This is a genomic window from Millisia brevis NBRC 105863 (genome assembly GCF_001552615.1).
Taxonomy (GTDB): domain Bacteria; phylum Actinomycetota; class Actinomycetes; order Mycobacteriales; family Mycobacteriaceae; genus Millisia; species Millisia brevis.
On the sequence record NZ_BCRN01000021.1, the window covers coordinates 1 to 57,534 of the forward strand.

Here is a 57,534-nt window from a genome sequence, read left to right on the forward strand (position 1 = left end):
ACAGGCACAATTCACGCGCCTGTAACGACCTCGACACCCGCGAAGTTGCGCTTCCCGCGGCGCAGAACGAGCCAGCGATCGTGCAGCAGGTCGCTCTCCGCGACGGTCCACTCGATATCGGCGATCTTGGAGTTGTTCACCGACACCCCGCCCTCGCCGATCGCACGCTTGGCCGCACCGCGGCTGTCGCTCAACCCGGTCTCCACCAGCAGGTCGATGATCGTGGCGCCGACCGGCAACTGGGCGATCGGTGTTTCCCGCAGGGCGGCGGACAACGTCGACTCGTCGAGTTCGCGCAGTTCCCCCCGGCCGAAGAGCGCCGAGCTGGCGGCCTCGACCGCTTCGGTGGCCTTCGTTCCGTGGACCAGGTCGGTCATCTCGCGCGCGAGCACTCGTTGGGCCTCGCGGGCGCCCGGACGTTCGGCGACCTCGACGGCCAGGGCGTCGATGCGCTCCCGGTCCAGGAAGGTGAACCACCGCAGGTAGCGCAGGACATCGGCGTCCGCGGTGTTCACGAAGTACTGGTACCAGGCGTAGGGCGAGGTCATCTCCGGGTCGAGCCACAGGCTCCCGCCCCCGGTCGACTTGCCGAACTTGGTGCCGTCCGCGGCGGTGACCAGCGGCACGGTCATTCCGTGGACCTTCGCGCCGTCGACGCGACGGTTGAGGTCGACGCCGCCGACGATGTTCCCCCACTGGTCGGAGCCCCCGACCTGCACGGTGCAGCCGTAGGTGCGGCGCAACTGGAGGAAGTCGTTCGCCTGCAGAAGCAGGTAGCTGAACTCGGTGAAGGAGATCCCGTCCCCCTCCAACCGTCGGCGGATGGTGTCGCGGGCGAGCATGACGTTGACCGAGAAGTGCTTGCCGATATCCCGGAGCAGGTCGATCGCGGACAGCTGCGAGGTCCAGTTCAGGTTGTTCTCCACGATCGCGCCGGTCGGCGAGTCGTCGAAGTCGACGAATCGGGAGAGCTGTCCGCGCAGGCGGTCGGCCCAGTCGGCCACGGTGTCGGCGGCGTTCATCGTGCGCTCACCGACTTCGCGGGGATCGCCGATCAACCCGGTCGCCCCACCGGCCAACACGATCGGTCGATGTCCCGCCTGCTGCCAGCGCCGCAGAACCAGCAGCGGAACCAGATGGCCGGCGTGCAGGCTCGGCGCGGTGGGATCGAACCCCGCATAGATCGTCAACGGACCGTCTTGTGCCGCGGTCCGCAACTCCTGCGGGTCCGTGGACTGGGCGATCAGGCCGCGCCAGGTCAGTTCGTCGACGATATTCGTGGTCACGATCGGGGTTCCTTCGGCCGGGAATCGGAAGTGGCGGTGGAGATGTGGGCTGCGACGGGATCCTCCGATTCCGGTGGCGCGGCCCGGGGACTGCGGCGATACGACGAGACGTGAGGTGATCCGTCCACCCAGAATCGCCAGGGTCGGTCGGGTGCACGGCGCACACCCACCCGTGGGCCACAGGATACCGGGGGTCGGTAGGCGGACGGTTCGATCCGAATGCGCGAGGCGGCGGCGAACAGATCGAGCCCGTAGTCATCGGTGCGCAGGTCGAGGGCGGTGCCCAGATTCCCCGGACCGCGGGCCAGATCACGATCGGACGAGCAGGTCGGCCGCCGACGACGGGCGATGTCGTTTCCGGAGAGCACCTCGCCCGCCCGCAGCAGCACTCCCCCGCCGACGCCGTCCGGACCGCAGGTGACGTTGCCGCACAGGTGAATTCCGTAGCTGCGGTAGATGTACAGGTGCCCGGACGGGCCGAACATCGCCGCATTGCGCGGGGTCGGACCCGGATAGCTGTGCGCCGCCGGGTCGGGCCAGGGCCCGTCGGGATCGCCGCCGTAGGCCTCGACCTCGACGATCCGCAGGGCGACGGTGTCCCCGGACTCGTCGATCGCGCGAAGGGTCGATCCGAGCAGGGCCCGCGCCGCCGTCGGCGGATCGAGACTCAACGTAGCCGCGAACTCGTCCGCCGCGTGGTCACTGACCGGAGACGTGCTCGACACTCATCAGCAGGATGACCCGCTGCGCGGCGTCCGGGGGCGGTACGTCGCTGTCGTTGCCGTACTTGTTCTGCAGATGGACGTAGAAGGCGCCGGTCGGGTCGGCTTCCTCGCCGACGAGTCGACCGCGCACCTCGACGTAGCGGAACGGGGTGTCGGGATCGAGCACCATGAAGCTCATCGCCGGGTTCTTCTGCAGGTTGCGGTACTTCGCGCGCGAGGTGATGTGCGTGAACTTGATGTACTCACCGTCGTAGTCGAACCACATCGGGTTGACCTGCGGAGTGTTGTCCGGGCGGACGGTGCCCAGGGCCCCGTACAACGGCAGGGACAACAAGCGCTGCGCGTGCTCGGAAATCTCGACAGCCATTTACCGGTTCCCTTCGGGATCGAGCGGGGCGGGGGCGACACCACGAGCGACCAGCGACTCGTGTTCGGCGTCATCGACGGTGCGTGCTTCGTCGAGCAGCAGCACCGGGATGCCTTCCTCGATCGGATAGGCCAGCCGCAGTCGCGGGTTGTACAGGGCTTCGTTCTCGACGAGCAGCAGTTCGCCGTGATCCTTGGGGCAAGCCAGCACACTGTGCAGAGCCGCATCCATCGGTTTCCGCCTCTCCTTCACGATCGGGCCGCCGCTCGTTCGGCGACCACGACTCTACGCGCCGGTACCCGCCGATCGGCGTCGACCGGGCCGCCGTTCGCACCGGTCGATCAGAAGTCGCCGAAGCGCTCCGCGATGATCGCCCGGGTCAGTCGCCGGTAGCTGCCCGACTCGGCGTCGAAGTACCAGGTGCGGGTGGTCGGAGCCGGAAGTCCGGCGGCCCGCAGCCGATCCGGGGTGGTGCGGTAGGACGTGCCGACCTGGATATCCGGGACGACGTGCACGATGTCCGGCCGCTCGGCGGGCAGCAGGTCGCCGAGCGCCTCGCCGATCCGCGCGCTCGACAGCGCTACCCGCGGAAGCATGGTCAACGCGCATACCGCCAGCTGGCGGCCGGGCTTGCCGACCGCGTAGACCGTCGCGAGGTCGACACCCTCGACCGTTCCCAGGGCGTCGACGATCGGTTGCGGAAAGACCGGGCCCCGGCCGGTGCGGATCACCGCGCGGCGGTCGCCCAACAGCCAGAAGTCGCCGTCGGCGTCGCGCCGGAAGATCGCCGTCGTCGCCGACCAGACGTCCCCGCGCCGGAAGACGCCGCGCATCACGTCGGGCCCCTGGCCGGCTTCGAATTCGGGTTCGCCGAGCAGGATGCCCGGCTCGTTGACCGTCGCATGCCGCAGCAGGCCGTCGTCCCCCTCCAGCATCGCGTCGGTGCACGCGTCGTAGGCGACCAATTCGACGCGACCACTACCCGGCAGCGGCCGGCCCTTCGACCCGATCTTGCTGCCGGAGGTGTTGGCCAGTGCGATCGTGCCCTCCGACGTCGCGTAGAACTCGAGCACCTTCGCGGGGGCGAAGGTGCTCAGGGTGCGCAACCACAGCCCGACCGGCATGCCGGAGCCGATGAACAGCCGGATCGGGTGGCGCCCCGGCTGCAGCGGGGAGTCGAGCAGCGTGCGGACCATCGTCCAGGTATAGGAGACGACCGTCACCCCGTAGCGCAGCACCTCGTCCGCGAACCGATCCGGATCGACCTCCCGAGACAGGGCGATGCGCGCGCCGCCGGCGACCGCGGAACCCACCCCGACCAGCAGGCCGGACGAGTGGCTCAGCGGCGCGAGGCAGTAGACGGTGTCGGACGGGCCGAGCCGGGCGGCGCCGGCGGTACCGATCGCCGACAGCGCCCACCGGCTGTTGGAGATGTGCTTGGCACGAATCCGCGAACCGGAGCCGGAGAACAGCACGAACGCGAGGTCGCGGGCCATACCGGGGTCCGGGCGGTACCAGTCGGGCAGCCGGATCGTGTCGGGATCGATGTGTTCGAGATCGACGACGGCCGGATGCGCGAACTCGGCGAGAATGCGCTGGTCACCGCCACCGAGGACGAGTACACGGTCGCCGACGCTGACCGCTTCCGCGAGGTTTTCCGGGTCGGTCACGATGATCGAGACCTCGGACAGTTCGACCTCGCGACCGATGTCGGGACCGGTGCGCAGCATCACCGCCACCGCGCCGATCCGGGAGAGCGCGACGACCGAGGCCAGGGCGCTCGGCCGCGTCTCCATCAACACCCCGACCCGCATGGCCGGGCGCACCCCGTTGGCGATCAGGCCGCGCACGACCTTGTCGATCCGTTCGTCGACGGCGCTGTAGGTGTGCACCCGACCGTCGAACAGGAAGCAGTCTCCCCAGGGGGTGCGTTCGGCCTGCTCCGCCAGGACCCGGCCGAAGGAGATCTGGGTATGCGGCTGGATCTGGCCGAGCCGCAGGATGCGCGGCAGGGTCCTGATCGCTTCCGACGACACCTCCCGGGTGCCGCGGATCGCGTCGGAGACCAGGTCGGTGACCGCGCGGCCGGCGTCGACACCGACCTCGGCGACCGCTCCGGTGGTGTGCACGATCCGCGCGACCAGGGAAGCGAAGGTCGGCTCGTCGGTGCTGTCGGGGTCCATCGGGATGACGCTCGGCGGCTGCGCCCCCTCCCCCTCGGTCCAGTGGATCCAGTCGATGGTGGTCGGCCAGGAGATCTGGGTGGCCTTCGACCCGACGACCAGCCCGAAGTGCCCGGTATCGATCTCGCATTCGTAGACCGCGGACCGGGGCGCCGCCCGCAGGATGCCGCGCACCGCCAGCGGCTGACCGATGTCGTCGATCGACCCGAGGAACGCCAGAATCGGCATCGTCAGTTCGGCGAGCGCCACCGGGCGGTCGCCGATGGTGAAACCGCCGGTCATCATGCGGTTGTGCACGACGAACTGCTTGAGCAGTTCGACGAGGGCGGGTCCGGAGTAGCCGACCCAGCCGTCGACGGAGAGGAATCGGCGCTGCGGCTCCCGCGGCAGCAGGGCGTCGCGGTCGTGCAGTTGCCGCAGGAAGTCGAGCCGCGACTTGACCGTCTTCATCGGGTCGAGCATCTGGAAGCCGGTGCGGGCCAACCAGCCGGGGATGCCGAGCCGGTTGAAGACGTGATCGGCCAGCAGCTCGCCGCCCTTGATCGCCAGGCCGGTCGGCACGCCGAAGGGCGGGGCCGCGAGGGTGTCGACCGGGCTGCCGTAGGTCACGATGCCCGCGATACCGGCGCTCGCCCGGTAGGCCGCAGCCTGGTAGCAGAACATGCCGCCCTGCGAGTAACCGCCGAGGTAGACGGATCGGCCGGTGGCCGCGACGACCTTGTCGATGATCGAGCTCAGCGCGATCAGATGATCGGCGAGGCTGCGGTCCCAGCCCCCCTCCTCGACGTCGGGTTCACCGAAGTCGACGACCCACACGTCGATACCGGCGGCGTGCAACATCGCCGCCGCGCCCTGGTCGCCGGCGATGTCGTAGACGTTCGCGGAGATCATCATCGGCGGCACGAGGATGATCGGCGGACCCTGGGGAATGTCGGCGGGGAAGTAGCGGCGCAGTCGATACATGCGCTCGCGGTCGACAACGTGGAATTCGGACGGCCGAATGTCGGTCTCGAGGCCGCCCATGCGGACAACTTCCAGGCCGTTCTGCGCTGCGGAGACCACTCGCTTCAACTGGCGTACCAGCGTTCTCGATCCCAGCGGCGCGCCCACGTGCAGTCCTTTCGACCAACCCGGGATCAGTTTCTCATACCGGTTCGGCGACGACGTCGGCTTGCGGAACGAAGGTCGCGACCACCGGTACGAACGGATCGGGCCGGGCACCGACGCGGTGTCGATGCCCGGCCCGTGGATCCGGTAAGCGCCGGTCAGCCCGCGATCGAGCCGGCGACCACGCCGGAGCCGACGAAGTCGCCGCGCAGTCGCGCCGACTCGGTTCGGACCAGCTCGAGCGTGCGCGCGACCTGCTCGGGAGCGGTTCCGCCGCGGGTCGACCGGGAGGCGATCGACCCGTCGACGGTCAGCACCTCGCGCACCTCGGGGGTGAGCTGCGGATCGATCGCGGCCAACTCGGCGTCGGTCAGCTCGTCGAGGCCGACCCCGCGGGCCTCGGCCGCCCGCACGCAGCCGCCGGCCGCCTCGTGGGCCACCCGGAAGGGCACCCCGCGACGCACCAACCACTCCGCGATATCGGTGGCCAGGGTGTACCCGGCCGGGGCGAGCGCACGCAGACGATCGGTGTCGAACGTCAGCGTCGCGACCAACCCGGTGAACGCCGGCAGCAGGACCTCCAGCTGGGCAACCGAGTCGAAGACCGGTTCCTTGTCCTCCTGCAGATCCCGGTTGTAGGCCAGGCCCTGCGCCTTCAGGGTCGCGAGCAGGCCGGTCAGGTTGCCGATCAGCCGCCCCGACTTGCCGCGAGCAAGCTCCGCGACGTCGGGGTTCTTCTTCTGCGGCATGATCGAACTGCCCGTCGACCAGGCGTCGGCCAGGGTGACGTAGCCGAACTCCGGCGTCGCCCAGTAGACGATCTCCTCACCGAACCGCGACAGGTCGACCGCGGTCATCGCCAGGACGAAGGCCGCCTCGGCCGCGAAGTCGCGGGCCGCGGTCGCGTCGATCGAGTTGTCCGCGGCCGAGTCGAAGCCGAGTTCGGCGGCGATGCGGTCCGGGTCGAGCCCGAGCGACGATCCGGCCAGCGCACCCGACCCGTAGGGCGAGATCGCCGCGCGCCGGTCGAAATCGACGAAGCGCTGCACATCGCGCAGCAGCGACTGGGTATGCGCGAGCAGGTGGTGCGCCAGCAGGATCGGCTGGGCCGCCTGCGAATGTGTCTTGCCCGGCATCACCGCGTCCGGGTGGGCGGCCGCCTGGTCGGCGAGCGCGTCCACCACATCGAGTACCCCGGCCGACACCCGGCGGACCGCGTCGCGCAGCCACATCCGGAAGAGCGTCGCGACCTGGTCGTTGCGCGAGCGGCCGGCGCGCAGCCGGCCACCGAGCTCCGTGCCGACCCGTTCGATCAGCCCGCGCTCGAGCGCCCCGTGGACGTCCTCGTCGGACTCCGCGGGCCCGAAGGCCCCGGACGCCACGTCGGCGGCCAGGCCGCGCAGGCCGCGCAGCATGCCGTCGAGGTCGGCGTCGGTGAGCAGCCCGGCGGCGTGCAGCACCCGGGCGTGCGCCATCGAGGCGCGCACGTCGTAGGGCGCGAGGACCCAGTCGAACTGGGTCGACTTGCTCAACGCGGCCATCGCGGCGGCGGGACCGTCCGCGAACCGGCCGCCCCAGAGGGCGCCGGTCACGGTCGAGCCGTTGCTCACGGTCATAGGCCGAGATCCCGCTTCGCCGAGATCTTCGACGACAGGCCGTGCAGCTGCACGAAGCCCTTGGCGGCGGACTGGTCGAAGCTGTCGCCGGCGTCGTAGGTCGCGAGGTTGAAGTCGTACAGCGACTCGGCGCTGCGCCGGCCGTTGACGATGATCGCCCCCGCGTGCAGCACCAGCCGGATCTCGCCGCTGACGTGCTCCTGGGTGTGGGCGACGAAGGCGTCGAGCGAGGCCTTCAGCGGGGAGTACCAGAGGCCGTCGTAGACCAGCTCGCCCCACTTCTGGTCGGTATGCCGCTTGAAGCGGCCCAGTTCGCGTTCGAGGGTGACGTGCTCGAGCTCCTCGTGGGCGCGGATGAGCACCATCGCGCCCGGCGCCTCGTAGACCTCGCGGCTCTTGATGCCGACGAGACGGTCCTCGACGACGTCGAGCCGGCCGACGCCCTGGGCGCCGGCGCGCCGGTTGAGCTCCTGGATCGCCTGCAGCACGCTGACCGGGCGACCGTCGATCGCGATCGGACGTCCCTTGTCGAAGGTCAGGATCAGCTCGTCCGGGGCGTTGAAGTTGGTGGTCGGGTCCTCGGTGTAGTCGTAGACGTCCTTGGTGGGAGCGTTCCACAGGTCCTCGAGGAAGCCGGTCTCGACGGCGCGACCCCAGACGTTCTGGTCGATCGAGAACGGGGACTTCTTGGTGACGTTGATCGGGATCGCGTTCTCCTCGGCGAAGGCGATCGCCTTCTCCCGGGTCCAGGCGTAGTCGCGCACGGGGGCGATGACGTCCAGGTCGGGCGCGAGGGTGGCGAAGCCGACCTCGAAGCGCACCTGGTCGTTGCCCTTGCCGGTGCAGCCGTGGGCGACGACGGTGCCGCCGTGGTCGCGGGCGGCCTCGACGAGGTGCTTGACGATCAGCGGCCGGCTCAGCGCGGAGACCAGCGGGTAGCGGTCCATGTAGAGGGCATTGCTGGTGATCGCCGGCAGGCAGTAGTCGTCGGCGAATTCGTCCCGGGCATCCACGACCACCGATTCGACGGCGCCGCAGTCGAGGGCGCGCTTGCGGACGACCTCCATGTCCTCGCCGCCCTGGCCGAGGTCGATCGCAACCGCGACCACCTCCTTGCCGGTCTCGCGACCGATCCAGCTGATGGCGACGGAGGTGTCCAACCCTCCCGAGTAGGCGAGAACGACACGATCGGCCATGGTCTGTTGCTCCTTAGTGGGAAATATCGATGGGTGGTAGGTCGAAACAGTGGTGGACAAGCGGTGGTGGACAAGCGGTGGTGGACAAGCGGCGGTGGACAAGCGGTGGTGGAAATGCGGTGAAACTAGGGCCGGACCAGTCGGGCGAGATCGTCGGCGAGTTCGCGGCCCCCCAAGGGATCGCGGGACACCACGAAGATCGTGTCGTCACCGGCGATCGTTCCGACGACCGACGGCAGCGCCGCCCGGTCGAGAGCGCTCGCCAAATAATGCGCCGCCCCCGGTGGGGTGCGCAGCACGGCCAGGTTTCCGCTGGCGTCGGTGGACACCAGCAGCTCGCCGAGCAGACGGCTGAGCCGGTCGGTACCGCCCGAGACGCCGCGCACCGGGCTGCCGTCCTCGGGGACCACGTAGGCGCCCGGTCCCCCGTCGGCCGCCCGCAGCTTGACCGCGCCGAGCTCCTCGAGATCACGCGAGAGCGTCGCCTGGGTGACCTCGATACCGTCGGCGGCGAGCAGTTCGGCCAATTCGGGCTGGCTGCGCACGGTATGCGTCGAGAGCGCCTCGATGATCCGCGCCTGCCGCCCGGCACGGGTGGTCGACGCGGTCCCCGGCGCGGCGGGTCCGGTGGAGCGTCGCGAACTCACGGTCGGTCCCGCTGCGATCCCCCGGCCTGCGCGAGCAGCCAGATCAGCAGGGCCTTCTGGGCGTGCAGCCGGTTCTCGGCCTCATCCCACACCAGGCTCTGCGGTCCGTCGATCACCTCGTCGGTGATCTCGTCGCCGCGGTGCGCGGGCAGACAGTGCAGGACGACGGCCTTCGGGTCGGCCAGCGAGAGCAGTTCCGAGTTGATCCGGAACGGTACGAACGGAGCGATGCGATCGAGTCCGTCGCCCTCCTGGCCCATCGAGGTCCAGGTATCGGTGACCAGCACGTCGACGCCGCGCACCCCGTCGACCGGGTCGTCGGTCAGCCGGATCGTCGCCCCGGTGGTCGCGGCGACCGCCTCGGCGGAGGTGACCACGTCGGCGGCCGGTTCGAACCCGGTCGGCGCGGCGACGGTGACGTCGATGCCCGCGAGCACCCCGCCGAGCAGCAACGAGTGCGCCATGTTGTTGGCGCCGTCGCCGACGTAGGTCATCCGCAGGCCGCGCAGGCTGCCGAAGTGTTCGCGGAGGGTCTGCAGGTCGGCGAGCACCTGACAGGGGTGGAACTCGTTGGACAGCGCGTTGACGATCGGGATCGACGCCCCGGCGGCCATCCGCTCGAGCCGGTCCTGGCCGTAGGTGCGCCAGACCACGGCGTCGACGTACCGGGACAGCACCCGGCCGGTGTCCTCGAGGGTCTCCTCGCGACCGAGCTGGGTGGTGCGGCCGTCGACGACGACCGCGTGGCCGCCGAGCTGGGCGATGCCGACCTCGAAGGAGAACCGGGTGCGGGTCGAGTTCTTCTCGAAGATCACCCCGACCGCGCGGGGGCCCTCGAGCGGCCGGTGGGCGAACGGCTCGGCCTTGACCGCGGACGCGAGTTCGAGGACCTCGGCCTGCTCGGCCGGGGACAGGTCGTCGTCGCGCAGGAAATGTCGCAGGGCCATCACTGGTCCTTTCCGTGGGGAGCGGGCTGCTCCGCGGGGGTGGTGGTCGCCCGCTGGGCGGCCGCAAGAATGTCGGGAAGCGCGTCGACGAAGCCCGTCGCCTGCTGCTCGGTGAGGATCAGCGGCGGCGCGATGCGCAGCCGGTTGGGCTTGGCGGCGTTGAGCAGGTAACCGGCGTCGCGGGCGGCGGCTTCGGCCTCGCGGGCCAGCGGTTCGGTCAGGCCGATCCCGATCAGCAGGCCGGCGCCGTCGACGTCGCCGATCAGCGGGTGGTCGAGGTTCTCGATGCCGGCGCGAATCTCCTTGCCCAAACGATCGGCGTGGCCGGCGAGGTCCTCGGCATCGAGGGTGCGCAGCACCGCCAGCGCCGCCGCGGCGCAGATCGGGTTGCCGCCGAAGGTGGTGCCGTGCTTGCCGGGCTGCAGCAGTTCGGCCGCCGGTCCGATGCCGATGCAGGCACCGATCGGCAGGCCGCCGCCGAGCCCCTTGGCCAGGGTGATCAGGTCGGGGGTGATGCCCGCCGCGCGGTGCGCGAAGAAGGTGCCGGTGCGCCCGACGCCGGTCTGGACCTCGTCGAGGATCAGCAGCGCCCCGGCGGCGGTGGTGATCTCGCGGGCGCGCTGCAGGTAGTCGACCGGCGGCACGATGACGCCGGCCTCGCCCATGATCGGTTCGAGGATCACCGCGGCGGTGGTCTCGTCGACCGCGGCGGCCAGGGCGTCGGCGTCCCCGTAGGGCACGTGGGTGACGTCGCCGGGCAGCGGTTCGAAGGGGACGCGCTTGTCCGGCTGGCCGGTCAGCGCCAGGGCGCCCATCGTGCGGCCGTGGAAGGCGCCCTCGGCGGCGACCATGCCGGTGCGGCCGGTGAGCCGGGCGACCTTGAAGGCCGCCTCGTTGGCCTCGGTGCCGGAGTTGCAGAGGAAGACGCGGGCGTTCAGGTCGGTGTCGAGTCGGCTGATCAGGGCTTCCGCGAGCTCGATCGCCGGGCCGGTGGCGGCGAGGTTCGAGGTATGTCCGAGGGTGCCGAGCTGGGTGGTGACCGCTTCGATGATCGCCGGATGGGCGTGTCCGAGGATGTTGACCGCGATACCGGCCAGCAGGTCGACGTAGGTGCGGCCGTCGGCGTCGGTGACCTCGGCGCCGGCGCCGGATACCAGGGCGACCGGGGGCACGCCGTAGTTCGGCATCAGGGCCGTGGCCCAACGGGTCTGCCACTCGTTCGTGGTGGTCATTGGTCCTCTCCTGTCGTCGATCCGGCTGCGGCCGGGGTGGGGTGGTGGGATGCGGTGCTGGTGGTGGCTGTGGTGGGCACGACGCGGGTGCCGGTCGGGCGCTCGTCGAAGAGGGCACCGAGCACGCTGTGCGGGACGCGCCCGTCGATCACCCGGGCGACCGGGACGCCGCCGCGCACCGCGCGCAGGCAGGCCTCCATCTTGGGGACCATGCCGGACTCGAGGGTCGGCAGCAGCGTCTCGAGGGCGTCGTCGGCGATCCGATCGACCAGGGAGTCGCGGTCGGGCCAGTCGGTGTAGAGGCCTTCGACGTCGGTCAACATGATCAGCTCGTCCGCGCCGAGGGCTTCGGCGAGCGCGGCGGCGGCGGTATCGGCGTTGATGTTGTGGGCCTGCCCGTCGCGGTCGGGGGCGATCGTCGAGACCACCGGGACCCGCCCGGCGGCGATCGCGTCGAGGACGACGGTCGGGTCGACGGCGGTGACGTCGCCGACCAGGCCGATATCGCAGGGCTGTCCGTCGACCAGGACGGTGCGCCGGGTCGCGGTGAACAGTCCGGCGTCCTCCCCCGACATGCCGACCGCGGGGACACCGTTGGCGTTGATCGCGCCGACCAGGACGCGGCCGACCTTGCCGAAGAGCACCATGCGCACCACGTCGACCGTCTCGGGTGTCGTCACCCGGTAGCCGCCGCGGAAGGTGCCCTCGAGGCCGAGCCGGCCGAGCATCTCGGAGATCTGCGGTCCGCCGCCGTGCACGACCACCGGGTTGACCCCGACGGTGCGCAGCAGCGCGATGTCCTGCGCGAAGGCCCGCTCGAGGGCGGCGTCGATCATCGCGTTGCCGCCGAACTTGATCACCACGGTGCTGCCGGAGCGCGCCCGCAGCGCCGGCAGGGCAGCGGCCAGTGCGGCCCCGACACCCGGCGTGGTACCGCTGTCGATGCTCACGACGAGTACGCCGAGTTCTCTTCGACGTAGCCGTGCGACAGATCGGTGGTGCGGATCTGTGCGCTCGCATCGCCGACGCCCAGGTCGATCTCCAGGGTCAGCCGCTCACCGGACAGGTCGACGTCGCGCGCTCCCGGCGTACCGGCGGTGTTGACGCAGACGTCGAACCCGTTGAACGACACCCGGATGCCGTCCGGGTCCATGGCGACCGGGGCGGCGCCGAGCGCGGCCACCACCCGGCCCCAGTTGGGGTCGGAACCGAAGAGCGCGGTCTTGACCAGCGAGTCGCGGGCGATGGTGCGCGCGGCGATCACCGCGTCGTCCTCGGAGGCGGCGCCGACCACCCGGACGATGACGTGCTTGGTCGCGCCCTCGGCGTCCGACATCAGCTGGTCGGCGAGGTCGTCGCAGACCAGCAGCACCGCTTCGGCGAACTCGGCCGGATCGGGGGTGACCGCGGAGGCGCCCGAGGACAGCAGCAGCACGGTGTCGTTGGTCGACATCGCCCCGTCGACGTCGAGCCGGTCGAAGGTGCGCCGGGTCGCGCCGCGCAGCGCGGTGTCGAGGGCGGCCGCGTCGACGACCGCGTCGGTGGTCACGACCACCAGCATGGTGGCGAGCGACGGCGCGAGCATGCCGGCGCCCTTGGCCATCCCGCCGACGCTCCAGCCGGCCGGGTGATGCACCGCGGCCTGCTTCGGGACGGTATCGGTGGTCATGATCGCGCGGGCGGCGTCCGCTCCGCCGGCGAGATCGCCGGCGAGTTGCCGCACGATCGCGGTGACGCCGGCGAGGACCTTGTCCATCGGCAGCCGGTCGCCGATCAGGCCGGTCGAACAGACCGCGACCTCACCGGCACCGGTCTCGGCGCCCGAGGTGCTCAGGTCGGCGGCGACCCGCTCGGCGGTGACGTGGGTGTCGCCGAAGCCCTCCGGGCCGGTGCACGCGTTGGCGCCGCCGGAGTTGAGCACGACCGCCCGCAGCTTTCCGGCCGTCAGCACCTGCTGCGACCAGAGCACCGGGGCGGCCTTGATCTTGTTGGCGGTGAAGACGCCGGCGGCGGCGGTGTTCGGGCCCTCGTTGACGACCAGCGCGAGATCGGGTGCGGCGCTCGCCTTGATGCCGGCGTCGATGCCGGCGGCGCGGAAGCCTGCCGGCGCGGTGACGCCCTCGGTGCGCAGCAGCCCGGCGTCGGTCCGCACCGCCGTCGCGGCCGTCGAATCGCTTGTCGCGGTCGAATCCGTACTGGTCACGGTGCCACCCCCGGCGCCTCGAGGCCGTCGGTTTCCGGGAAACCGATGGCCAGGTTCATCGATTGGACGGCACCGCCGGCGGTGCCCTTGGTGAGATTGTCGATCGCGCCGACCACGATCAGCCGGCCGGCGTCGACATCGACGTCGACCGCCAATTGCACGGCGTTGGAGCCCAGGACCGAGCCGGTCCGCGGCAGTTGCCCGTTCTCGAGCACGTCGATGAACGGTTCCTTGGCGTAGGCGGCCCGGTAGACCTCGCGGGCGGCTTCCGCGTCGACCGTGGTCGCGGCGGAACAGGTGGCCAGGATGCCACGCGGCAACGGGGCGAGGACCGGGGTGAACGACACCCGGATCGACCTCCCGGCCGCGGCGGAGAGGTTCTGCACAATCTCCGGGGTATGCCGGTGGGCGCCGGCGATGCCGTAGGCCCGCAGCGAACCCATGACCTCGGATCCGAGCAGGTCGGTCTTCGCGGCCTTGCCGGCGCCCGAGGTGCCGCTGACCGCGACCACGGTGACGTCGGGTTCGACGATGCCCGCGGCGACGGCCGGTGCGAGCGCCAGCGACGACACCGTCGGATAGCAGCCGGGCACCGCGACGCGGGTGGCACCGATCAGGGCCTCCCGGCCGCCGGGCAGTTCCGGCAGGCCGTAGGGCCAGCTGCCGTTGTGCGCGGACCCGTAGTACCGCTCCCACGCGCCGGCGTCGACCAGCCGGTGGTCGGCGCCGCAGTCGATGACCACGGTGGTCTCGGGCAGCTGCGCGGCGATCGGCCCGGAGTGGCCGTGCGGCAGGGCGAGGAAGACGACATCGTGCCCGGCGAGCACGTCGGCGGTGGTGTCCTCGATGCGGCGATCGGCCAGGGCTCGCAGATGCGGCTGATGCTCGCCCAGGAGGCTGCCCGCGCTGGAATGCGCCGTCAGCGCACCGATCTCGAGCCGGCCGTCCAGATATTGCCGGTGCCCCAGCAGCAGCCGGAGGATCTCACCACCGGCGTATCCGGTCGCGCCGGCCACCGCCACCCGGATCGGCCGCGCCGATCCGGCGGGCGCCGTCGAAGTCTCGTCCACCATGTATTGATTATGCATACCGATGCAAATACATACAGCATCGGGGGGGGTGGGTGTCCCCGGATGGGCGGCCCGACGGGTCCCCCCGCCGGGCCGGGGCGCGACTACCGCAGGACGGCGCCGACGGCCTCCCCCGCGGCGGCCACGGCGGCCGTGCGCGCGGCGGTGGCATCGTCCTCGGTCAGGGTGCGGTCGAAGCCGCGGAAGCGCAGGGCGTAGGCGAGCGACTTCTTGCCCTCGGCGATCCGGTCGCCGGTGTACACGTCGAACAGGCGCAGATCCTCGAGCAGGTCGCCCGCGCCGGCCCGCAGGGCGGCCTCCACGTCGGCGGCGGGTACGTCGCGATCGACGACGACGGCAACGTCCTGGTGGACCGCCGGGAAGGGCGAGACCTTGGGCGCCGGGCGGGACTCGACGATCGGGATCGCGTCGAGGTTGAGCTCGAGGGCGCAGGTGCGCGGCGGCAGGTCCGACCGCTCCAGGACGGCGGGGTGCAGTTCACCGGCGTAGCCGATCGGGGTGCCGTCGACCAGGATGCGGGCGCAGCGCCCGGGATGGAAGGGCAGGTACTCGGCGTGCTCGAAGGTGCCCTCGACGCCGGAGGCGGCCAGTACCGAGCGCACCGCCTCGAAGGCGTCCGCCGGTTCGACCGGGCGACCGGGACCCCAGTAGCCGGCCGGGTCGACCTGGCCGGTCAGGACGCTGGCGATATGTTGCGGCTGGTCGGGCAGGGAGTTCTCCAGCCGGGCGATCTCCTCCTCGGTGGGACGGCGATCGACCGGGATCGGATCGACGGCGCCGACCGATGGTCCCGGCTGGACCACGGAGGCGATCGCGAACAGGGCGAGGTCGCGGCGGCCGCGGGAGAGGTTGCGCCGGGTGATCTCGAGCAGACCCGGCAGCAGGGTGGTCGCCAGCTCCGCGCGGTCGGCCTCGAGCGGGTTGAGCACCGAGGTGGTGGTGCGACGCGGGTCGTCGGCGTCGAGGCCCCAGGTGTCGAAGACCCCGGCGGGCAGGAAGACCGTCGGCAACACCTCGACGAATCCCTCGGCGGCCAGCGTGCGGCCGACCGAGCGGCGGCGGCGCTGGAGGGCGGTCAGGCCGCGGCCGGCGGGGGCGGCGGGCAGCACCGGCGGGATCTGCTCGAGGCCCTCCAGGCGGACGACCTCCTCGACCAGGTCGGCCGGGCGCAGCAGGTCGGAGCGCCACGTCGGCGGGGTGACCACCAGGATGCCGTGGCCGTCGTCGCCGACCTTGACGTCGACCGCGCAGCCGATCTGCGCGAGCCGCTGGGCGGCCGCGCCGTTCGGGTAGTGCACACCGGCAACCCGGTCGGGCAGATCGATCGGCAGGTCGACGGGCAGCTGACGGATCGGTCCGCCGACATCGGTGATCCCGTCGACCAGAGTGCCGCCGGCGATCTCGACGAGCAGCTGGGCGGCGCGGGTGACCGCCACGGCGGACAGCCCGGAGTCGACGGTGCGCTCGTAGCGGCGCGCGGCCTCGCTGGGCAGCTTGTGGCGGCGGGCGGTGCGGAAGACCGCCAGCGGGTTCCAGATCGCGGCCTCGAGCAGGACGTTGGTCGTCTTGTCGGAAACCTCGGTCGACAGGCCACCCATCACGCCGGCGAGCGAGACGGCGCCGCTGTCGTCGGCGATCACCACGTCCTCGGGGTCGAGGGTGCGCTCGACGTCGTCGAGGGTCCGCAGGGTCTCCCCCACCGCGGCGCGACGCACGGTGAAGCCGCCGGAGACCGTGTCGTTGTCGAAGGCGTGCAGCGGATGACCGAGTTCGAGCATCACGTAATTGGTGACGTCGACCGCCGGCGAGATCGGGCGGATACCGGAGAAGAGCAGCCGCCGCTGGATCCACCAGGGGGTGGTCGCCTTCGGGTCGATGCCCTCGACCAGGCGCAGGCTGAAGCGCACGCAGCCGGATTCCTCGACGACGGTGACGGGGCGGACCTCGGCCTCGCCCACGGAGACCGCGACCTTCGCCGGGTCGGAGTATTCGAGGTCGAAGCCGCAGGCCAACTCGCGGGTCAGTCCGCGCACGCTCAGGCAGTAGCCGCGGTCGGGGGTGACGTTGACCTCGAAGATCGTCTCGGGCAGGCCGAGGACCTCGATCGCGTCGGCGCCCGGCTCCGCGGTGCCCGGTGCGAGCACCATGATCCCGGAGTGATCGGTGCCCAGCGCCAGTTCGGCGGCCGAGCAGATCATGCCGTCGGAGATCCGACCGTAGGTCTTGCGCGCGGCGATGCCGAAGCCGCCCGGCAGCTCCGCCCCCGGAAGCGCGACGACGACCAGGTCACCCTCGGCGAAGTTGCGGGCACCGCAGACGATCCCGCGCGGTTCGGCCTCGCCGACCTCCACCCGGCAGAAGCGGATCGGCTTCTTGAAGTCGGTCAGCTCCTCGATCGACTCGACCCGACCGATCACCAGCGGACCCTGCGGCGCGTCGATCCGGTGGACGTCCTCGATCTCCAGACCGACCCGGACGAAGCCCGCGTCGATCTCCTCGACCGACGCCTCCCAGCCGGGGGTCCCCCGATCGAGGACCTCGGTCAGCCAGGACTGCGGAACACGCACGAAGGATCACACCTTTCGTCGGGACGGAATGAGAAGGCAGCGGGGCGATCGGGCCCGGCGGTGCTACAGCGCGGGACCGAACGGTTCACCGAAGCGCACATCGCCCTCGACGATGTCGCGCATATCGGAGATGTCGTTGCGGAACTGGAGGGTGCGCTCGAGGCCCATACCGAAGGCGAAGCCGGAGTACTCCTGCGGGTCGATACCGCAGGCGATCAGCACGTTGGGGTCGACCATGCCGCAGCCGCCCCACTCGACCCAGCCGGCGCCGCCCTTCTTCTCCGGGAACCACACGTCGACCTCGGCGGAGGGCTCGGTGAAGGGGAAGTAGTTCGGGCGCATGCGGGTGCGGGTGTCCGGGCCGAAGAGGGCCCGGGCGAAGGCATCGAGGGTGCCGCGCAGGTTGGCCAGGGTCAGACCCCGGTCGACCGCGAGCCCCTCCACCTGGCTGAACACCGGCGTATGGGTGGCGTCGAGTTCGTCGGTGCGGAAGGTGCGGCCCGGGCAGACGACGTAGACCGGCAGATCCCGGGTCAGCAGGGTGCGGATCTGCACCGGCGAGGTGTGGGTGCGCAGGACCTGGCGCGACCCCTCGGGGGCGATGTGGAAGGTGTCCTGCATGGTGCGCGCCGGATGGTCGGGCAGGAAGTTCAGCGCGTCGAAGTTGAAGTGCTCGGTCTCGACCTCGGGGCCCTCGGCGACCTCCCAGCCCATCGCGACGAAAGCGTCGCAGACCTCTTCGGCGATCACGGTGATCGGGTGGCGGGCGCCGAGCGGGCGGCGGCCGGACGGCAGGGTGACGTCGATCGTCTCCGCGACGAGGATCGCGGCGTCGCGCTCCGCCCGCAGCACCTCCTCGCGTTCGACGAAGGCCTTCTCGACCAGGTCGCGGGTTTCCTTGACGCGTCGGCCGGCGTCGGCGCGCTCGTGCTTCGGCAGGGCGCCGAGGGCCTGACGGGCGCGCGAGAGCGGCGCCTTGGAACCGAGGTGGGTGGTGCGCACGGCGGTCAGCGCGTCGAGGTCGGCCGCCTGCGCCAGGGCCGCGAGCGCGGCGTCCGATGCGGCGGTCAACTCCTCGGGCGCGGTGGGATCCTCCAACGTCGCAGGGGCCGATTCGACGCGGTCCTCGCCCGCATCCTCATCCGCCAACGACGCTGTCTGGTTGTTCGCCACGGGCACTCCGCTGCTGCTCGACAATCGGGGGCGGCGCCGCGACCGGCGCCGTCTCGGACTGCGGGCAGGCGGAAACCCGCGCACCCGTTACGTCCGACCCACCCATGTTAGAGCGCAGGGCCAAGCGATTTTCGCTCAGGTAGGGTCGCCGCCCACGTCCCGTTTCATCGAGGCGCGGATCTGTTCGAGCTTCTCCTGCGCGGCCTTCTGACGCCGCTCCCAGGCTTCCTCGACGTCGCGCCCCGGTGTCGAGGCGGCGTCGAGTTCCGAGTGTCCGATCGCTCGGCCGATGCGCTGTTCGATTCGTTCGCGAACGGCGTCGAAGGTGGGCACGCCGGAGTCGGTGTAGCCGGGATCGGGAGGCAGCGGCGCCGCGTCGACCACGACCGGGTGCGCGGTCGCCGTCGGGGCGCCGGCCGGTTCGAGCGGGACGATCTCCGCGTCGACGGGTTCGTTATCGGCCGGATCGGTCGAGGTGGGCGCGGCGGTGTGGGACCCGGGGCCGGCGGATGCGCCCCCGCTACCCGATGTCGTGTCACCCGATGCGTTCACGCTCGACCTCCCTGCTCGCGGACCCCCTGCGCGCGGACCCCTCCGTGTCAGCGTACGACGCCGGCGCCGGAGTACAAGCAGACCGCCGCGGCGGCCGCGACGTTCAGACTTTCGGCCCGACCGCGGATCGGAATGCCGACCCGGTGGTCGGCCGCGGCGGCCACCTCCGCCGACAGACCGTGCGCCTCGTTGCCGAAGACCCAGGCGACCGGGGCCTCGGGCAAGCCGGACCGCGGCTGCGTCGGGTCGAGGGTCAGATCGCCGTCGATCGTCGTGGCCAGGATCGTCAGCCCGCGCTCCCGCAGGAGGGCGGCGGCCTCGTCGAAGCCGGCGGCGCGCGCGATCGGCAGGTGGAAGAGGCTTCCGGCGCTCGCCCGCACGCACTTGCCGTTGTGCGGGTCGACCGAGTCGCCGACCAGGATCACCGCGTCGGCGCCGGCGGCGTCCGCGGTGCGGATGATCGTGCCGGCGTTGCCGGGTTCGGCGATCTCGACCAGGACGGCGACCAGTCCGGCTTCGGGCCGGATCGCCCGGTCGAGCGGGACGTCGATCAGCCGGGCGACCGCGACGACACCGGGCGGCGTGGTGGTCTCCCCCAGCCGCTCGGCGGCCCGCTCGGTCACCCGATCGACGCGCACCCCGACGCTCGCCGCGGCGGCGACCAGGTCGTCGTAGCGCTCGACGGCGGAGTCGGTGATGAACAGTTCCTCGACCAGGCCGGCGGCGAGCGCCTCGGTCACCGCGTTGACCCCTTCGACCAGGAAGGTCCCGGACTTCCGGCGGGCGGCGCCGCGGTGCAGCTTGACCGCCGCGACCACGCGCGAGCTGCGCTCGGTCAACGAAACGACCCGCGAACTGCGCTCGTTCAGCGCGTTCGCGGGTCGTTCGATGTCCGTGCCGCCGGGGCCGACAGCGTCGGCACCGGAAGTCCGGCTGGTGGTCAGGCCGCCTCGCTCGGGGCGTTGACGTCGGCCGGCAGGGCGGCGCGGGCGATCTCGACCAGACCGGTGAAGGTCGCGGGATCGGAGACGGCGATGTCGGCGAGGACCTTGCGGTCGACCTCGACGCCCGCGGCCTTCAGGCCCTGGACGAAGCGGTTGTAGGTGATGTCGTTCGCCCGGGCGGCGGCGTTGATACGGGTGATCCACAGCTTGCGGAAGTCGCCCTTGCGCGCGCGGCGGTCACGGTAGGCGTAGTTGAGCGAGTGGAGCTGCTGCTCCTTCGCCTTGCGATAGAGCCGCGAACGCTGTCCGCGGTAGCCCTTCGAGGCCTCGAGGACCGAACGCCGCTTCTTCTGGGCGTTGACTGCTCTCTTGACGCGTGCCACTGGTCAATCCTGTCATCGATCGGGGGCCGATCTTCGTGCGCTCCGTCGTCGGAGGGCTCGGCCCGAAAGTAGGGGGTTGGTTTACTGCAGGCGCGCGATCAGCGCCCGAGCAGCCGCTTCACGCGGTTGACGTCGGCCGGGGCCACGTCGGCGACGCCGTCGAGCCGGCGGGTGCGACGGCTCGACTTGTGCTCGAGCAGGTGGCGACGGTTGGCCCTCTGCCGCAGCAGCTTTCCGCTCCCGGAGACCTTGAAGCGCTTGCTGGCTCCGCTGTGCGACTTCGACTTGGGCATAACGTCCTTCATTTCTGTCTCGCCGCCCGACGGGGTGCCGGGCGGTGGGTGGTAATCGGTCGTTCGTACTTCTCGATCGGGTGACCGCTTCGGGTCAGGCGCCGGTCGCGGCTCCCGGCTCGGCGGGGCCACGGTTGGCCGGCGGCACCGGAGCGGGGCGCGACTGTCCACGAGTAGCAGCCGACGCCTCCGCGGCGCGGGCGCGGGTCTTCGCGCCCTTGTGCGGAGCGAGGACCATCGTCATGTTCCGGCCGTCCTGCTTGGCGGAGGTCTCGACGAAGCCGAGATCGGCGACGTCGGCGCCCAGGCGCTGCAGCAGGCGGTAGCCCAGTTCGGGGCGCGACTGCTCGCGACCGCGGAACATGATGGTGACCTTGACCTTCGACCCGGCTTCGAGGAAGCGGATGACGTTTCGCTTCTTGGTCTCGTAGTCGTGATCGTCGATCTTCGGACGGAGCTTCTGCTCCTTGATGACGGTCAGCTGCTGGTTCTTGCGGGATTCGCGCGCCTTCTGCGCCGCCTCGTACTTGAACTTGCCGTAGTCCATGATCTTGCAGACCGGCGGACGGGCGTCGGGCGCAACTTCAACCAGATCGAGATCGGCTTCGGCAGCCAACCTCAACGCGTCTTCAACACGCACGATCCCAACCTGCTCCCCACCCGGTCCGACCAAACGGACCTCGGGAACGCGGATGCGATCATTGATGCGAGTTTCAGTGCTGATGGGGCCTCCTCGGTAGAGCGTTGATGGCGGGTGCGTGACCCGAGCAACGACGAGGAATCCGTAACGTGCGGCCGCCTGTGTGGCGTCGTACCGCACACACAAAGCAGGCCTCGCGTCCGTCGTCGTCGACGACAAACGTGCGAGGCCCAAACCGACCGATCGATGTACCCCGAGAGGGAACACCCCGACATGAACCGGGGCCCGGACGGACGAATCCGCGCCGGGCGATCGGACCGAGGTACAACGGCGAGGCCGCGTATCACGGTGGGAGTCGGACTCCACTTGTTGCCCTGATCTCACCCGATTCCGTGGTAACCCAACCACGCGAAGGCGAGACCATAGATGGTCGTTGAAGAATCATAGCACGATCGATCGAGGGCCTTCGCCCACCCGATCCCGAGGCGGCTGCCGGCGCGGTCGGCGACGCCGGGGGCGATGACCCCCGTCACACCGGCCCGATCCGCTGTCATCGGCACCCACAAAAGCGGACAATAGGTAGTGGGAGTTGCGGAAACCGCGTGGTCGGCACCGCCGCCGACTGCCCCCATACTCCCCGACTCGAGGAGGAGTCATGCGACAGGGCCCCGTGGTTGTAGGTGTCGACGGCTCGGACACCGGCACCGTGGCATTGGACCAGGCGATCGAAGCGGCGAAGCGCCATCACGCGCCTCTGACGATCGTCACGGGGTATATCGGACCCGCCGACGCGTTCGGAACGTCCGCCGTGGCATTGCCGGAGAGGTACTGGCTCGACCAGGAACAGCACGCCGCGCAGATCGTGCGCGACGCCGAGGCGAAGGCACGCGAGCGGCTGGGCGACGACTTCACGATCACCGGTGAGGTGACCGTCGAGCAGCCGATCCCCTATCTGTTGAAGAAGTCGGAGACCGCCGGACTGCTGGTGGTCGGCACCCGCGGTCTCGGACGCGTCAGCTCCGCGCTGCTCGGCTCGGTCAGCTCCGCGCTCGTCATGCACGCGCACAGCCCGGTACTGGTCGCCCGGGACGAGCTGGTCAACCCGAGCGGGCCCGTCGTGGTCGGCGTGGACGGTTCCGAGGCCTCGCGCGCCGCGGTCACGATCGCCGCCGAGGAAGCGGACCTGTTGGGGGTGCCCCTGCAGGCGGTGCACTCGTGGACCGACTTCGACCTGGGCGCCACCTACCGGGGTGGCGGCGCGCTGACCCCCGAGTGGGATGCCGCGGCCGAGAAGCAGGCCGCGACCGAGACCGAGACCGCTCTGCTCTCCGAGAGCCTGGCCGGCGTCCGTGAGGCCCATCCCGACCTGGTGATCGAGCGCACCGTCGTGCGCGATCGCCCGGTCCGGGCCCTGATGGAGGCGTCCGAAAAGGCGAGCCTGCTGGTGGTCGGCAGCCGCGGTCGCGGCGGATTCACCGGCATGCTGCTCGGTTCGACCAGCCGCGCCCTGCTCGCGTCGGTCTCGGTCCCGCTCCTGATCGTTCGACCGGCCTGATCACGACGCCCCGATCCGCTCGGGGCACCGATGCACCGGCCCGCCGGGTTCGACATACCGAGCCCGGCGGGCCGACCCGTCGCACCGGACGGGCATCGGCGCTGTCATGCTGACGGCATGGAAGACGTTCGGGAACTGGCCGATATCCCCGCCATCGAGGTGATCAGTCGGGCAGCGGTCATGCTGATGAGCTCCGCTGCCGAGAAGTTGGGCCTCGCCGGTGATCCGGCCGAACAGACCGTCGATCTCGACGAGGCCCGCCGGCTGATCACCGCGTTGGCCGGTCTGATCACCGCGTCGGTCGAATACCTCGGACCGCACGCCGGCCCCTTCCGCGAGGGCCTGCAGTCGCTGCAGCGCGCCTTCCGCGAGGCGAGCGCCTATCCGGACGAGCCCGGCAAGGGCCCCGGCGAGAAGCTGACCGGCCCCGTCTTCTGACGGCCGCCGCCGCGGGCCCTATCGGGGCCGGCGGACGACCGGAGTGTTGCCGGCGGTCCCGGGGGTCGCATCACCCGGGACCGTACCGGCTTCGGTGGCCACCACCGGATGACGCGGATCGTCACCGAGGCCGACGCGGGCCGGGTCGCGGGGTCCACCGCGCCGCTTGCCGAGGTCGACGCCGGCATCGGAGAGCATCTTCTGGGCCGTCGCCAAGCGCATGAGGAAGGCGACCGCCAGCACCAGCACGCCCGCGTCGTCGACCAATCCGATCGGTCCGAGCAACGCTTCGGGCAGCACATCGATCGGCGACACCAGGTAGATCATGGCGGCGCCGATCGCGACCAATCCGCGCGGCGGGATGCGGTACTTCCACATGACGTACCCGACCACCGCCAGGAAGATCAGCACCATCACACCGAGAATCACGGCGATCACACGCAACGCATCGAGCATGACTACGAGTGTGCCCTGCTCCGGGCCCGCGTGCGAGCACCCGGAGAATCGAACCGATCGTTACGCGCTCGGCCGATCGTGCGCCCTCAGCCGGTGGCGGCGGCCCGTCGCCGACGACGCGGTGCCTCGACGACCGGCGCGGCGGGCTCCAGGACCTCGGCCAGGAACTTGCCCGTATAGCTGGCGGCGACGGCGGCGATCTCCTCGGGCGTGCCCTCGGCGATGACGGTGCCGCCTCCGGAGCCACCCTCCGGCCCCATGTCGATCACCCAGTCCGACGTCTTGATCACGTCGAGGTTGTGCTCGATCACGATGACGGTGTTGCCCTTGTCGACCAGGCCGTTGATGACACCGAGCAGCTTGCGGATGTCCTCGAAGTGCAGGCCGGTGGTCGGCTCGTCGAGGATGTAGATCGTCCGGCCCGTCGACCGCTTCTGCAGTTCGGCGGCCAGCTTGACGCGCTGGGCCTCGCCACCGGACAGCGTCGGCGCCGGCTGGCCCAGGCGGACATAGCCCAGACCGACCTGCACGAGCGTCTCGAGGTAGCGGTGGATCGAGGTGACCGGCTTGAAGAACTCGGCGGCCTCCTCGATCGGCATATCGAGGACCTCGGCGATCGTCTTGCCCTTGTAGTGCACCTCGAGGGTCTCGCGGTTGTACCGCGCGCCGTGGCAGACCTCACAGGGCACGTAGACGTCCGGCAGGAAGTTCATCTCGATCTTGATCGTTCCGTCACCGGTGCACGCCTCGCAGCGGCCGCCCTTGACGTTGAACGAGAACCGTCCCGGCTGGTAGCCGCGCACCTTCGCCTCGGTGGTCGCCGCGAAGAGGGTGCGGATCTTGTCGAAGACGCCCGTATAGGTCGCCGGGTTCGACCTCGGGGTGCGTCCGATCGGCGACTGGTCGACCTGGACCAGCTTGTCGAGGTGGTCGAGCCCGGTCACCCGGGTATGCCGACCGGGAACGTGCCGGGCGCCGTTGAGCTTGTTGCCGAGCACCGACGCGAGGATGTCGTTGACCAGCGTCGACTTACCCGATCCGGAGACCCCGGTCACCGCGCACAGGACGCCGAGCGGGAAGGTGACGTCGATATCGCGCAGGTTGTTCTCCCGGGCGCCGACGACCTTCAGCGCGCGCTTGGGATCGACGGTGCGACGCATCGCCGGCGGCTCGATCGTGCGGCGACCGGCCAGATAGGCCCCGGTCAACGATTCGGTATTGGCCAGCAACTGCCGGTAGGTGCCGCTGTGCACCACCTTGCCGCCGCGCTCCCCGGCGAGCGGGCCGATGTCGACCACCCAGTCGGAGGCCTTGATCGTGTCCTCGTCGTGCTCGACGACGATCAGCGTATTGCCGAGGTCACGCAGCCGGGTCAACGTGTCGATCAGTCGGCGATTGTCGCGCTGGTGCAGGCCGATCGACGGCTCGTCGAGCACGTAGAGGACGCCGACGAGGCCGCTGCCGATCTGGGTGGCGAGTCGAATGCGCTGCGCCTCGCCGCCGGAGAGGGTGGCCGCGGCCCGCGAGAGGCTCAGATACTCGAGGCCGACGTCGAGCAGGAAGCCCAGGCGGGCCTGGATCTCCTTGAGCACCTGCCCGGCGATCGCCTCCTCGCGCTCGCCCAGGACCAGGCTGTCGAGGAATTCCGCGCATTGCGCGATCGACAGCTCGGCCACCGCGGCGATCGATCGGTCTCCCCCGTCGGAGCCGGCGATCGTGACCGCCAGGATCTCCGGGCGCAGCCGGGCCCCCTCGCAGGCCGGGCACGGTACGTCGCGCATATAGCCCTCGTACCGCTCCTTCATCTGGTCGGACTCGGTGTTCTCCATCCGCCGGTGCAGGAAGGGCATCACGCCCTCGAAGTCGGCGTAGTAGGACCGCGTCCGCCCGTAACGGTTGCGGTAGCGCACGTGCACCTGGTGGTCGGAGCCCTCGAGGACCGCTTTCTTGACCGCCTTGGGCAGCTTGCGCCACGGCGTGTCGACGTCGAAGCCCATCTCGCCCGCCAGGCCCGACAGCAGTCGGCCGAAGTACTCGGCGGTCTGCCCGACCGCCCAGGGGGCGATCGCGCCGTCGGCGAGCGAGAGGTCCGGGTCGGGGACGACCAGTTCCGGATCGACCTCCTTGCGGATGCCGAGGCCGGTGCACTCCGGGCAGGCGCCAAAGGGCGAGTTGAACGAGAAGGCACGCGGTTCGAGATCGTCGATGGCCAGTGGATGGCCGTTGGGGCAGGCCAGCTTCTCGGAGAAGCGCCGCTCCCGATCGGGCGCATCCTCCTCACGGTCGACGAAGTCGAGCACGACGATGCCGTCGGCGAGCCGCAGCGCGGTCTCGATCGAGTCGGTCAATCGTTGCTTGGCGCTCGCCTTGACCGTCAACCGGTCGACGATGACCTCGATATCGTGCTTGTCCTGCTTCTTGAGCTTCGGCGGATCGGTCAGCTGATGGTTGACCCCGTCGACCCGCACCCGGGAGTAGCCCTGGGTGTTGAGCTGCTCGAAGAGATCGACGAACTCCCCCTTGCGGGTGCGTACCACCGGCGCGAGGACCTGGAAGCGCAGGCCCTCCTCCATCTCGAGCACCTGGTCGACGATCTGCTGCGGGGTCTGCCGGGCGATGCGCTCCCCGCAGACCGGGCAATGCGGGGTGCCGGCGCGCGCGTAGAGCAGGCGCAGGTAGTCGTAGACCTCGGTGATCGTGCCGACGGTCGAGCGCGGGTTCCGATTGGTCGACTTCTGGTCGATCGACACCGCCGGGGAGAGGCCCTCGATGAAGTCGACGTCCGGCTTGTCCATCTGCCCGAGGAATTGGCGTGCATAGGCGGACAGCGACTCGACGTACCGGCGCTGCCCCTCGGCGAAGATCGTGTCGAAGGCCAGGGACGACTTCCCGGAGCCGGACAGGCCCGTGAAAACGATCATCGCGTCCCGCGGCAGATCGAGATCCACCGAGCGCAGGTTGTGCTCCCGCGCGCCACGCACGATCAAACGGTCGGCCACTGAAAAGCCCCTTCGTCGAGTTCCCTGCCGTGCCTACCGGTGGGTGATGCATCTTCCGGGTGGTGGATCGTCCGGGCGATGCGCAGCATCCGGCGGCATTGCGATGCTAGGCCCGACCACCGACAGGTTCGGCCGGGCGGGCCGCCCGATCCCGCCGTTACCGCGTGCGCGAGACCGTTCCCGTTCGCCGACCGGCCGACTAGCGTGAACGCCATGAGCGATCACGCGACCGGCCCCGCCGTCACCATCTCCGATACCTATACCGGGGACCTGTCCGGGAGCGGGATCCCCCAGCGCACCGCGGCGGGCGCCGCGGTGATCGTCAAGGCGTCGGTCGGCCCGATGGACAACAACGCGTACCTGATCACCGATTCCGGAACCGGCGAATCGCTGCTGATCGACGCCGCCAACGACGCCGAGACCCTGCTGGCGATCACCGCCGGGTCTGTCCCGGCCACGATCGTCACCACCCATTCTCATCCCGACCACTGGCAGGCGCTCGGCCGGGTGGCGGAGGCGACCGGCGCGGCGACCGCGGCCAATCCCCTGGACGCCGAGCCGTTGCCGGTCACGCCCGACCGGCTGCTCGAGGGCGGCGACACGGTGACCGTCGGCGACATCGCCCTCGAGGTGATCCACCTGCGCGGTCATACCCCCGGGTCGATCGCGCTGGTGCTCAGCGAGGGCGACGGCCCGACCCATATCTTCACCGGCGACTCGCTCTTCCCCGGCGGCGTCGGCAAGACCTGGAGCGCGGAGAACTTCACCCAACTGCTCGGTGACGTGACCACCCGCATCTTCGACCGCTTTCCGGACGAGACGATCATCCACCCCGGCCACGGCGCCGACACCACCCTGGGCGCCGAGCGCCCGCACCTCGGCGAGTGGCGCGAACGCGGCTGGTGACCCGCTCGCCGGTCAGAGTCGGCCGGGGGTCGCCCGTTCCGCGAGCAGGGCGCCGGTCACCGACCGCAGCACCGACACCGCGATGTCGATGTCCTCGGGCGACGGCCGCTGCGCCGGATCGAGGGAGTCCAGCGCGGCCTCGACCGTGCGGCCGCGGTCGAGGCGGGCGGACCGCAGTTGCTCACGCCCCTGTTCGGTCAGCTCGACCAGCCCGGCCCGCGCATCGTGCGGGTCGGCGCGCTTGGTCACCAGTCCGCGGGTGTGCAGGGTCGCCACCATCGTCGACACGCTCGGCTGCGTGCAGCTGTCGAGTTCGGCCAGCCGGCTGACCCCGGTCGGTCCGTGCTCGTCGAGCAGCGCGAGGACCCGCAGATGCGGCGGCGGCACGATCGCCGACCTGCGCAGCGTGTGCACCATCCGCGAGGCGTACAGGACCAGGTCCGCGGTGGCCGGTATGGCCTGGTCAACCGGCACATGAGTCATGTCCATAGGCTACCTATGCATGCGAATCGGCGCTCACCCGCCTCGTTGCGTAGACTTTTCTGGCCAATCGGACAAGGTTCCGATGCCCTCGTTCGAGGGCCGCGTTCTTGCAGGGAAGGACAGACCACCGTGCCGGACGGCTCGACCAATGGACCCACCGCAGTGGACGTCGCCGACGACGCCGCGCCCGCGGTCGTCGACGAGCAAGCCCATCTCGACCGGCTCTACGAGCACCTCGATCGGATGCGGGCCTATGCGCGCAGGCGGCTCGATACCGTGCTGCTGGAGACCGGCGGCACCCCTCAGGCGCGTACCGAACGGGAATCCTTCACCGCGATGTACAGCGACGATCTGACCCGCTACGACGCCGCCGAGAACGGGCTCTGCTTCGGGCGGATCGACATGTCGCCGGACGCCGAGGACGAGTCCGGGGACGGCTCGGACTCGGGCCACCGCCATATCGGGCGCATCGGCATCCTCGACGAGGACAACGACTACGACTCGTTGCTCTTCGACTGGCGTGCCCCGCTCGCCCGACCTTTCTACCTGGCGACGACCGCCAACCCGGATGGGGTGACCCGCCGCCGCCATATCCGCTCGCGCCGGCGCCGGGTGACCGAGGTCAACGACGAATTCCTCGATCCGAACGCCTATCCGGACGCCGTCGGCGACGCCGCCGGAGGGATGGCCGGCGAGGGCACACTGCTGTCGGCGCTCAATGCCGCCCGCACCGGCCATATGAACGACATCGTCGAGACGATCCAGCGCGAGCAGGACACGATCATCCGCTCGACCCATCGCGGCGTGCTCGTGGTCCAGGGCGGACCCGGTACCGGCAAGACCGCGGTGGCCCTGCACCGGGCCGCGTATCTGCTTTACACCTATCGCAAGCAGCTCGACAAGGCCGGCGTGCTGGTGATCGGTCCGAACGCGACCTTCCTCGACTACATCGGTCAAGTGCTGCCGGCGCTCGGTGAAACCGGCGTGCTGTTGGCGACGATCGGCACGCTCTACCCGGGCGTCACCCCCCAGCGGGTCGACCCGCCGCGAGCCCGCGAGCTCAAGGGATCGCTGCAGATGGCGGAGGTGTTGAGCCGGGCGATCCGCAATCGGCAGGAGATCCCGGATACCCCGATCGATGTGGTGATCGACGGCGTCCGCACCCGCGTCGACCGCAAGCTGGCCACCCGCGCCCGCGGCCGGGCCCGCTCGTCGCGCCGACCGCACAATTCCGCGCGGGAGATCTTCGTCGCCGTCCTGATCGACGGGCTGGCCGACCAGTACGCCCGGGCGATCGGCACCGACGTCGTCGACGGCGGGTCCCTGCTCGACTCGCGCGACCTCGACGACATTCGATCGGACCTGCGGGAGGATCCCGCGGTCGCCCGGGTCGCCGAGGATCTGTGGCCGGAACTGTCCGCGCAGGACGCCCTGGCCGACCTGCTGGCCTCCCCCGAGGCGCTGCGGGCCGCCGCGCCCGACTGGTCGGACGACGACATCGCCGCGGTGACGCGCACCGACGACGGAACCTTCTCCGAGGTCGATCCCCCGCTGCTCGACGAGTTGGCCGAACTGCTCGGCATCAACGACGACGCCGTCGAGGAGCAGCGACGCCGGCAGTGGCGGGCACGGATCGAGGAGGCGCAGGGCGCGCTCGACATCCTGACCGGCTCCGCCCCGCAGGACCTCGACGACGGCACCGACCCGGAGATCCTCATGGCGTACGACCTGATCGACGCCGAGCAGCTCGCCGAGCGCACCTCGGCGACCTATCACCGCACGACCGCCGAGCGGGCCGCGGGCGACCGCACCTGGGTCTACGGTCACGTGATCGTCGACGAGGCCCAGGAACTGTCCGAGATGGCGTGGCGGATGGTGATGCGGCGCATCCCGAACCACTGGATGACCCTGGTCGGTGACGTCGCCCAGACGTCCGAGGCGGCGGGGACCTCCTCGTGGCGGCAGGTCCTCGAGCCCTATGTGGCCCAACGGTGGCAGCGCACCGAGTTGACGGTCAACTACCGGACGCCGTCCTCGATCATGGCGATCGCCGCCGATGTGCTGGCGACGATCGACCCGACCCTCGAGGTGCCGCGCTCGATCCGCCACAACGGGTCGATCCCCGGGTCGGTCCACGTCCCGGCGGACGAGCTGGTCGCCCGGGTGGCGGCGCTGGTCGCCGATCAGGCTCGTCCCGGCCTGGTCGCGGTGATCGCCGCCGAGGCCGACCTGCCCGCCCTGGCCGATGTCGGCGACGACCGGACCACGATCGCGACGGTCGCCGATATCAAGGGACTCGAATTCGACGCGGTGATCGTGGTGAATCCCGACGCCATCCTCGACGCGTCGTCGCGGGGTGCCAACGATCTGTACGTGGCGCTGACCCGCGCCACGCAGCGGCTGCTCGTCGTGCACAGCGCGCAGTTGCCGGAGTGCCTGGGGAATCTCACCCCGCTCGACTGACCGGCGGCGGGTCGTGGACCGACCCGCCCCGGCCGTCGCGGCTCAGACCGTGTGGACGATCAGCACGTCGGTGCGCGCCTTGCGCGCGGCGTCGGCCGGTACCGAACCCAGCAGCCGACCGGCCAACGAGTTGAGGCCCTTGTTGCCGACGACCAGCAGATCGGCGTCGACCTCCTGGACCAGCTTGATCAGCGACTCCACCGGGTTGCCGACGATCGGCCGCTCGGAGATATCGGTCGCGCCGGCGGCCCGGGCCAGTTCGCGGGCGGTGCGCAGGATCTCCTCGGTCGGGGTCGATCCGACGATCTGGTACGCATCCTCCTTGAGGGCGTCGGCGGCCGAACCGTCCCGATCATCGGCCGGGTGATAGGCGCAAGCGATCACCAACTTCGCCGACGCGGCACCGGCGAGTGCCGCCGCCTTCTCGACCGCCCGGTACGACGAGTCCGACCCATCGGTCCCGACGACCAACGTGCGGTACGCGACCATTGTCCAACCTCCTGTCGAGGGCCGGCTCTGCGTGGCCCCTGATCCTGCCGACGTGTCGTGCGGCGTCCGCCGAGATGGCGGTACTGCCGTGCACGACTGAGAGGCACGATAGTCGCTGAAACCGTCGGTAACATCAATTTGGGCCGCAGTTGTCACCACAATCGCCGTCGGTGTTCCCACAACGGGAACACCGACGGGATCCGGCTCACATGTACGGCTCGCGGCCGACTACTTCACGCCGGCGGCGTCCATCGCGCGCAGTTCCTTCTTGAGGTCGGCGATCTCGTCACGCAATCGACCGGCCAACTCGAACTGCAGATCGCGGGCGGCGCTCATCATCTGCTCGGTCATCTGCGCCACCAGATCCGCCAACTCGGCGCGCGGCATCGACGAGACGTCCCGATGGTTCGACGCGACCCCGGCGCCGCTCGCCCGCCCCGGCTCCCCCTGGGCGCGACGGCCGCGGGTGGCGTTGCGTCCCGATCCCCCGATCGACACGACATTGTCGGTGTCGTCCGCCTCCTGATAGACCTGATCGAGGATGTCGGCGATCTTCTTGCGCAGCGGCTGCGGATCGACTCCGTGCTCGGTGTTGTAGGCGATCTGCTTCGCCCGCCGGCGATTGGTCTCATCGATCGCGAACTGCATCGACTCGGTGACCTTGTCGGCGTACATGTGCACCTGACCGGAGACGTTTCGGGCGGCGCGCCCGACCGTTTGGATCAGCGATCGGGTGCTGCGCAGGAAGCCTTCCTTGTCCGCGTCGAGGATCGAGACCAGCGACACCTCCGGCAGGTCGAGGCCCTCGCGCAGCAGGTTGATACCGATCAGCACGTCGTACTCGCCGGATCGCAGCTGCCGCAGCAGTTCGACGCGGCGCAGGGTGTCGATGTCGGAGTGCAGGTACCGCACCCGCACGCCCATCTCGAGCAGATAGTCGGTGAGGTCCTCGGCCATCTTCTTGGTCAGCGTGGTCACCAGGACCCGCTCGTCACGTTCGGCGCGGATCCGAATCTCGTGGATCAGATCGTCGATCTGCCCCTTGGTCGGCTTGACGATGATCTCCGGGTCGAGCAGGCCGGTCGGGCGGATGACCTGTTCGACGACCTCGCCGCCGGCCAGGCCGAGCTCGTAGTTGCCCGGGGTCGCCGACAGGTAGACCGTCTGCCCGATCCGCTCGACGAACTCCTCCCAGGTCAACGGCCGGTTGTCCACGGCGGACGGCAACCGGAAGCCGAAGTCGACCAGATTGCGCTTGCGGGAGATATCGCCCTCGTACATCGCGCCGATCTGCGGCACGGTGTTGTGCGACTCGTCGATGACGAGCAGGAAATCCTCGGGGAAATAATCGATCAGGGTCGCGGGCGCCGAACCGGCGGATCGACCGTCGATATGCCGGGAATAGTTCTCGATACCGGAGCAGAAACCGACCTGCCGAATCATCTCCATGTCGTATTGGGTGCGCATACGCAGGCGCTGCGCCTCCAACAACTTGCCCTTGGCCTCGAATTCGGCGAGGCGTTCCTCGAGTTCCGCCTCGATATCGTGCACGGCGCGTTCCATCCGCTCCGGGCCGGCCACATAATGTGTCGCCGGAAATACCCGCACCGCATCGACCTGGCGGACCACATCACCGGTCAGCGGGTGCAGGAAGTAGAGCGATTCGATCTCGTCACCGAAGAATTCGATGCGGATCGCCAATTCCTCGTAGGCCGGAATGATGTCGATCGTGTCGCCGCGCACCCGGAAGCTGCCGCGGGTGAAGGCGGTGTCGTTGCGGGTGTACTGCACGTCCACCAACAGGCGCAGCAGCGCGTCGCGCGGCACCTCGTCGCCGACCTGCAGGTGCACCGACCGGTCGAGATAGGACTGCGGGGTGCCGAGGCCGTAGATGCACGACACCGACGCGACCACGATCACGTCCCGCCGGGACAGCAGGCTGGACGTGGCGGAATGCCGCAACCGTTCGACATCGTCGTTGATCGACGAGTCCTTCTCGATGTAGGTATCGGTCTGCGCGATGTACGCCTCGGGTTGGTAGTAGTCGTAGTAGGAGACGAAGTACTCGACGGCGTTGTCGGGGAACATCTCGCGAAATTCGTTGGCCAGCTGGGCGGCGAGGGTCTTGTTCGGCGCCATCACCAGGGTGGGCCGCTGGACCTGCTCGATCAGCCAGGCGGTGGTCGCCGATTTGCCGGTGCCGGTGGCACCGAGCAGGACGACGTCCTTGTCCCCGCGCCGGAGCCGGGTGGTCATCTCGGCGATGGCGGCGGGCTGGTCACCCGCGGGCTTGTGCTCGCTGACGACCCGAAACGGCTTCGACGCGCGCTCGACCTCGCCGACCGGCCGGAACTGCGAGTGGGCGAGCACCGGGTACTCGCTAGCAAATGCCATAAGACCAGGGTATGACCTACCACCGACACGCGCCCGCACCGCTCACCCGGTAGCGTCCCAGCCATGAATCGCGCCGACTCCGCACCGCATATGGCGACCCCGGCGCATGTGCATCGGCCCAAGGTGGAGACCTTCGATCCGGACGCGATGACCAATGTCGACCCGAAGGGTTTCGTGCGCTCGGTCGACACCTATTCCGAGGCGCCGTGGGGGCTCTACATGGCCCGCCCGGCCGACCACCCGAGCTTCTCCTACCTCGAGTCCTGGCTGCTCCCGGACCTCGGGCTGCGCGTCTCCAAGTTCCACTTCACCCCGCGCGGATACCGCGAGCAGGACCACTACGTCGACATCGTCGAGATCGACCGCGACGGAGCGATCTGGCGCACCACGGACCTCTACCTGGACATCGTGGTGCTCACCGGCCGCGACACGGAGGTCCTCGACTCCGACGAGCTCGCCCTGGCGATCGCCGGTGGTGTCCTCGAACCCGGCCGCGGCGAGTACGCGATGGATCGCGCCTTCACCGCGGCGATCGGCATCGCCCGGGCGGGCCACGACGTCGATCGCTGGCTGGCGGACGGGGGTCGGCCGGTCGACTGGCTCGGCCACACCCCCGCCGCGCATATCCGCACCGCCGACTGACCGGCCGCTCCCACCCGCGGGCGGGAGCGTCTCAGGAACCCAGCAGGTAGCTGTGCAGGCCGGGCAGGCCGTCGTCGATCACCGCGCCGAAGGCGGCCCGCGGATCGTCCGCGCGATCGGCGGCCGCCGCGGCGCGCCGCTCGAGGGCGAGGTAGGCAAGCCGCGAATCGCCGTCGGTTCGCAGTCGATCGCGCACCACATGCGCGGTGTGCACCGCCGTATCCCGCGGCGCGCCGATCGTGATCGTCACCTGCTCCTCCGGGTCCGCGGATGCGTGCGTCACGGGCCCCCAGAGGCGCCGGAAACCGGCGATATCGGCGCCGACGCGCGGGAACCCGGCCGCCGGGAGACGATCGGCCACCGCGGCGGCGTGCTCCGCGGATTCCGCGGTGATCACCAGGTCGACGACATCGCGGGCGGGCATCCCGTCGACGACGGTCGGCCCGACGTGTTCGACATCGACGATCTCGTCGCCGCCGATCAGCCGCAGCCGCCGACTGCGACGTTCGGCCCGCCGCGCCCACTCGGCCCGCGGTTCGCGAACGATCAGTGGCGGCGCCGCCGGAACCCCGGCCCGCAGGTTCGCGGCGAACGGTTCGAGCCGCTCGCTCCACAACTGCCGAACCGCGGCGACCAACGTCTCCGGGGAGCCGTTGTTGTCGAGCGCGATATCGGCCACCTCCCGGCGCTGGACATCGGTCGCCTGGGCGGCGATGCGGGCCTTCGCGTCGGCCTCGTCCAGACCGCGGCTGTCGACCAGGCGCCGCAGCCGTACCGACTCGTCGGTGAAGACCACGACGACCAGGTGGAACAGCGGCGCCATGCCACCCTCGACCAACAGCGGAATGTCCTGGACGACGATCGCGTCCTCGGGGGCGCTGTCGATCAGCTCCGCGGTACGGGCCCCGACCAGCGGATGCACGATCGCGTTGAGCGTCGCCCGGCTCTCGTCGTCGGTGAAGGCCTTCGCGGCCAGGGCCGGTCGATCGAGCCGACCGTCCGGCAGCAGAATGTCGTCGCCGAACGCCTCGACCAGGCCGGCGAGGCCCGGTGTGCCGGGTTCGACCACTTCACGGGCGATGACGTCGGCATCGACGATCGTGGCGCCCAATTCGGCGAATGTTCGCGCGACCGTGGATTTTCCCGAGCCGATACCGCCGGTCAGACCGATTCTCAACACGTGTGCCACTCCCTCACATCCAACACACCCAAACACATCCTCCCCAAATGCCACAGTGTTTCCCCGACGTTGGATATCTTTTCAGGCGTCCGTCGTGGCATTCGCGCGCATGGCGGCTGCCCGACCACAGTGCCCGATACAAGGTTCGAATCGAGGGTTCGGATACCGAGATCGACAGACCCGGCGGTTGTCCAGACAGCCGCAGTACAGACGCCCGCAGTACCGACGACAAGGAAGAACATGGCCCGCACATCGGTCCAGCCCGGACGGCATCGGCTCGGGATGATGGATGGGGTGCACTGCATCCTCATTCCGGAAGTGGCCGATGCCCTGGCACGCCACCGCCGGAACTGGTTCGTCACCCTGCTGATCCCGGCCCGCCACAGCCTGGCTGCGATGCGTCGCCGCGCCGGCCAGGCCGGTCAGGTCTCCTTCCGGCCGGTGCCCGTCAGCTGATCGGCCGGTCCGCCGACACCCGTTGACGGTGTGTCGGCACCACCTGTCGGCCCTGCCCGTCGACACCGTCCGTCATATCCGACCTCGGGTCCCCACCACCCCCCCGGGCGCTGTTCCGGGCCTCGCGTACCGGCGCCTCCCTCTCGCACCCCGGGCGTCCCGGACCCTCACCTCTCCGGCCTTCGCCTCTGGGACCCTCGCGTCCCGAACGCTGCCTCTCGGATTCTGCGGGCCGCCTGCGATTTCTTCCCACATACGCCAATCGGGGCCCGATCCTTTCGGATCGGGCCCCGATTGTGTGCGTTCTACGGTCAGCTGTTGCCGGACAGCTTCTCGCGCAGCGCAGCCAACTGGGCATCGCTCGCGAGCGATCCGCCGCCGCCGTTCTCCTCGGCGCGTCCCGCAGGAGCGCTGGAGGCCGACTCGGACGAGTAGCCCGAACCGGTGGCAACCTCGGCAGCCTCGTCGGCCGCCGCCTTCTCCATCTGCGCGGTGTGCATGCGGTGACGACGCTCCGCCTCGGCGTAGCGCGCCTCCCACTCCTCACGCTGCTTGTCGTATCCCTCGAGCCATTCGTTGGTCTCGGGATCGAAGCCCTCGGGGAAGATGTAGTTGCCCTGCTCGTCGTAGCTGTCGGCCATGCCGTACTTCGACGGGTCGAACTCGGCGTTGTAGTCCTCGTTGGCCTGCTTGAGGCTCAGCGAGATCCGACGACGCTCCAGGTCGATGTCGATGACCTTGACCATCGCGTCGTCGCCGACGGAGACAACCTGGTCCGGGACCTCGACGTGACGCTCGGCGAGCTCGGAGATGTGCACCAGGCCCTCGATGCCCTCCTCGACGCGAACGAACGCGCCGAACGGGACGAGCTTGGTGACCTTGCCCGGCACGATCTGACCGATCGCGTGGGTGCGGGCGAAGTGCCGCCACGGGTCCTCCTGGGTCGCCTTCAGCGACAGGGAGACACGCTCGCGGTCCAGGTCGACGTCGAGAACCTCGACGGTGACCTCGTTGCCGACCTCGACAACCTCGGACGGGTGGTCGATGTGCTTCCAGGACAGCTCGGAGACGTGCACCAGGCCGTCGACGCCGCCGAGATCGACGAAGGCGCCGAAGTTGACGATCGAGGAGACAACACCCTTGCGGACCTGCCCCTTCTGGAGCTGGTGCAGGAACTCGCTGCGGACCTCGGACTGGGTCTGCTCGAGCCACGCCCGACGCGACAGGACCACGTTGTTGCGGTTCTTGTCGAGCTCGATGATCTTGGCCTCGATCTCCTTGCCGACGTACGGCTGGAGATCGCGCACGCGGCGCATCTCGACCAGGGACGCGGGCAGGAAGCCACGCAGGCCGATGTCGAGGATCAGGCCGCCCTTGACGACCTCGATGACGGTGCCCTTGACGGCCTCGTCCTTTTCCTTGAGCTCCTCGATCGTGCCCCAGGCGCGCTCGTACTGCGCGCGCTTCTTGGACAGGATCAGCCGACCTTCCTTGTCCTCCTTGGTGAGGACAAGGGCTTCGACCTCATCGCCGACCGACACGACCTCGCTCGGGTCGACATCGTGTTTGATCGACAGCTCGCGAGAGGGGATGACCCCTTCGGTCTTGTAACCGATGTCGAGCAAGACCTCGTCACGGTCGACCTTGACGATGGTTCCTTCGACGATGTCCCCATCGTTGAAGTACTTGATCGTGGCGTCGATCGCGGCGAGAAAATCCTCCGCGGAGCCGATATCGTTGACGGCTACCTGCGGCGAGGTGACGGTGGGAGAGGGCATTGGGTGAGTTGCTCCGGACAGGTTGTGGGTCGATGGTTGACAGTCGTGGAGCCGATGCACCTCCGGAGAGGCGACCGACCGGTGCACGCTCGCAGCCCGCTCCTCGGAGGCGAGAGATCGAACGTGCGACGCATCACATAACCGCCGCGACGAACCATGTATTCCGGGGCGTCCGAAACCGCCGACGGAACCCATGATCGATCGACCACCCCGAACGTGGGCACAACCGTGCGATTTCAACACTACGCGACCGAGGGGAACCCGGGCAAACCGGGCCGGTCATTCGATCGAACGACCCAGCACCGGCGATTGCCGAGCCCCCGACCGGCCACGATCGGGCGGCGGTACGGCGCTAGCGTAAGGCCATGTCCGCGTTCCCACCCTCAGGCGACGCGCCGCGTCAGGCACATTCCGCCTCGCCGGCCGGCGAGGTTCCGGTCGACGCCGCCCCCTCCCCCTCCGGGCGGCCGGCGGTCGCCGGGATGATCGACGCCGGCGAGAGCGATCGGGCCAGCCGTTTCTGGTGGGATTCCGACGCCGAGGATTACCACCGTCGGCACGGCGGGTTCCTCGGAACCGACCGTCCCGAAGGCGATTTCGTCTGGTGCCCCGAGGGTCTGCGCGAGGCGGACGTCGGATTGCTCGGGCCGATCGAGGGGCGGGACATCCTCGAGGTCGGCTGCGGCTCGGCGCCCTGCGCCCGGTGGCTCGCCGCGAACGGCGCCCGCCGGGTGGTCGGCATCGACATCTCCGCCGGCATGCTCGGCCGCGCGGTGGCGGCGATCGGCGCGTCGCCCGGCCCGCGGCCGTACCTGGTCCAGGCATCGGCGCAGCACCTTCCGTTGGCCTCGAACAGCTTCGACGCGGTGTGCTCGGCGTTCGGCGCGATCCCCTTCGTCGCGGACACCGCCGGGGTGATGGCGGAGGTCGCCCGCGTCCTGCGGCCCGGCGGGCGCTGGGTCTTCTCGGTCAACCACCCGTTCCGCTGGGCCTTCCTCGACGATCCCGGCCCCGAGGGGCTGATCGCGACGCTGTCCTACTTCGATCGCACGCCCTATACCGAGTACGAGGACGGGCGACTGACCTACGTCGAGCATCATCGAACCGTCGGCGATCGGATTCGCGACATCGTCTCCGCGGGCCTGGTGCTCGACGATCTGATCGAGCCCGAGTGGCCGGAGGACGGCGAGACCAGTTGGGAACAGTGGTCACCGCTGCGCGGCCAACTCCTGCCGGCGACGGCCATCTTCGTCTGTCACAAGCCGTAGCCGTCCCGCCCGCCGCACCCGCCTCACCGGCCGCGGCCGAGTGTGGCCGACCCGGATCAGAAGCGGTAATGACCGTGCTGGGTCACCTCCAGGTGGGTATCGGGAGTAAGGCCGGCGACGGCGAGCGCGGCGAGGACAACCAGGACGCCCACCAGGGCGATCAGAAGAATCATGTAGCGATCGTCGGCCGGCGGCAGCATTCCCAACAGTGGCAGAATCGCCACCTTTAGTCGTTTTTCTGCCGGCATACTGGAGGGCATGTTGTCGCGTGTGGTCGGCGTCCTGCCGCCCGAGACGTCGCTGTTCGAAATGGGTCTGATCGCCGAGGTCTTCGGCCAGGACCGATCGGACGACGGCCTGCCCACCTACGACTTCCGCTTCGTGGCGGCGGCGCCCGGCCCGATCGGCACCGGCCAGGGCTTCGGCCTCGACGTGCCGTTCGACCTCGGGGCGATCGAGGACGCCGATCTGGTGATGGTCGGCGCCGGCGGGACCCGCCGCAATCGCTTCGGCTCGGAGATCCTCGACGCGCATACCCCCGACGCCGGGGATCGCGACGCGGATCGCCTGGCACCGCTCTACGCGGCCCTGCGGGCGGCGCACGATCGGGGCGCCCGGGTGGCGAGCATGTGCAGCGGCGCCTTCTTCCTCGGCGCCGCCGGCCTGCTCGACGGCCGCCGATGCACCACCCATTGGCGTCATGCCGACGCGCTCGCCGCCCGCCACCCACTGGCCCACCTCGACCGCAATGTCCTCTACGTCGACGAGGATCGGGTCGCCACCAGCGCCGGGACCGCGGCCGGGATCGATCTTGCCCTGCACCTGATCCGGGCCGAACAGGGCTCGTCGGTCGCCAACGGCATCGCGCGGCGGATGATCGTGCCGCCGCATCGCGAGGGCGGGCAGGCGCAGTACATCGACTCCCCCGTGCCCTGCGCGGCACTGGACACCCTCGGCCCGGTGCTCGACTGGATGACCGCCAACCTCGATCGGGACCTCCCGGTCGACGAACTGGCCAAGCGCGCCTCGATGTCGCCGCGCACCTTCGCTCGCCGCTTCCACGCCGAGACCGGCAGCAGCCCGGCCCGCTGGCTGTCCGATCAGCGGGTCCTCGCGGCTCAGCACATGCTCGAACGCACCGACCTTCCGGTCGACGCGATCGCCGACCGGGTCGGTTTCGGATCCGCGGTGGTCCTGCGCACCCACTTCGTCCGTCTGCGCGCCGTCACCCCGCACGCCTACCGCCGAACCTTCCGTCGTTCCAGTCAATCTGTCCGAATGTCCTAACAAACTATTGACAGGTCACATTCTCGCCGTCATCGTGGTGTGCGACACACAAACATCCCGTTCGTGGTGCACCCGTTGGTGAGAGGACCCAGTCACATGCGCATCGGATTGGTCGGCGCCGGCCGAATCGGCACATTCCACGCCTCGACGCTCGCTCAGTTGGACCAGGTGGAGACCCTGGTGGTCACCGACGCGTTCCCCGAGGCCGCCGCCCGCCTGGCGACCGAGCGCGGGTGGGAGACCGCCGAGAGCGTCGAGGACCTTCTCGGCCGCGTCGACGGGGTGGTGATCACGTCGGCGACCGCCAGTCACGGCGAGATCCTGCGGCAGTCGGCGCTGGCGGGGGTGCCCACCTTCTGCGAGAAGCCGCTCGCGCTGTCGCTGGCGGAGACGATCGACGTCGTCCGGGTGGTCGAGGAGAGCGGCACGCCGGTGCAGGTCGGCTTCCAGCGCCGCTTCGACGAGGGCTACCGCGCCGCGAAGCAGGCGATCGACAGCGGCGAGCTCGGCTTCCTGCACACGGTGCGGCTGAACACCAACGACCAGTCCCCTCCGCCCGCTGCGTATATCCCCACCAGCGGCGGCCTGATCCGGGATTGCAATGTGCACGACTTCGACATCCTGCGCTTCCTGACCGGCCGCGAGGTGGTCAACGCCTACGCCCTCGGCGCCAACAAGGGTGAGGACTTCTTCGCCGAGGGCGGCGACGTCGACACCGCCGCCGCGCTGCTGACCCTGGACGACGACACCCTCGCGATCGTCTCCGCCACCCGCTACAACGGTGCCGGACACGACGTTCGGGCCGAGGTGATGGGTTCTGAGGGAACCGTCGGCGTCGGCTACGACGAGTCGCTGGCGGTGCGGTCGGCCGAGCCCGGAGCCGTCTCGCCGACCGCTCAGAAGTGGTCCTATATGGAGCGCTTCCAGCCGGCCTATCGCAGCGAGCTGACCGCGTTCACCGAGGTGGTCGCCGGTTCGCGTCCCAGCCCCTGCACCGTGCGCGACGCCCTGGCGGCGTTCCGCATCGCCGAGGCCTGCGAGCAGTCCCGAATCAAGGGCCAGCCGGTAGCGCTGAGCGATATCGGCACCATCGCCCCGTAGATCGGGAGCCGCCCGGGTGTGCCCTCGTCGGCAGTGGGGGGCCGGGAACATCGGGCGGCGCTCGCGTGTTGACATCACTAGGCGCGCCGTGCCCGATCGGTCACGGCCCCGGCTGTACCCGGCCCGAAAACAACACGCGAGGTGAACGATCACATGGCCACAACGACCCTGACCGCCGAGAACTTCGACAACACGATCACCGACAACGACATCGTCCTCGTCGATTTCTGGGCGTCGTGGTGCGGACCGTGCCGACAGTTCGCCCCGACCTTCGAGGCGTCGTCGGACAAGCACCCCGATGTGGTGCACGGCAAGATCGACACCGAGGCCGAGCAGTCGCTCGCCGCGGCCGCGAACATCCGGTCGATCCCGACGATCATGGCCTTCCGCGAGGGCATCCTGGTCTTCGCCCAGCCCGGCGCCCTCCCGGCCGCCGCGCTCGACGACCTGATCGTTCAGGTCAAGGGCCTCGATATGGAGGACGTGCGCGCCAAGGTCGCCGAGCAGAACGCGACCGACGATCAGGATCAGCCCGCCGTCTGATCCCCCTCTCGACAGACACCGGTGCCCGGTACCCCCTCGCGGGATACCGGGCACCGGTGTCTGTGGGGGCGCCGGCGTATCAGTGGGCGGCGGCGTCCCAGGTGCGGCCGGTACCGACCGAGACCTCCAGCGGGACGGTCATCGTGATCGGCGCGGCCATCTGCGCGCGCACCAGAGCCTCCAGCTCCTCGCGCTCGGATTCGGCGACCTCGAAGACCAGTTCGTCGTGTACCTGCAGCAGCATCCGGGAGCGCAGACCGGCCTCCCGCAGGGCGCGGTCGACGTCGATCATCGCCATCTTGATGATGTCGGCCGCGGTCCCCTGGATCGGCGCGTTGAGCGCGGCCCGCTCGGCGACCTCCCGACGCTGCCGGTTATCGCTGGTCAGATCGGGTAGGTACCGACGTCGACCGAACAGGGTCGAGGTGTAGCCGACCTTCCGGGCGTCCTCGACGACCCGGTGCAGATAGTCGCGCACCCCGCCGAAGCGGCCGAAGTACGCCTCCATCTGTTCCTTCGCCTCGTCGGTGGAGATCTTGAGCTGCGTCGACAGGCCGTAGGCGCTCAGTCCGTAGGCCAGGCCGTAGGACATCGCCTTGACCCGGCGCCGCAGTTCCGGGGTGATCTCCTCGATCGGCACGCCGAAGGCGCGGGCGGCGACGAAGTTGTGCAGGTCCTCGCCGGTATTGAAGGCCTCGATCAGCCCCTCGTCCCCCGACAGGTGCGCCATGATTCGCATCTCGATCTGGCTGTAGTCGGCGGTCATCAGCGATTCGAAGCCGTCGCCGACCACGAAGGCCTCACGAATCTCGCGACCGGCCTCGGTCTTGACCGGGATGTTCTGCAGATTCGGATCCGTGGACGACAGCCGGCCGGTGGCCGCGATCGTCTGGTTGAACGTCGTGTGGATGCGGCCGTCGTCGGAGACCGCCTTGAGCAGGCCGTCGACGGTGACCTTCAGCCGGGTGGCGTCCCGATGCTCGAGCAGATGCTTGAGGAAGGGGTGCTCGGTCTTCTCGTAGAGGCCGGCCAGCGCGTCGGCGTCGGTGGTGTAGCCGGTCTTGGTGCGCTTGGTCTTCGGCATGTCGAGCTCGTCGAACAGGACCGTCTGCAACTGCTTCGGTGAGCCGAGGTTGATCTGCTTGCCGATCACCGCGTACGCGTCCTCGGAGGCGCGCGCCACCCCGGCGGCGAAACGCTTCTGCAGGTCCTCGAGGTGGTCGGTGTCGACCGCGATGCCGGTGGACTCGACACCCGCGAGGACGCGCAGCAGCGGCAGCTCCATATCGGTGAGCAGGGATGCCGATTCGATCGAGGTCAGCTCGGTGTCGAGCACGTCCGCGAGATCGGCGACCGCGCGACCGGCGACGATCTGCGCCTCGGCCCGCGCGGTCTCGGCCTGATCCTCGGCCTCGAGCAGCGACAGCTGCTGGGCGCCGTCGTCCTCGACCCGCAGCTCGCGCTTGAGGTAGCGGATCGACAGATCGTCGAGCGCGAAGCTGCGCTGTCCGGGCCGCACCAGATAGGCCGCGAGAGCGGTATCGCTGGAGACGCCGCCGAGGGTCCAGCCGCGCCCGGCGAGGGCGTGGATCGCCCACTTCGCGTCGTGTACCGCCTTCGGCACGTCCTCGTTCGCCAGCCAGTCGGCCAGCGCCGCCTCGTCCTGCTCGGTCAGCGTGGTGACGTCGACATAGGTGCCCTCACCGTCGGGAGCGGCCACGGCGATCGCATCGGTGTCGCCGCCGAAGACGACCTTGGTGCCCTGCACCGACAGCCCGCTGCGAGCACCCGGCCCGGCGTGGGCGGCCAGCCAGGCCGCGATCGTGCCCGGTTCGGCGATCCCGCCGCGTACGTCGAAGCCCGCGTCGACCTCCGGCTCCGCCGATGAGAGCGTCTCGAAGAGCCGGTCGCGCAGCACCCGGAACTCGAGATCATCGAACAGCCGATGGATGCGCTCCCGATCCCAGCCGGTGAGCTCGAGCTGATCCGGGGTGTACGGCAACGCCAGGTCGCGCACCATCTCGGTCAACTGCCGGTTGAGCACCACCGACGACAGGTTCGCCCGCAACGATTCGCCGACCTTGCCGCGAACGGTGTCGACCTTGTCGACCAGGTTCTCGAGCGTGCCGTACTCACGGATCCACTTGGCGGCGGTCTTCTCCCCCACCCCGGGGATGCCGGGCAGGTTGTCGCTCGGGTCGCCGCGCAGGGCCGCGAAGTCCGGATACTGCGTCGGAGTGAGCCCGTACTTCTCCTGCACCTGCTCCGGGGTGAACCGCGTCAGATCGGAGACGCCCTTGCGGGGGTACAGCACGGTGACGTCGTCGTTGACCAACTGGATCGAGTCGCGGTCGCCGGTGACCACCAGGATCCGATAGTCCAGCGGCAGGGCGCGGGTGACCATCGTGGCGATGATGTCGTCCGCCTCGTATCCCGCCTCGGCCATCACCGGGATGCCCATCGCGCCGAGCACGTCCTTGATCAGGTCGATCTGACCGGCGAACTCGTCCGGGGTGCGCAGCCTGTTGGCCTTGTACTCCGGATATGCCTCGGTGCGGAAGGTCGCGCGCGAGACGTCGAAGGCGGTGGCCACGTGGGTCGGGCTCTCGTCGCGCAGCAGATTGATCAGCATCGACGTGAAGCCGTAGACGGCGTTGGTGGTCTGCCCACTGGTGGTCTTGAAGTTGTCCGCCGGCAGGGCATAGAAGGCGCGGTAGGCCACCGAGTGGCCGTCGATCAACATCAACGTCGGCCGATCGTCCGACGGCGAGGTGGTCGAGGCGTTGGCGGAAGCGGTGGCTGGACTCACCTCGAACAGTTTAGGTACAGCCTCCGACAGGTCCCCGCGCCGCCTCGAACCGGGCCCGGAGCGCGCCACTCCTCACACCGTTTGTGACCACCGTCGCGGGCCCGACGCGGACTCGACACCGTTCGGAAACCATTTCGAGACCCGATTTGCACCCCCATCCAGACGAAACTGAACGGAAACAAACGGGAAATCTCAGAGCCCGGAATCGCAACCACGAAGCGTCTAGAGTCCCAAACCGGAAAACCGCGCCGGTCCACCGGCCGCCATATCCTCGCCAACGGAGACTCGAGTGCCCGTATACCCCCGGCAACGGCCGGTCCCCGGCGCGCGACCGCGTACGACGGGACGGCTCACCCGCCTGCCCGTCCGCGTGGCCACTCTGCTGATTCTGTTGTTCTTCTCCGTCCTCGGCCTCGCCGGAACCGCCTTCGCGCAGGATCCGGTCGAACCGACCACGCCGGCCGTCGAAGCGCCGGCCGAGTCCGCGCCCGCGGATGTACCCGCCGACGCCGTGCCCGTCAGCGGCCGCCTGATGAACTCCGGTACGCCCGTCCCGGACGCGACCGTCACCGCCACCGACGGCTCCGGAACCGTCGCCGCCGAGACCACCAGCGACGCCGACGGTCGCTGGCAGCTGCAGGTGTCGCCGGGGTCGTACACCTTCGGTATCGACGAATCCTCGTTGCCGGACGGCACATCCGTCCAGGGCACCGTCGACCGCGACATCGTCGCCGGCCGCTCCAATACCGTCATTTTCTCGTTCGGTGAGGCCCGCACCTCGATCGGTACGCCGCTGTGGGAACGCTTCGTGCGCACCACGATCGACGGTCTGCGCTTCGGCCTGATCATCGCGATCACCGCGGTCGGCGTCAGCCTGATCTTCGGTACCACCGGCCTGACGAACTTCTCGCACGGCGAGATGGTCACCTTCGGTGCCGTGATCGCCTGGATGTTCAACGTCAAGATGGGCCTGCACCTCATCCCGGCGTCGATCCTCGCGATCATCGTCGGCGGCGCCTTCGGCTGGGCGTACAACGCCGGGGTCTGGAGACCGCTACGAAAACGTCGAACCGGTTTGATCGCCCAATTGGTCGTATCGATCGGCCTCGGTATCTCGCTGCGCTACCTGATCCTCATCTTCTACTCGGATCGGTCGAATCCGTTCAACGATTACCAGGGGCAGGTCGAACACGACTGGGGACCGTTCTCGATCACCAATGTCAACATCGCCTGCATCGTGATCAGCACGATCGTGCTGATCGCCGTCGCGCTGATGCTGCAGAAGACACGCATCGGCAAGGCGATGCGCGCCGTCGCGGACAACCGCGACCTCGCCGCCTCGTCCGGTATCAACGTCGAACGGATCGTCACCTTCGTCTGGGTGCTCGGCGGCGCTCTCGCCGCCCTCGGCGGCGTGCTGTTCGCGCTGTCGGAACTCGGCGGTCGCGTGCAATGGGAAATGGGCTTCAAGCTGCTGCTGCTGATGTTCGCCGGCATCACCCTCGGCGGTCTAGGTACCGCCTACGGAGCGCTGCTGGGCTGCATCATCGTCGGCCTGTTCGTGCAGTGGTCGACGATGCTGATCGACCCCGACCTCAAGTACGTCAGTGCCCTGCTGATCCTGATCATCATTCTCATCGTGCGTCCCCAGGGCATCCTCGGCTCGCGGCAAAGGATCGGTTGACATGGATATCGTCTCTGCTCTGCAGATTTCACTCGCGCAGCTGATCGGTCCGGCAGCCGTCTTCTACGCCCTGCTCGCGATCGGCCTGAATCTGCACTTCGGTTACGCCGGCCTGCTGAACTTCGGCCAGATCGGCTTCGCCCTGCTCGGCGGCTACGGCGTCGGCATCATGACCGTCACCTACCAGCAGCCCCTCTGGCTCGGTGTGCTGGTCGGCCTGGCGGCCGCCGGATTGCTCGCCCTGGTGCTCGGTATCCCGACGCTGCGACTGCGCGCCGACTATCTCGCCATCGCGACGATCGCGGCATCGGAAGTGCTCAGATTGGTCTTCCGGTCCACGGCCTCCTCCGAGGTCACCGGATCGACCCGCGGTCTCTACGGCTTCGGCCAGTCGTTCGCGGACCTGAGCCCCTTCGACGCCGGTAAGCAGTACTCGCTGCTCGGCCTGAAGTTCGGCGGCAACGACCTGTGGTTCATGCTGGTCGGCTGGACGTTGGTGCTGCTGCTCTGCGGCTTCGTCTACCTGCTGACCCACTCCCCCTGGGGCCGCGTGCTCAAGGCGGTCCGCGAGGACGAGGACGCCGCGCGCTCGCTCGGCAAGAACGTCTTCATCTACAAGATCCAGGCGCTGGTGCTCGGCGGTGTGATCGGTGGTCTCGGCGGTGTCTTCACCGCCCTGAACACCCGCTCGCTCAACCCGGACTTCTTCTCGACCGCGCAGACCTTCTTCGCGTTCGGTGCGCTGATCCTCGGTGGTGCGGCGACGGTTTTCGGTCCGGTCCTCGGCGCGATGCTGTTCTGGTTCCTGCTGTCGATCCCGGACACCCTGCTGCGGCAGGCCGCCTCCGGCGACAACCCGCTGATCCCGCTGACCGACCAGCAGGTCGGTGCGACGCGCTACGTCCTGCTCGGACTGCTCATCGCGGCGATGATGGTCTTCAGACCCCAGGGAATTCTCGGCAACAAGCGAGAGGTTCAGCTCAATGCCTGACATGGCGAAGACCCCGGCCCCCGCCTCGACCGGGGGCGGCAGGCATGCCCTGCCGGACCCCTCCGGCCGCCGAGCCCTGTCGGCCGAGGAGCGGGCGACGCTGTTCGCGGGTATCGGCTCGACGCCCGGCGTCTCCAAGCCCGACCCGGCGATGATCGTCGACGGCATCTCGCGAACCTTCGGCGGTCTCAAAGCCGTCGACGTCGATCATCTCGAGATCCAGCGCGGCTGTATCACCGGTCTGATCGGACCGAACGGCGCCGGCAAGACGACACTGTTCAACCTGTTGACCGGCTTCGACACCCCCGACACCGGCAACTGGACCTTCGACGGTGTCGAGATGGGCAAGCTGCATCCGCACCAGGTCGCCCGCAAGGGCGTCGTGCGGACCTTCCAGCTGACCAAGGCGCTGTCCAAGCTCACCGTGCTGGACAACGTCAAACTCGGGGCCACCGGGCAGCGCGGCGAACACATGCTCTTCAGCCTGATGCCCTGGACCTGGAAGGCGCAGGAGAAGGAGATCACCGAGCGGGCGCTCGAGGTGCTCGCCCGGTTCAAGCTCGACGCGAAGAAGGACGATCTCGCCGGCTCGCTGTCCGGCGGTCAACGCAAGCTGCTCGAGATGGCGCGCGCGTTGATGACCGATCCGGCGGTGGTCATGCTCGACGAGCCGATGGCCGGCGTGAACCCGGCTCTGACGCAGAGCCTGCTCGGCCACATCAAATCGCTGCGCGACGAGGGCATGACGGTCGTCTTCGTCGAGCACGACATGGACGTCATCCGCGACATCAGCGACTGGGTGGTCGTGATGGCGCAGGGCTCGGTGATCGCCGAGTCGGCGCCGGAGGATCTCGGATCGAATACCGCCGTCGTCGATGCCTATCTCGGCAGCCATCACGATCAGGCGCTCGAATTCGACGCCGACGGCAATCCCGTCGGAGCGACGGCCGACCTCGCCGAGGCCATCGAGGAGGCGGAGGCGAAGGTGCTCGACACCGGTGGCGATCTCGCCGAACCGGATGTCACCGTCACCCCGGCGACCCCGTCGACCGGCGAGGCATCCGATACCGCCACCGAGGGATCCGGAGAACAGCGATGACCGAACCGACCGATGCCCCGCAACTGACCAAGCCGGCGGCTGGCCTCACCCCGGCGGAATTGGCCGCCACCCCGGAGGAACACAACCGGTTGGCACAGAACGCGCTGATGCGTGCGGACGATCTGATCGCCGGCTACCTGCCGGGTGTCGACATCCTCAAGCACTGCAACTTCTATCTCAACGACGGCGAGATCGTCGGCATCATCGGACCGAACGGCGCCGGCAAGTCGACCTTGCTCAAGACGCTGTTCGGCCTGATTCCGGTCCGGCACGGAGCGGTGACCCTGCGCGGCGACAACATCACCTCGGCCCTGGCGCACGTGCTGGTGACCAAGGGCGTCGGCTATGTTCCGCAGACGCAGAACGTCTTTCAGGCGTTGACGATCGAAGAGAACCTCGAGATGGGCATCTATCTGCGGCCCAAGAAGTTCGCGGAGCGATTCGACGCGGTCGCCGACCTCTTCCCCCTGCTCGGCGAACGCCGAAAGATCAAGGCGGGGGCACTGTCCGGCGGTGAGCGCCAGATGGTCGCGATGGGGCGCGCACTGATGATGGAGCCGTCGGTGCTGCTGCTCGACGAGCCGTCGGCCGGTCTGTCACCGATGTTCCAGGACGAGGTCTTCATCCGCTGCAAGCAGATCAACGGCACCGGCGTCTCGATCATCATGGTCGAGCAGAATGCCCGTCGCTGCCTGCAGATCTGCGACCGCGGATACGTTCTCGATCAGGGCACCAACGCCTACACCGACACCGGCCGCAATCTGATGAACGACCCGAAGGTGATCGAGCTCTACCTCGGAACCCTGGCGGGCAGCCGAGAGAGCAAGTAGCGACAACGCACAGCCGAAAGGGCCGGAACCCGCATGGGGTTCCGGCCCTTTCGTGTGCCCCCTGCAGGACGCTCCCGCCTCTCCCCACCCTCGGGTAGTCGACCGGCTCTCGAGGCGGACAGCGGGCCGGGGAAAAGGGAAAGAGCCACCCCGACGGATCTGCTCCGTCGAGATGGCTCTTTCCTTCGTGCAGGTACCTATTCGCTCGTCAGGCGACGAGTATCACTGGCCGCCAACGATGATGAAGCCGTTGGTCTGCAGCTGGTTGTTCGCGTCGAACTCCAGGCTGCCGTACGAGGCCACCGAGGGCTCACCGGCAGCGGAGAACGACAGTTCACCGGTGACACCGTCGTAGTCGATGTCCTCACCCGCCGCGGCGAGCGGAGCGCACTCGGCGAAGCTGGTGCACTTGGTGCCACCCTCGGTCACCGAGTTGATATTCGCGGCGATGTCGACACCAGCGGTGGAACCGGCCTGAACGGCGGCCAGTGCGGTGATGACGACCGCGTCGTACGACTCACCGGCGTAGTTGACGTCGACCAGGCTCGGGTCGACCGTGCGCAGTCGGGCCTCGAAGTCGCCACTGAGTTCGGTCAGCGGGGTGGTGCCCTTCATGCCGGCCAGCGCGCCCGGCGGAACCGCCTCACCGAGAGCGTTACCCATGTTGCCGTCGGTACCGTACACCGGCATTCCGCTGGTCGGCCCGATGCCGACCTCGTTCATGCGGTTGATGATGCGCGAGGTCTCCTCGAATCCGATGACCACCACCGCATCCGGAGCGAACTCCTGGACCTGGTCGATCTCGGCGTTGAACGACTGCGCGTTGGGGTCGTAGATGATCTGCTGGAGCTGATCGGACGGAATACCGGCCGCCTCGAGGTCGGAGATCGTATTGCCGGCGAGGCCGGTGCCGTACGGATCGTTCAGCGCGAGAACGGAAACGCGCTGTGCGCCATCCTCGGAGATCAGCTGCGCGAGCGCCTGCGCCTGCAGGGTGTCGGTCGGCGCCGTGCGGAAGTACATACCCTTGTCCGGGTAGCAGACGAACTGATCCGACGTATTGGCCGGCGAGAACATCACGACGCCCGCACTGGCGATCTTGTCGATCACCTGCAGGGAGACCGCGGAGGACGCGGCACCGATGATCGCCGAAACACCTTCTGCGAGTTCACGGTCGACGGTGGCGTTGGCCGTGTCGGTGGTGGTATCGCCGGAGTCGCCGGTGATCAGGTTGACCGGGGCGTCGAGCACGCCACCGGCGTCGTTGACCTCATTCACGGCGAGCTGCACACCGGCCGCCATCGGCGGGCCGAGGAACGCGAGGCTGCCCGTGGACGGCAGCAGGGTGCCGATCGACAGCGGGGTGGTGACCGGGGTGGCACCCGCGGTGGCCTCCTCCGGAGTGCAGTCCGTCGACACCTCGGTGGAGTCGGCGGCGCCGGAGGCACTTGTGGTGGTGTCGCTTCCGGTGCTGCTATCGCCGGACGAACAGGCGGCCAACGCCAAAGCCGCGGCGCCCACGACGGCCGCGGTGCGGACAAGCGTCCGTCTTGCCATCAATAGTCTCCTCGAATCGTTGTGGACCTCCCGGTGAAGGCCCACGACTGAAGAGCACCGTAACGCTCGGGGCCGATTGCCGTTCGGCCGAAGGACCGTCGTGATCCGACTGTGACCTTTGGGTCGAAAGTGTTAACACGGCCGTAGCGCCCCACTCCGAAGGTCGGTGATGTCGAGCACCCATCGACCTCGGCGGGGCGTCGGCCACGCGTCGACGGCTACTTCGGAGCGGGCTCGCCGAGCGTCTCGATGATGACCTCGGCGACCGCCTTCATCGTGGTCCGGCGATCCATCGCGGCACGCTGAATCCACCGGAAGGCATCGGGTTCCGAGAGCGACTGCGACTTCATCAGCAGCCCCTTGGCCCGCTCGATCAGCTTGCGCGTCGCAAGCCGCTCCTCGAGATCACCGACCTGCTCCTCGAGCGCGCGGATCTCCGCGAAGCGGCTCGCGGCGACCTCGACAGCCGGAATCAGGTCCGTCTTGGTGAACGGCTTGACCAGATACGCCATCGCGCCGGCGTCGCGGGCCTTCTCCACCAGCTCGCGCTGACCGAAGGCGGTCAGGATGACCACCGGCGCCAGGCGGGCGGCGGCGATCTCCGAGGCGGCGTCGATCCCGTCGCGGCCGGGCATCTTGATGTCCATGATCACCAGGTCCGGCTTCAGCTCACTGGTGAGGTCGACGGCTCCCTGGCCGTCGCTCGCCTCACCGACGACCTCGTAGCCCTCCTCGCGCAGCATCTCCGCGAGATCCAGACGAATCAGCGATTCGTCTTCCGCCACCACAACGCGCCGCTTCGTGCGAGCCTCGTCCGGCACCGTTGTCTCGGTCATCGTTGCGGTTCTCCTTCGAACTCGATGCCTCACCTTGGGCGACACGCGGGCCGGCCTGCACGACCACCCCGCACTGCGACCCTACTTCCCCGATCTTCTACAGTAGGTTCCACTACGCGGTCCGAGTGCGCCATCCGGACACGCTGAGCCCTCGTATCCCAATTGGCAGAGGAAACGGATTCAAAACCCGTCCAGTGTGAGTTCGAGTCTCACCGAGGGCACCACTGCTGCCGCACCCGCCGGCCCGCCGTGACCGCGATCGGCGGACATTCGCGCGCCGGCAGGTCCGGATCGGCGGCGCATCAGGCGGCGATCAGCGTCCGGCGATGGCCCATCCGACGGCGGCCAGGATCGCAACGGCAAGAAGTGCAACGTTGACGATGATCATGCTCGTCTCCTTGCGACGCGCATGAACGGCGATCGCTCCGATCATCACGAGCCCCAAGCCGCCCGCTGCGGCCACCGCGGCCCACTGCAGGGCGGCGACGAGTCCGCCGACCACGACACCGAGCGCGCCGAGGACCTCTGCCCCTCCGATCAGCTTCACCGTGCCGGGCGCGACGTCCTCGGTCCACTTCAGTCCGGACTCGGCGAGCTGCTCGCTGGTGCGGATGAGCTTCATCGCCCCGGAGGTCAGGAAGACCAGGGCGAGTAATCCGGTGGCGATCCACGTGACGATGGTCAATGCAGTACCTCTCTACAAGGGGTGGCAGACGAAGCGATTCACTTCACGCATGAACTAAAGTAGCGGAAGGGCGCCGCTGAGGTAACTTCACATATGAAGTTTCGCCAGGGGCGAATCCGCTCGTCGGGAGACCCGGGTCGCGGTTGGCAACAACTTCAATATTGAAGTCAAGTAGGGCCGATATCGGCCGTGATCGACGGGGAAGGTGCATATGTCGGCGAAGGTGAAGCGGCGGGCTCGTCCGAAGTTTCCACGGGCCGTACCGGGTCCGGGCGCAGCGATGCCGCCACTGCGGTGCACGCGTCGTGGCCGAGTTCACCGGTGAAGCTAGGATCGGTCATGTGGGCGAAGAGGGTGATAGGGACTGGCTCGACTCCGAGGAGCAGGCCACCTGGGACGCGTTCGCCTACTTGCTGATACGCCTCCCCGCAACCCTCGACGCCAGGATGCAGCGCGACACCGGGCTCAGCCATTTCGAGTTCCTGGTCCTGATGACCCTGTTCCGAGCGCCCGAGCAGACCTTACGGATGAGCGAGCTCGCGGACCTGATCGCCTCCACCCTGTCGCGACTGTCCAACGTCGTCACCCGTTTGGAATCTCGCGGCTGGGTGACCCGTCACCCCGACCCGGCGGACGGGCGGTACACGCTCTCGACCCTGACCGAGGACGGTGCCCGCAAGGCTCTCGATGGTGCCCCCGTCTACACCGACGAGGTCCGCCGGTCGGTGATGGAACCGCTGACCAAGGCCCAGAGGCGGCAGGCCGGCGAAATCGCCCGGCGCATCCTCACAACGATCGACCCCACGGGCGCCTGCGCCCAAGGCCGCATCCCCAGCTTGCCGACCCGTCCGGCCGCGAGCTAGCCGCGCCCCCTGAATTCTCGACGTCCAACCCCGAACAGGTCACCGCCGGCCCGGAAGCCGCGGCAACCGACCTCGGCGCCATCGACGTGCGGGAGTTCTCACCGTCGGTGAGCTTCGGGTTCACCAATGCCGGCGAGGTCACTGCGGACACCCCTGCGCCCCGGATCGAGAGCCTGCTGAACGGAGCGGTGACCGCCGCACAAGCGGTATTGCCACCAACATCGCCCGGGCCGGATCTACCGCCGACCGAGGTAGCCCACCCGTCACCCTGTCGGTTGGGCCGAAAACTCTTCCTGCGTGCGGATGGCCCTAAACAGAGCCGGCAGCGGCATGTCGAGTTCCGGCGACCGCGCCGCCGTCGACGAGCAGGTCGGCACCCGAGATGAAGGTCGCTTCCGGGCCGGTCAGGAATGCGACCGCGGCGGCGATGTCACCGGGGGTTCCGAGCCGTCCGGTGGCCGAAACGTCGACCATCGCACGCATCTGCGCACCGGAATCGCCCGCGAGTTCCTGTTGGCCCATCGGGGTGGCGATGACGCCGGGGCTGATGCTGTTGACGCGCGCACCCCGGCCACCCCATTGCATACTCGCCGCTTGCACCCGAAGTTGATTGGCGCGTTTCGCGATTCCGTAGGCAGCGCCGGGATCGGGCAGTTGCTGGAGGAACGGCAGGGAAAGCAGTTCGTCGGTCGGTGTAGCCGCCAGGGCCGCCTCCAGTTCCGGCGGCAGACGACCCGCGGACAACGTGCCGGCCATGCTGGCGATCACGACCCCGGAGCCACCGGAGGCGATCACCGCCGCGAACGCATCGAGGAAGTTCGCCACGCCGAGGAGGTCGACGCGAAGGATCGCATCCACAGCCGCCTGAGCCGGCGAGAGGCCTGCGGTGTGGACGGCGGCGGCGATCGGACCGAGCGAGGCGGCTCGCTCGGTCAGCGAGCCCATGGAGGTCACGGACGAGACGTCCACGGGATGCGTCTCGACGTGGTAGCCGTCCGCGCCCAGCGACTCGGACAGGCGGGCCAGAAGTTCCTCATTGAAGTCTGCCAGCAGCACGGTGCGTCCCGGCCCGGATCGGCGGGCGATCGCCTCACCCATGCCGCCGGTACCGATGACAACGAGAACGTCCTTGTTCATGGGATTACAGCCTCCGGATGTGATCGATCGTTCGGTGCGGTGGTGACGCGGACTCGACGACGATTACTTCACGATTGAAGTGCAGTAGCTTGCCGATTCGGGTCGAGTCGACCTAATATTACTTCATGCATGAAGTCAATGTTGCGGCATGTCTCCGCATGGCGCGCGCCCGGCCGCATGCATATCCACTCCGCCCGCTGCACCCGTAGCGGCTGCGTGCAATACGCGCGTCGACATCGCGCACCCCTCGGATAAGGACGTACATATGCCCACCATCGCCATCGTCGGAGCCGGTCGCGGCCTCGGCTTGTCGATCGCCAAGCTGTTCGGCAGCAACGGCTTCGACGTCGCCCTGTTCTCCCGCCGCCAGAATGGGCTCGATGAGCTCGTCACCGAGTTGAGCGATCAGGGGATCAAGGCCGCCGGTTTCCAGGTGGATATCGCCGACCACGACTCTCTCGCGTTAGCCATTCGCGAAGCCGCCGAGCGCTTCGGACCGATCGACGTTCTGTCGTTCTCTCCACATGCCGGCCTGGACAGGGTCGCACCCGCCGATGTGACCGTAGAGGCCCTGCGCGCCCACATGGACGTGCAGCTATACGGGGCGGTGACCGCAGTGCACGAGGTGCTGCCGAGCATGCTCGAACGAGGCTCCGGAACTCTGCTGTTCACCATGGGTATCGGTTCGGTCGAGCCGATGGCGATGCTGGCCACCCTCAATCCCCCGCAGGCCGCGCTGCGCAACTGGGCCAAGAACCTCCACAACACGCTCGGCGACAAGGGTATCCAGTCCGCGAGCGTCGTCGTCGCCGCAGCCATCACCACCGAGACCCTCGACTATCCCCACGCCCACCCCGACGAGGTCGCCAAGCACCACTGGCAGCTCTATACCGACCGCGACCAGGCCGAACACATCGTCACCGGCGGCTGAGGTCCACTCGTCCGGTACAGCGGAGGTCGGCGGCCGCCGGTCCGCTCCGCTCGTCAGCGCTGCGGCAGCAGCAGCAGATCCTCGGAGCGGCCGGCGGACACCAGGGTCCGACGCAACTCCCCCAGCCACCGATCGGCGACACCGCCGCCGAGCCGCGTGAGCAGGTCGTACTGCTCGGCCCACAGTTCCCGGCGGTCCTCGGGACGACGCAGCGCCACCTGTCGGCCGGCGATCGCGTCGGACATCACCACCGCGACCCGGTAGGTGAAGTCCGCGACGTCGTCGGTCGCGTAGTCGTCGAGAGTCTTGCCCCGTTCGGTGACGGTCAGATGCAGCAGACCGTCGGCACCGTCGGCGACGAACGGCGTGGCATCGTCGGTCGGCGCCGAGGCCGGCGGGTCGGTCGCGGCTCCGCCGAGAGCGGCACGGACGGACGCCACGATTTCGCCGGCGGCGCCGCTCATCGCGTCGCTGCGGTCGGAACGCCCCCGCCGGCCGCCGGCCGATTCACTATCCGACATCCGGATAGACCCGCACCAGGTATCCGGCGGTCAGCAGCCACTGGACGTTCAAGGTGCCGGTCACGCCGGGCACGAGGGCCGGGTCGAGCTGGTACTGGGTGCCGCCGCCGGGCTGCCCGAACCAGGGCGCGATGGTGCCGGCGTAGAGGTCGAAGGGCCGCACGACGAGATAGGCGTGGTAGTTGCACGGCTCCGGCGGTGTTCCGACCAGGTTCGACGGCGGGATCGATCGCTCGGCATAGCCGGCGCCGGAGGGAGCCAGGAAGGTGCCGAATTCGCTTCCGTACCGGTCGAGAGTGGCACCCGCCGACACGGTGATCACCTCACGGATCGGCTCACCCGCCCCATCGGTGACGTAGCCGTCGGCGGGCGGGTAGATCCAGGAACCGGACGGACCGGCGGCCGGATCCCAATAACGATCGAGGAACTCCTCGGTCGACAGACCCCCGGTGCGGTCGTATCCGACCAGTTGCGGACCGACCGGGAAGGTATTCGACAACGTTTCCGGGCCGAGCCGGCGGTCACCGTCCTCGAATTCCGCGGAGCATCCGTGCAGGCCGAGCGCCGCGGAGCCCGAACCGATATCGGGTTGTGCCGCGGCGGTGCCGGCGCCAACCGTCGTCAGGGCCAGAGCGAACAGCAACGCCAGGAGCGCCGCGAGGAATCTGGATCGTCCACGGTCGCGGATCGGATGGGTACCGGTCATGTCGTCACCTTCGGGGTCGTGGTGCCGGGATGGGTTTCACCGAGGAGTTCGCGTGCATATTCTCACATTCCTCTCAGGTAGACCAGACCCGAAGTGGAGTCGAATCCAAGCAGTTCCGGGTCCGTGCGGGCGCGGGAACGTCAGGATCCTCCCGAAGTACCCCCGGGTTCCTCCCGGGGAACGGACCAATCCTGAAGTCATGCCGAATCCGCCCCAACGGAGCATTCACCCCCTCCTTGCCCGCGCCCGCTACCTCACGGTCGGGTTGCTGTCGGCGGGCGCCATCACCACCGGCGTCCTCTACGTCACGCTGGAGACCGCCGACGCCTCCACACAGGCCGGCGCGACGTCCGTCGTCGACTACACCTACGACACGACGTCCTCCATGACCGGCGGCACCGGTACCTCGGACACGAGCGGATCGACCGCGACCACATACGGTCGGTTCGGCTCGCTCAGCGACGCCGGATCGTCGTCCGCCGACGCGACCACGAGGGCGTCGTGACCGCCGCGGTGGCCGGCCGCCCGGTCCACAGCGTCGACATGACGGCGATCGGCACCCGGGTGCGGGTGGCGACCACCGATCCCGCCGCGCTCGAGCCGGCCCGGCGGATCGTCGCCGACGCGCTTCGCGAACTCGACGAGGTGGCGTCGCGCTTCCGGGCGACCTCGGAACTGGGCATGCTCAATGCGGTTGCCGCCGACGCCGCGATCCGGTGGCCGGTCGTCTCCGATGTCCTCTGGGACTGCCTGGAGGCGGCCGAGACCACCGAGCGGCTGACCGGCGGTCTGGTGACGCCGGCGATCGGCGCCGCCCTGATCGCCTGGGGATACGACCGCGACCTCGACGAGGTCCTGCGCCGCGACCCGACCACGCTTCCCCTCGGCGCTCCGCTGACGCTGCCCGGACGCTGGAGTCTCGACCGCGAGACCCGCACCGTCGAACTGGCTCCCGGGACCGCGCTGGATCTCGGTGCGTCCGCGAAGGCACGCACCGCGGATGTCCTGGCCGATCTATTGGTCGATCGGTTCGGGGCCGGATTCCTCGTCGATCTCGGCGGCGACATCAGCTGTCGCGGCGGGTCACCGACGGGCGGCTGGCGGATCGGGGTGGCCGACCGATCGGATACCCGTCGGCAGACGCTGTGCGTGCACGGCGATCTGGCCGTCTGCACCTCCTCGGTCCAACGCCGCCGGTGGGCGCGGGCCGATGCGACCGCACACCACATCATCGATCCGCGCACCGGCGCACCCGCGGCCGAGATCTGGGGGCAGGTCAGCTGCGCGGCGCCGTC

General features: G+C 69.2%; 53 protein-coding genes and 1 tRNA gene (1 of these 54 only partly in view). 19 read left to right on the plus strand and 35 right to left on the minus strand.

Annotation, left to right across the window (positions count from 1 at the left end):
• Window positions 1–11: 11 nt before the first annotated feature.
• The 20 genes from tyrS to infC all read right to left on the minus strand — a co-directional run bounded on the left by tyrS (window position 12) and on the right by infC (window position 21,236).
• Entirely contained in the window at window positions 12–1,286 is a 1,275-nt protein-coding gene (gene tyrS / locus MB1_RS21995) for a tyrosine--tRNA ligase (protein WP_066912742.1), read from the minus strand.
• A complete protein-coding gene (locus tag MB1_RS22000; protein ID WP_439646970.1) occupies window positions 1,283–2,011 on the minus strand; it encodes a DNA-3-methyladenine glycosylase in 729 nt (242 codons plus the stop codon). The genes tyrS and MB1_RS22000 overlap by 4 nt, the downstream gene beginning before the upstream one ends.
• A complete protein-coding gene (locus MB1_RS22005; RefSeq protein ID WP_066912744.1) occupies window positions 1,986–2,378 on the minus strand; it encodes a PPOX class F420-dependent oxidoreductase in 393 nt (130 codons plus the stop codon). The genes MB1_RS22000 and MB1_RS22005 overlap by 26 nt, the downstream gene beginning before the upstream one ends.
• Window positions 2,379–2,609 carry a Trm112 family protein gene (locus MB1_RS22010; protein WP_066912746.1) on the minus strand — a complete coding sequence of 77 codons (231 nt, stop codon included), beginning with the start codon at window positions 2,607–2,609 and terminating at the stop codon, window positions 2,379–2,381.
• A gap of 110 nt (window positions 2,610–2,719) precedes the next feature.
• On the minus strand, window positions 2,720–5,677 hold the full coding sequence (locus tag MB1_RS22015) for an AMP-binding protein (RefSeq protein ID WP_066912834.1): 2,958 nt from the start codon (window positions 5,675–5,677) through the stop codon (window positions 2,720–2,722).
• 149 nt (window positions 5,678–5,826) lie between these two features.
• Window positions 5,827–7,284 (minus strand): argininosuccinate lyase, encoded by a 1,458-nt coding sequence (gene argH, locus MB1_RS22020; RefSeq protein WP_066912748.1) that lies wholly within the window; start codon window positions 7,282–7,284, stop codon window positions 5,827–5,829.
• Window positions 7,281–8,480, minus strand: coding sequence for an argininosuccinate synthase (locus MB1_RS22025; RefSeq protein WP_066912750.1), 1,200 nt, complete (start codon window positions 8,478–8,480; stop codon window positions 7,281–7,283). Before MB1_RS22025 ends, argH begins: the two co-directional genes overlap by 4 nt.
• A 125-nt stretch (window positions 8,481–8,605) precedes the next feature.
• Window positions 8,606–9,127, minus strand: coding sequence for an arginine repressor (locus MB1_RS22030; protein WP_157084258.1), 522 nt, complete (start codon window positions 9,125–9,127; stop codon window positions 8,606–8,608).
• Window positions 9,124–10,074: an ornithine carbamoyltransferase gene (gene argF, locus MB1_RS22035; protein WP_066912758.1), complete on the minus strand. Its 951-nt coding sequence runs from the start codon at window positions 10,072–10,074 to the stop codon at window positions 9,124–9,126. The genes MB1_RS22030 and argF overlap by 4 nt, the downstream gene beginning before the upstream one ends.
• Entirely contained in the window at window positions 10,074–11,306 is a 1,233-nt protein-coding gene (locus MB1_RS22040) for an acetylornithine transaminase (protein ID WP_066912760.1), read from the minus strand. The genes argF and MB1_RS22040 overlap by 1 nt, the downstream gene beginning before the upstream one ends.
• Window positions 11,303–12,256: an acetylglutamate kinase gene (argB, locus tag MB1_RS22045; RefSeq protein ID WP_066912762.1), complete on the minus strand. Its 954-nt coding sequence runs from the start codon at window positions 12,254–12,256 to the stop codon at window positions 11,303–11,305. Before argB ends, MB1_RS22040 begins: the two co-directional genes overlap by 4 nt.
• Window positions 12,253–13,458, minus strand: coding sequence for a bifunctional glutamate N-acetyltransferase/amino-acid acetyltransferase ArgJ (argJ, locus tag MB1_RS22050; RefSeq protein ID WP_066912836.1), 1,206 nt, complete (start codon window positions 13,456–13,458; stop codon window positions 12,253–12,255). The genes argB and argJ overlap by 4 nt, the downstream gene beginning before the upstream one ends.
• 47 nt (window positions 13,459–13,505) lie before the next feature.
• Complete coding sequence (gene argC / locus MB1_RS22055; RefSeq protein ID WP_066912764.1) at window positions 13,506–14,582, minus strand: N-acetyl-gamma-glutamyl-phosphate reductase; 1,077 nt, start codon at window positions 14,580–14,582, stop codon at window positions 13,506–13,508.
• Between the two features lie 101 nt (window positions 14,583–14,683).
• Entirely contained in the window at window positions 14,684–17,167 is a 2,484-nt protein-coding gene (gene pheT, locus MB1_RS22060; RefSeq protein ID WP_066912766.1) for a phenylalanine--tRNA ligase subunit beta, read from the minus strand.
• A gap of 63 nt (window positions 17,168–17,230) precedes the next feature.
• Window positions 17,231–18,265, minus strand: a complete 1,035-nt coding sequence (pheS, locus tag MB1_RS22065) for a phenylalanine--tRNA ligase subunit alpha (protein WP_066912838.1) — start codon at window positions 18,263–18,265, stop codon at window positions 17,231–17,233.
• 210 nt (window positions 18,266–18,475) lie between these two features.
• A complete protein-coding gene (locus tag MB1_RS26995) occupies window positions 18,476–18,892 on the minus strand; it encodes a PspA/IM30 family protein (RefSeq protein WP_369406882.1) in 417 nt (138 codons plus the stop codon).
• Window positions 18,893–18,939: 47 nt separating this feature from the next.
• Window positions 18,940–19,731 (minus strand): TrmH family RNA methyltransferase, encoded by a 792-nt coding sequence (locus tag MB1_RS22075; protein WP_245650311.1) that lies wholly within the window; start codon window positions 19,729–19,731, stop codon window positions 18,940–18,942.
• Between the two features lie 101 nt (window positions 19,732–19,832).
• The gene (gene rplT, locus MB1_RS22080) at window positions 19,833–20,219 is read right to left on the minus strand and encodes a 50S ribosomal protein L20 (RefSeq protein WP_066912768.1); all 387 of its coding nucleotides are present in this window, start codon (window positions 20,217–20,219) and stop codon (window positions 19,833–19,835) included.
• 98 nt (window positions 20,220–20,317) lie between these two features.
• The gene (gene rpmI / locus MB1_RS22085; protein WP_066912770.1) at window positions 20,318–20,512 is read right to left on the minus strand and encodes a 50S ribosomal protein L35; all 195 of its coding nucleotides are present in this window, start codon (window positions 20,510–20,512) and stop codon (window positions 20,318–20,320) included.
• 94 nt (window positions 20,513–20,606) lie between these two features.
• Entirely contained in the window at window positions 20,607–21,236 is a 630-nt protein-coding gene (gene infC / locus MB1_RS22090) for a translation initiation factor IF-3 (protein ID WP_084352447.1), read from the minus strand.
• A 571-nt stretch (window positions 21,237–21,807) separates the two neighbouring features.
• Between infC and MB1_RS22095 the strand changes: the two genes are divergently transcribed.
• The gene (locus tag MB1_RS22095; RefSeq protein ID WP_066912774.1) at window positions 21,808–22,707 is read left to right on the plus strand and encodes a universal stress protein; all 900 of its coding nucleotides are present in this window, start codon (window positions 21,808–21,810) and stop codon (window positions 22,705–22,707) included.
• Window positions 22,708–22,824: 117 nt separating this feature from the next.
• Window positions 22,825–23,145, plus strand: coding sequence for a DUF1844 domain-containing protein (locus tag MB1_RS22100; protein ID WP_066912775.1), 321 nt, complete (start codon window positions 22,825–22,827; stop codon window positions 23,143–23,145).
• Between the two features lie 18 nt (window positions 23,146–23,163).
• On the opposite strand, the gene MB1_RS25800 is transcribed toward MB1_RS22100, so the two are convergent.
• The gene (locus MB1_RS25800) at window positions 23,164–23,601 is read right to left on the minus strand and encodes a YkvA family protein (RefSeq protein WP_066912777.1); all 438 of its coding nucleotides are present in this window, start codon (window positions 23,599–23,601) and stop codon (window positions 23,164–23,166) included.
• Window positions 23,602–23,687: 86 nt separating this feature from the next.
• A complete protein-coding gene (uvrA, locus tag MB1_RS22110) occupies window positions 23,688–26,600 on the minus strand; it encodes an excinuclease ABC subunit UvrA (RefSeq protein WP_066912779.1) in 2,913 nt (970 codons plus the stop codon).
• A 213-nt stretch (window positions 26,601–26,813) separates the two neighbouring features.
• Between uvrA and MB1_RS22115 the strand changes: the two genes are divergently transcribed.
• On the plus strand, window positions 26,814–27,506 hold the full coding sequence (locus MB1_RS22115) for an MBL fold metallo-hydrolase (protein WP_066912780.1): 693 nt from the start codon (window positions 26,814–26,816) through the stop codon (window positions 27,504–27,506).
• A gap of 12 nt (window positions 27,507–27,518) precedes the next feature.
• Here MB1_RS22115 and MB1_RS22120 read toward each other — a convergent pair whose 3' ends face one another.
• Window positions 27,519–27,989 (minus strand): MarR family winged helix-turn-helix transcriptional regulator, encoded by a 471-nt coding sequence (locus tag MB1_RS22120; RefSeq protein ID WP_169801719.1) that lies wholly within the window; start codon window positions 27,987–27,989, stop codon window positions 27,519–27,521.
• 129 nt (window positions 27,990–28,118) lie between these two features.
• On the opposite strand from MB1_RS22120, the gene MB1_RS22125 reads away from it, so the two are divergent.
• Window positions 28,119–30,452, plus strand: a complete 2,334-nt coding sequence (locus tag MB1_RS22125) for a HelD family protein (RefSeq protein WP_439646971.1) — start codon at window positions 28,119–28,121, stop codon at window positions 30,450–30,452.
• Window positions 30,453–30,494: 42 nt separating this feature from the next.
• Here MB1_RS22125 and MB1_RS22130 read toward each other — a convergent pair whose 3' ends face one another.
• Together MB1_RS22130 and uvrB are read right to left on the minus strand one after the other, a co-directional pair.
• The gene (locus MB1_RS22130) at window positions 30,495–30,941 is read right to left on the minus strand and encodes a universal stress protein (RefSeq protein ID WP_066912786.1); all 447 of its coding nucleotides are present in this window, start codon (window positions 30,939–30,941) and stop codon (window positions 30,495–30,497) included.
• A 228-nt stretch (window positions 30,942–31,169) separates the two neighbouring features.
• Window positions 31,170–33,335 carry an excinuclease ABC subunit UvrB gene (gene uvrB, locus MB1_RS22135; protein WP_066912788.1) on the minus strand — a complete coding sequence of 722 codons (2,166 nt, stop codon included), beginning with the start codon at window positions 33,333–33,335 and terminating at the stop codon, window positions 31,170–31,172.
• Window positions 33,336–33,425: 90 nt separating this feature from the next.
• On the opposite strand from uvrB, the gene MB1_RS22140 reads away from it, so the two are divergent.
• Window positions 33,426–33,977: a ribonuclease FAU-1 family protein gene (locus MB1_RS22140; RefSeq protein ID WP_066912844.1), complete on the plus strand. Its 552-nt coding sequence runs from the start codon at window positions 33,426–33,428 to the stop codon at window positions 33,975–33,977.
• A gap of 31 nt (window positions 33,978–34,008) precedes the next feature.
• Here MB1_RS22140 and coaE read toward each other — a convergent pair whose 3' ends face one another.
• Window positions 34,009–35,157 (minus strand): dephospho-CoA kinase, encoded by a 1,149-nt coding sequence (gene coaE, locus MB1_RS22145; RefSeq protein WP_066912790.1) that lies wholly within the window; start codon window positions 35,155–35,157, stop codon window positions 34,009–34,011.
• Window positions 35,158–35,397: 240 nt separating this feature from the next.
• Between coaE and MB1_RS22150 the strand changes: the two genes are divergently transcribed.
• On the plus strand, window positions 35,398–35,613 hold the full coding sequence (locus MB1_RS22150; RefSeq protein WP_066912792.1) for a hypothetical protein: 216 nt from the start codon (window positions 35,398–35,400) through the stop codon (window positions 35,611–35,613).
• 311 nt (window positions 35,614–35,924) lie between these two features.
• Here MB1_RS22150 and rpsA read toward each other — a convergent pair whose 3' ends face one another.
• Window positions 35,925–37,391 (minus strand): 30S ribosomal protein S1, encoded by a 1,467-nt coding sequence (gene rpsA, locus MB1_RS22155; protein WP_066912794.1) that lies wholly within the window; start codon window positions 37,389–37,391, stop codon window positions 35,925–35,927.
• A 365-nt stretch (window positions 37,392–37,756) separates the two neighbouring features.
• Here rpsA and MB1_RS22160 point away from each other — a divergent pair, with 365 nt between their 5' ends.
• Window positions 37,757–38,659, plus strand: a complete 903-nt coding sequence (locus tag MB1_RS22160) for a class I SAM-dependent methyltransferase (protein WP_084352435.1) — start codon at window positions 37,757–37,759, stop codon at window positions 38,657–38,659.
• A 56-nt stretch (window positions 38,660–38,715) separates the two neighbouring features.
• On the opposite strand, the gene MB1_RS25340 is transcribed toward MB1_RS22160, so the two are convergent.
• Window positions 38,716–38,883: a hypothetical protein gene (locus MB1_RS25340; protein ID WP_157084262.1), complete on the minus strand. Its 168-nt coding sequence runs from the start codon at window positions 38,881–38,883 to the stop codon at window positions 38,716–38,718.
• A gap of 34 nt (window positions 38,884–38,917) precedes the next feature.
• Between MB1_RS25340 and MB1_RS22165 the strand changes: the two genes are divergently transcribed.
• From MB1_RS22165 to trxA, 3 genes are all read left to right on the plus strand, one after another.
• Window positions 38,918–39,946, plus strand: coding sequence for a GlxA family transcriptional regulator (locus MB1_RS22165; protein WP_066912796.1), 1,029 nt, complete (start codon window positions 38,918–38,920; stop codon window positions 39,944–39,946).
• Window positions 39,947–40,042: 96 nt separating this feature from the next.
• Window positions 40,043–41,047, plus strand: coding sequence for a Gfo/Idh/MocA family protein (locus MB1_RS22170; RefSeq protein ID WP_066912798.1), 1,005 nt, complete (start codon window positions 40,043–40,045; stop codon window positions 41,045–41,047).
• Window positions 41,048–41,200: 153 nt separating this feature from the next.
• Complete coding sequence (trxA, locus tag MB1_RS22175) at window positions 41,201–41,590, plus strand: thioredoxin (RefSeq protein ID WP_066912800.1); 390 nt, start codon at window positions 41,201–41,203, stop codon at window positions 41,588–41,590.
• Between the two features lie 79 nt (window positions 41,591–41,669).
• Here trxA and polA read toward each other — a convergent pair whose 3' ends face one another.
• On the minus strand, window positions 41,670–44,399 hold the full coding sequence (gene polA, locus MB1_RS22180; RefSeq protein ID WP_066912802.1) for a DNA polymerase I: 2,730 nt from the start codon (window positions 44,397–44,399) through the stop codon (window positions 41,670–41,672).
• A gap of 358 nt (window positions 44,400–44,757) precedes the next feature.
• Between polA and MB1_RS22185 the strand changes: the two genes are divergently transcribed.
• Genes MB1_RS22185 through MB1_RS22200 form a run of 4 tightly spaced genes read left to right on the plus strand, consistent with a single transcriptional unit; the run spans window position 44,758 to window position 49,003 of the window.
• Window positions 44,758–46,083, plus strand: a complete 1,326-nt coding sequence (locus MB1_RS22185) for a branched-chain amino acid ABC transporter permease (RefSeq protein WP_066912848.1) — start codon at window positions 44,758–44,760, stop codon at window positions 46,081–46,083.
• Between the two features lies 1 nt (window position 46,084).
• The gene (locus MB1_RS22190; protein WP_066912804.1) at window positions 46,085–47,074 is read left to right on the plus strand and encodes a branched-chain amino acid ABC transporter permease; all 990 of its coding nucleotides are present in this window, start codon (window positions 46,085–46,087) and stop codon (window positions 47,072–47,074) included.
• Window positions 47,067–48,173 carry an ABC transporter ATP-binding protein gene (locus MB1_RS22195; protein ID WP_084352437.1) on the plus strand — a complete coding sequence of 369 codons (1,107 nt, stop codon included), beginning with the start codon at window positions 47,067–47,069 and terminating at the stop codon, window positions 48,171–48,173. The genes MB1_RS22190 and MB1_RS22195 overlap by 8 nt, the downstream gene beginning before the upstream one ends.
• On the plus strand, window positions 48,170–49,003 hold the full coding sequence (locus MB1_RS22200) for an ABC transporter ATP-binding protein (protein WP_066912806.1): 834 nt from the start codon (window positions 48,170–48,172) through the stop codon (window positions 49,001–49,003). Before MB1_RS22195 ends, MB1_RS22200 begins: the two co-directional genes overlap by 4 nt.
• Before the next feature lie 222 nt (window positions 49,004–49,225).
• Here MB1_RS22200 and MB1_RS22205 read toward each other — a convergent pair whose 3' ends face one another.
• Together MB1_RS22205 and MB1_RS22210 are read right to left on the minus strand one after the other, a co-directional pair.
• Window positions 49,226–50,560, minus strand: a complete 1,335-nt coding sequence (locus MB1_RS22205) for an ABC transporter substrate-binding protein (protein ID WP_066912808.1) — start codon at window positions 50,558–50,560, stop codon at window positions 49,226–49,228.
• Between the two features lie 218 nt (window positions 50,561–50,778).
• On the minus strand, window positions 50,779–51,396 hold the full coding sequence (locus MB1_RS22210) for an ANTAR domain-containing response regulator (RefSeq protein WP_066912810.1): 618 nt from the start codon (window positions 51,394–51,396) through the stop codon (window positions 50,779–50,781).
• Between the two features lie 147 nt (window positions 51,397–51,543).
• On the opposite strand from MB1_RS22210, the gene MB1_RS22215 reads away from it, so the two are divergent.
• Window positions 51,544–51,620 (plus strand) — tRNA-Leu (locus MB1_RS22215).
• An 89-nt stretch (window positions 51,621–51,709) separates the two neighbouring features.
• On the opposite strand, the gene MB1_RS22220 is transcribed toward MB1_RS22215, so the two are convergent.
• Window positions 51,710–52,081, minus strand: a complete 372-nt coding sequence (locus MB1_RS22220; RefSeq protein ID WP_066912812.1) for a DoxX family protein — start codon at window positions 52,079–52,081, stop codon at window positions 51,710–51,712.
• 305 nt (window positions 52,082–52,386) lie between these two features.
• On the opposite strand from MB1_RS22220, the gene MB1_RS22225 reads away from it, so the two are divergent.
• The gene (locus MB1_RS22225) at window positions 52,387–52,944 is read left to right on the plus strand and encodes a MarR family winged helix-turn-helix transcriptional regulator (RefSeq protein ID WP_245650312.1); all 558 of its coding nucleotides are present in this window, start codon (window positions 52,387–52,389) and stop codon (window positions 52,942–52,944) included.
• 309 nt (window positions 52,945–53,253) lie between these two features.
• Here the strand turns inward: MB1_RS22225 and MB1_RS22230 are convergent, their stop codons facing one another.
• Window positions 53,254–54,081, minus strand: a complete 828-nt coding sequence (locus tag MB1_RS22230) for an SDR family oxidoreductase (protein ID WP_066912816.1) — start codon at window positions 54,079–54,081, stop codon at window positions 53,254–53,256.
• 265 nt (window positions 54,082–54,346) lie between these two features.
• Between MB1_RS22230 and MB1_RS22235 the strand changes: the two genes are divergently transcribed.
• The gene (locus tag MB1_RS22235; protein ID WP_066912818.1) at window positions 54,347–55,012 is read left to right on the plus strand and encodes an SDR family NAD(P)-dependent oxidoreductase; all 666 of its coding nucleotides are present in this window, start codon (window positions 54,347–54,349) and stop codon (window positions 55,010–55,012) included.
• 53 nt (window positions 55,013–55,065) lie between these two features.
• On the opposite strand, the gene MB1_RS22240 is transcribed toward MB1_RS22235, so the two are convergent.
• Together MB1_RS22240 and MB1_RS22245 are read right to left on the minus strand one after the other, a co-directional pair.
• On the minus strand, window positions 55,066–55,533 hold the full coding sequence (locus MB1_RS22240; protein WP_066912820.1) for an Imm63 family immunity protein: 468 nt from the start codon (window positions 55,531–55,533) through the stop codon (window positions 55,066–55,068).
• Complete coding sequence (locus MB1_RS22245; RefSeq protein WP_084352439.1) at window positions 55,523–56,239, minus strand: TNT domain-containing protein; 717 nt, start codon at window positions 56,237–56,239, stop codon at window positions 55,523–55,525. Before MB1_RS22245 ends, MB1_RS22240 begins: the two co-directional genes overlap by 11 nt.
• 199 nt (window positions 56,240–56,438) lie before the next feature.
• Here MB1_RS22245 and MB1_RS22250 point away from each other — a divergent pair, with 199 nt between their 5' ends.
• Complete coding sequence (locus MB1_RS22250) at window positions 56,439–56,744, plus strand: hypothetical protein (protein ID WP_066912822.1); 306 nt, start codon at window positions 56,439–56,441, stop codon at window positions 56,742–56,744.
• Window positions 56,741–57,534 carry the 5' portion of an FAD:protein FMN transferase gene (locus MB1_RS22255; protein ID WP_245650313.1) on the plus strand. Its footprint extends 199 nt past the window's final position, so the window shows 794 of its 993 coding nt (coding positions 1–794); it begins with the start codon at window positions 56,741–56,743; the stop codon falls past the right edge of the window. Before MB1_RS22250 ends, MB1_RS22255 begins: the two co-directional genes overlap by 4 nt.

Excerpts from the sequence above, each read along its gene's own strand:
- MB1_RS22005 (WP_066912744.1), bottom strand. The coding sequence starts at position 2,378 with ATGGCTGTCGAGATTTCCGAGCACGCGCAGCGCTTGTTGTCCCTGCCG.
- MB1_RS22010 (WP_066912746.1), bottom strand. The coding sequence starts at position 2,609 with ATGGATGCGGCTCTGCACAGTGTGCTGGCTTGCCCCAAGGATCACGGC.
- argH (WP_066912748.1), bottom strand. The coding sequence starts at position 7,284 with ATGACCGTGAGCAACGGCTCGACCGTGACCGGCGCCCTCTGGGGCGGC.
- MB1_RS22025 (WP_066912750.1), bottom strand. The coding sequence starts at position 8,480 with ATGGCCGATCGTGTCGTTCTCGCCTACTCGGGAGGGTTGGACACCTCC.
- argF (WP_066912758.1), bottom strand. The coding sequence starts at position 10,074 with ATGGCCCTGCGACATTTCCTGCGCGACGACGACCTGTCCCCGGCCGAG.
- MB1_RS22040 (WP_066912760.1), bottom strand. The coding sequence starts at position 11,306 with ATGACCACCACGAACGAGTGGCAGACCCGTTGGGCCACGGCCCTGATG.
- argC (WP_066912764.1), bottom strand. The coding sequence starts at position 14,582 with ATGGTGGACGAGACTTCGACGGCGCCCGCCGGATCGGCGCGGCCGATC.
- rpmI (WP_066912770.1), bottom strand. The coding sequence starts at position 20,512 with ATGCCCAAGTCGAAGTCGCACAGCGGAGCCAGCAAGCGCTTCAAGGTC.
- MB1_RS22095 (WP_066912774.1), top strand. The coding sequence starts at position 21,808 with ATGCGACAGGGCCCCGTGGTTGTAGGTGTCGACGGCTCGGACACCGGC.
- MB1_RS22100 (WP_066912775.1), top strand. The coding sequence starts at position 22,825 with ATGGAAGACGTTCGGGAACTGGCCGATATCCCCGCCATCGAGGTGATC.
- MB1_RS25800 (WP_066912777.1), bottom strand. The coding sequence starts at position 23,601 with ATGCTCGATGCGTTGCGTGTGATCGCCGTGATTCTCGGTGTGATGGTG.
- MB1_RS22115 (WP_066912780.1), top strand. The coding sequence starts at position 26,814 with ATGAGCGATCACGCGACCGGCCCCGCCGTCACCATCTCCGATACCTAT.
- MB1_RS22120 (WP_169801719.1), bottom strand. The coding sequence starts at position 27,989 with ATGACTCATGTGCCGGTTGACCAGGCCATACCGGCCACCGCGGACCTG.
- MB1_RS22130 (WP_066912786.1), bottom strand. The coding sequence starts at position 30,941 with ATGGTCGCGTACCGCACGTTGGTCGTCGGGACCGATGGGTCGGACTCG.
- uvrB (WP_066912788.1), bottom strand. The coding sequence starts at position 33,335 with ATGGCATTTGCTAGCGAGTACCCGGTGCTCGCCCACTCGCAGTTCCGG.
- MB1_RS22140 (WP_066912844.1), top strand. The coding sequence starts at position 33,426 with ATGGCGACCCCGGCGCATGTGCATCGGCCCAAGGTGGAGACCTTCGAT.
- MB1_RS22150 (WP_066912792.1), top strand. The coding sequence starts at position 35,398 with ATGGCCCGCACATCGGTCCAGCCCGGACGGCATCGGCTCGGGATGATG.
- rpsA (WP_066912794.1), bottom strand. The coding sequence starts at position 37,391 with ATGCCCTCTCCCACCGTCACCTCGCCGCAGGTAGCCGTCAACGATATC.
- MB1_RS22160 (WP_084352435.1), top strand. The coding sequence starts at position 37,757 with ATGTCCGCGTTCCCACCCTCAGGCGACGCGCCGCGTCAGGCACATTCC.
- MB1_RS22165 (WP_066912796.1), top strand. The coding sequence starts at position 38,918 with ATGTTGTCGCGTGTGGTCGGCGTCCTGCCGCCCGAGACGTCGCTGTTC.
- MB1_RS22170 (WP_066912798.1), top strand. The coding sequence starts at position 40,043 with ATGCGCATCGGATTGGTCGGCGCCGGCCGAATCGGCACATTCCACGCC.
- trxA (WP_066912800.1), top strand. The coding sequence starts at position 41,201 with ATGGCCACAACGACCCTGACCGCCGAGAACTTCGACAACACGATCACC.
- MB1_RS22190 (WP_066912804.1), top strand. The coding sequence starts at position 46,085 with ATGGATATCGTCTCTGCTCTGCAGATTTCACTCGCGCAGCTGATCGGT.
- MB1_RS22195 (WP_084352437.1), top strand. The coding sequence starts at position 47,067 with ATGCCTGACATGGCGAAGACCCCGGCCCCCGCCTCGACCGGGGGCGGC.
- MB1_RS22200 (WP_066912806.1), top strand. The coding sequence starts at position 48,170 with ATGACCGAACCGACCGATGCCCCGCAACTGACCAAGCCGGCGGCTGGC.
- MB1_RS22205 (WP_066912808.1), bottom strand. The coding sequence starts at position 50,560 with ATGGCAAGACGGACGCTTGTCCGCACCGCGGCCGTCGTGGGCGCCGCG.
- MB1_RS22210 (WP_066912810.1), bottom strand. The coding sequence starts at position 51,396 with ATGACCGAGACAACGGTGCCGGACGAGGCTCGCACGAAGCGGCGCGTT.
- MB1_RS22230 (WP_066912816.1), bottom strand. The coding sequence starts at position 54,081 with ATGAACAAGGACGTTCTCGTTGTCATCGGTACCGGCGGCATGGGTGAG.
- MB1_RS22235 (WP_066912818.1), top strand. The coding sequence starts at position 54,347 with ATGCCCACCATCGCCATCGTCGGAGCCGGTCGCGGCCTCGGCTTGTCG.
- MB1_RS22240 (WP_066912820.1), bottom strand. The coding sequence starts at position 55,533 with ATGTCGGATAGTGAATCGGCCGGCGGCCGGCGGGGGCGTTCCGACCGC.
- MB1_RS22245 (WP_084352439.1), bottom strand. The coding sequence starts at position 56,239 with ATGACCGGTACCCATCCGATCCGCGACCGTGGACGATCCAGATTCCTC.
- MB1_RS22250 (WP_066912822.1), top strand. The coding sequence starts at position 56,439 with ATGCCGAATCCGCCCCAACGGAGCATTCACCCCCTCCTTGCCCGCGCC.